At 34.5% G+C, this 57,671-nt stretch carries 35 protein-coding genes, 1 tRNA gene and 2 CRISPR repeat arrays (2 of these 38 only partly in view); of the genes, 5 read left to right on the forward strand and 31 right to left on the reverse strand.

The features are described 5' to 3' along the window. Window positions 1-1,107: the 3' portion of an IS110 family transposase gene (locus tag TETH514_RS11660; protein ID WP_003869923.1), read on the forward strand. The gene continues 114 nt to the left of window position 1, outside the view; 1,107 of the gene's 1,221 nt are visible here — the last part of the coding sequence; its start codon lies off the left edge, out of view; it ends in the stop codon at window positions 1,105-1,107. Between the two features lie 85 nt (window positions 1,108-1,192). Next, window positions 1,193-5,330: direct repeats of the CRISPR family, unit length 30 nt; unit sequence GTTTCAATTCCTTATAGGTAGGCTAAAAAC. 323 nt (window positions 5,331-5,653) lie between these two features. After that, the gene (locus TETH514_RS11665) at window positions 5,654-6,874 is read left to right on the forward strand and encodes an IS110 family transposase (protein ID WP_003869923.1); all 1,221 of its coding nucleotides are present in this window, start codon (window positions 5,654-5,656) and stop codon (window positions 6,872-6,874) included. Window positions 6,875-6,959: 85 nt separating this feature from the next. After that, a CRISPR array of direct repeats spans window positions 6,960-21,540; the repeat unit is 30 nt; unit sequence GTTTCAATTCCTTATAGGTAGGCTAAAAAC. A 180-nt stretch (window positions 21,541-21,720) separates the two neighbouring features. Here the strand turns inward: TETH514_RS11665 and TETH514_RS11670 are convergent. From TETH514_RS11670 to tyrS, 15 genes are all read right to left on the reverse strand, one after another. Next, window positions 21,721-24,057: a CRISPR-associated helicase/endonuclease Cas3 gene (locus tag TETH514_RS11670; RefSeq protein WP_009052108.1), complete on the reverse strand. Its 2,337-nt coding sequence runs from the start codon at window positions 24,055-24,057 to the stop codon at window positions 21,721-21,723. A 14-nt stretch (window positions 24,058-24,071) separates the two neighbouring features. Next, window positions 24,072-24,782, reverse strand: a complete 711-nt coding sequence (cas5b, locus tag TETH514_RS11675; RefSeq protein ID WP_009052107.1) for a type I-B CRISPR-associated protein Cas5b — start codon at window positions 24,780-24,782, stop codon at window positions 24,072-24,074. A 14-nt stretch (window positions 24,783-24,796) separates the two neighbouring features. Further along, window positions 24,797-25,678, reverse strand: coding sequence for a type I-B CRISPR-associated protein Cas7/Csh2 (gene cas7b, locus TETH514_RS11680; RefSeq protein WP_009052106.1), 882 nt, complete (start codon window positions 25,676-25,678; stop codon window positions 24,797-24,799). Then, entirely contained in the window at window positions 25,665-27,647 is a 1,983-nt protein-coding gene (locus tag TETH514_RS11685) for a TIGR02556 family CRISPR-associated protein (RefSeq protein WP_009052105.1), read from the reverse strand. Before TETH514_RS11685 ends, cas7b begins: the two co-directional genes overlap by 14 nt. A gap of 54 nt (window positions 27,648-27,701) precedes the next feature. Beyond that, the gene (gene cas6, locus TETH514_RS11690) at window positions 27,702-28,457 is read right to left on the reverse strand and encodes a CRISPR-associated endoribonuclease Cas6 (protein WP_004399630.1); all 756 of its coding nucleotides are present in this window, start codon (window positions 28,455-28,457) and stop codon (window positions 27,702-27,704) included. Between the two features lie 188 nt (window positions 28,458-28,645). Then, on the reverse strand, window positions 28,646-29,059 hold the full coding sequence (gene sufU / locus TETH514_RS11695; RefSeq protein ID WP_003868738.1) for a Fe-S cluster assembly sulfur transfer protein SufU: 414 nt from the start codon (window positions 29,057-29,059) through the stop codon (window positions 28,646-28,648). After that, entirely contained in the window at window positions 29,056-30,285 is a 1,230-nt protein-coding gene (locus TETH514_RS11700) for a cysteine desulfurase (RefSeq protein WP_009052104.1), read from the reverse strand. Before TETH514_RS11700 ends, sufU begins: the two co-directional genes overlap by 4 nt. Then, window positions 30,282-31,331 (reverse strand): Fe-S cluster assembly protein SufD, encoded by a 1,050-nt coding sequence (gene sufD, locus TETH514_RS11705; RefSeq protein WP_004399629.1) that lies wholly within the window; start codon window positions 31,329-31,331, stop codon window positions 30,282-30,284. Before sufD ends, TETH514_RS11700 begins: the two co-directional genes overlap by 4 nt. 10 nt (window positions 31,332-31,341) lie before the next feature. Then, window positions 31,342-32,745: a Fe-S cluster assembly protein SufB gene (gene sufB, locus TETH514_RS11710; protein ID WP_003871433.1), complete on the reverse strand. Its 1,404-nt coding sequence runs from the start codon at window positions 32,743-32,745 to the stop codon at window positions 31,342-31,344. A 19-nt stretch (window positions 32,746-32,764) separates the two neighbouring features. Beyond that, window positions 32,765-33,511 (reverse strand): Fe-S cluster assembly ATPase SufC, encoded by a 747-nt coding sequence (gene sufC / locus TETH514_RS11715; RefSeq protein WP_003871434.1) that lies wholly within the window; start codon window positions 33,509-33,511, stop codon window positions 32,765-32,767. A gap of 187 nt (window positions 33,512-33,698) precedes the next feature. Then, on the reverse strand, window positions 33,699-33,983 hold the full coding sequence (locus TETH514_RS11720; RefSeq protein ID WP_003868733.1) for a co-chaperone GroES: 285 nt from the start codon (window positions 33,981-33,983) through the stop codon (window positions 33,699-33,701). Window positions 33,984-34,074: 91 nt separating this feature from the next. Continuing rightward, window positions 34,075-34,659: a glutaredoxin domain-containing protein gene (locus TETH514_RS11725; RefSeq protein WP_003867878.1), complete on the reverse strand. Its 585-nt coding sequence runs from the start codon at window positions 34,657-34,659 to the stop codon at window positions 34,075-34,077. Window positions 34,660-35,245: 586 nt separating this feature from the next. After that, complete coding sequence (locus TETH514_RS11730) at window positions 35,246-36,244, reverse strand: spore photoproduct lyase family protein (protein ID WP_009052102.1); 999 nt, start codon at window positions 36,242-36,244, stop codon at window positions 35,246-35,248. Further along, on the reverse strand, window positions 36,216-37,034 hold the full coding sequence (locus tag TETH514_RS11735; RefSeq protein WP_038016408.1) for a nucleoside phosphorylase: 819 nt from the start codon (window positions 37,032-37,034) through the stop codon (window positions 36,216-36,218). Before TETH514_RS11735 ends, TETH514_RS11730 begins: the two co-directional genes overlap by 29 nt. A 71-nt stretch (window positions 37,035-37,105) precedes the next feature. Further along, window positions 37,106-38,326 carry a tyrosine--tRNA ligase gene (tyrS, locus tag TETH514_RS11740; protein WP_003867875.1) on the reverse strand — a complete coding sequence of 407 codons (1,221 nt, stop codon included), beginning with the start codon at window positions 38,324-38,326 and terminating at the stop codon, window positions 37,106-37,108. 131 nt (window positions 38,327-38,457) lie between these two features. On the opposite strand from tyrS, the gene TETH514_RS11745 reads away from it, so the two are divergent. Continuing rightward, window positions 38,458-38,859: a 23S rRNA (pseudouridine(1915)-N(3))-methyltransferase RlmH gene (locus tag TETH514_RS11745; protein ID WP_009052100.1), complete on the forward strand. Its 402-nt coding sequence runs from the start codon at window positions 38,458-38,460 to the stop codon at window positions 38,857-38,859. On the opposite strand, the gene rlmH is transcribed toward TETH514_RS11745, so the two are convergent. The 6 genes from rlmH to TETH514_RS11770 form a co-directional block, all read right to left on the reverse strand. After that, complete coding sequence (gene rlmH / locus TETH514_RS11750; RefSeq protein WP_003867873.1) at window positions 38,850-39,317, reverse strand: 23S rRNA (pseudouridine(1915)-N(3))-methyltransferase RlmH; 468 nt, start codon at window positions 39,315-39,317, stop codon at window positions 38,850-38,852. The two genes, TETH514_RS11745 and rlmH, sit on opposite strands and share 10 nt — an antisense overlap. A gap of 17 nt (window positions 39,318-39,334) precedes the next feature. Then, window positions 39,335-39,502 carry a CxxH/CxxC protein gene (locus TETH514_RS12480; RefSeq protein WP_003867872.1) on the reverse strand — a complete coding sequence of 56 codons (168 nt, stop codon included), beginning with the start codon at window positions 39,500-39,502 and terminating at the stop codon, window positions 39,335-39,337. A 10-nt stretch (window positions 39,503-39,512) separates the two neighbouring features. Then, on the reverse strand, window positions 39,513-40,616 hold the full coding sequence (locus TETH514_RS11755) for a S1C family serine protease (protein ID WP_009052099.1): 1,104 nt from the start codon (window positions 40,614-40,616) through the stop codon (window positions 39,513-39,515). 65 nt (window positions 40,617-40,681) lie between these two features. Next, entirely contained in the window at window positions 40,682-41,935 is a 1,254-nt protein-coding gene (locus tag TETH514_RS11760) for a UDP-N-acetylglucosamine 1-carboxyvinyltransferase (protein WP_009052098.1), read from the reverse strand. A 145-nt stretch (window positions 41,936-42,080) separates the two neighbouring features. Next, window positions 42,081-42,887, reverse strand: coding sequence for a peptidase MA family metallohydrolase (locus TETH514_RS11765; protein WP_003867869.1), 807 nt, complete (start codon window positions 42,885-42,887; stop codon window positions 42,081-42,083). Window positions 42,888-43,064: 177 nt separating this feature from the next. After that, the gene (locus TETH514_RS11770) at window positions 43,065-44,423 is read right to left on the reverse strand and encodes a peptidoglycan DD-metalloendopeptidase family protein (protein ID WP_009052097.1); all 1,359 of its coding nucleotides are present in this window, start codon (window positions 44,421-44,423) and stop codon (window positions 43,065-43,067) included. A 237-nt stretch (window positions 44,424-44,660) separates the two neighbouring features. Here TETH514_RS11770 and TETH514_RS11775 point away from each other — a divergent pair, with 237 nt between their 5' ends. Both TETH514_RS11775 and TETH514_RS11780 read left to right on the forward strand, forming a co-directional pair. Continuing rightward, window positions 44,661-45,635, forward strand: a complete 975-nt coding sequence (locus tag TETH514_RS11775) for a DnaD domain protein (RefSeq protein ID WP_003867867.1) — start codon at window positions 44,661-44,663, stop codon at window positions 45,633-45,635. Next, on the forward strand, window positions 45,628-46,611 hold the full coding sequence (locus TETH514_RS11780) for an ATP-binding protein (protein ID WP_003867866.1): 984 nt from the start codon (window positions 45,628-45,630) through the stop codon (window positions 46,609-46,611). The genes TETH514_RS11775 and TETH514_RS11780 overlap by 8 nt, the downstream gene beginning before the upstream one ends. Here TETH514_RS11780 and TETH514_RS11785 read toward each other — a convergent pair. The 10 genes from TETH514_RS11785 to TETH514_RS11830 all read right to left on the reverse strand — a co-directional run. Next, window positions 46,608-48,050 carry a M1 family metallopeptidase gene (locus tag TETH514_RS11785; RefSeq protein WP_009052096.1) on the reverse strand — a complete coding sequence of 481 codons (1,443 nt, stop codon included), beginning with the start codon at window positions 48,048-48,050 and terminating at the stop codon, window positions 46,608-46,610. The two genes, TETH514_RS11780 and TETH514_RS11785, sit on opposite strands and share 4 nt — an antisense overlap. Window positions 48,051-48,159: 109 nt before the next feature. After that, a complete protein-coding gene (locus tag TETH514_RS11790) occupies window positions 48,160-49,407 on the reverse strand; it encodes a DUF1015 domain-containing protein (RefSeq protein WP_003867864.1) in 1,248 nt (415 codons plus the stop codon). Between the two features lie 135 nt (window positions 49,408-49,542). After that, window positions 49,543-50,736: an RNA-guided endonuclease TnpB family protein gene (locus TETH514_RS11795; RefSeq protein ID WP_003867863.1), complete on the reverse strand. Its 1,194-nt coding sequence runs from the start codon at window positions 50,734-50,736 to the stop codon at window positions 49,543-49,545. Between the two features lie 105 nt (window positions 50,737-50,841). Further along, window positions 50,842-51,798 (reverse strand): ComEC/Rec2 family competence protein, encoded by a 957-nt coding sequence (locus TETH514_RS11800; RefSeq protein WP_003867862.1) that lies wholly within the window; start codon window positions 51,796-51,798, stop codon window positions 50,842-50,844. 50 nt (window positions 51,799-51,848) lie between these two features. Beyond that, on the reverse strand, window positions 51,849-52,070 hold the full coding sequence (locus TETH514_RS11805; protein WP_009052095.1) for a DUF3006 domain-containing protein: 222 nt from the start codon (window positions 52,068-52,070) through the stop codon (window positions 51,849-51,851). Window positions 52,071-52,499: 429 nt separating this feature from the next. Next, a tRNA-Thr gene (locus TETH514_RS11810) sits at window positions 52,500-52,575 on the reverse strand. A 91-nt stretch (window positions 52,576-52,666) separates the two neighbouring features. Next, entirely contained in the window at window positions 52,667-54,460 is a 1,794-nt protein-coding gene (locus TETH514_RS11815) for a S9 family peptidase (RefSeq protein ID WP_009052094.1), read from the reverse strand. A gap of 96 nt (window positions 54,461-54,556) precedes the next feature. Next, window positions 54,557-55,837 (reverse strand): adenylosuccinate synthase, encoded by a 1,281-nt coding sequence (locus tag TETH514_RS11820; RefSeq protein ID WP_009052093.1) that lies wholly within the window; start codon window positions 55,835-55,837, stop codon window positions 54,557-54,559. Between the two features lie 15 nt (window positions 55,838-55,852). Then, window positions 55,853-57,235, reverse strand: coding sequence for an NAD(P)/FAD-dependent oxidoreductase (locus TETH514_RS11825; RefSeq protein WP_009052092.1), 1,383 nt, complete (start codon window positions 57,233-57,235; stop codon window positions 55,853-55,855). A 205-nt stretch (window positions 57,236-57,440) separates the two neighbouring features. Then, window positions 57,441-57,671, reverse strand: the end of a protein-coding gene (locus tag TETH514_RS11830) for a methyl-accepting chemotaxis protein (RefSeq protein ID WP_009052091.1). It continues 1,017 nt past the right edge of the window; the window shows 231 of its 1,248 coding nt (coding positions 1,018-1,248); the start codon falls outside the window, past its right edge; the stop codon is at window positions 57,441-57,443.

A 57,671-nucleotide genomic window follows, 5' to 3' on the forward strand; every position in this document is an offset into this window, starting at 1 on the left:
GACCTTATTGCATTAAAAGAATTTATTAAAGCTAAAGGTTGTTCTGTTGTTGCTATGGAAAGTACCGGCTCTTATTGGAAACCTATTTACAATCTACTTGAGCTTGAGAGCATTAAAATCCTACTCGTCAATGCTAAGCATATTAAAAATGTCCCTGGTAGAAAAACCGATGTAAAAGATGCTGAGTGGATAGCAAGTCTCTTACAACATGGCCTTTTGCAAGGCAGCTTTGTGCCAGATCGTGAACAAAGAGAACTTCGCGAGCTTGTACGCTATAGAAAAAGCCTCATTGAAGAAAAATCAAGAGAACTTAATCGCATACAAAAGGTTTTAGAAGGAGCTAATATCAAACTGTCTTCGGTAGTCTCTGATATCAACGGGGCATCCAGTCGTTCTATACTTGAGGCTATTATAAATGGTGAAGAAAATCCCGAAACCCTGGCTGAGCTTTCTCAAGGCAAGCTAAAAAATAAAATGGATGAACTAAAACGCGCTTTAAAAGGCTTGATCAATCATCACCAAAGGATGCTTCTGGAAATACAGCTTAGACATATTGATTACCTTGATGAAGAAATAGCAAAATTAGACGAAGAAATTAAAAATCGAATGCTCCCTTTTGAAAAAGACCTGGCACTGCTGGATACAATCCCTGGAGTCGGAAGAAGAACTGCAGAACAAATAATAGCCGAAATCGGCACGAATATGGAACAGTTCCCCTCTGCTGCCCATTTGTGTTCTTGGGCAGGGTTGTGTCCAGGTCATAATGAAAGTGCTGGTAAACAAAAGTCTGCAAGAACTCGAAAAGGTAACCAAAAATTGCGAAGCTCTCTTATTGAAGCTGCCAGAGCTGCCTCAAGGGCAAAAGATACTTATCTCTCAAGTCAGTACCACCGCATCGCTGCTCGAAGAGGAGCAAACCGTGCAGCAGTTGCAGTGGCACATAGCATTTTAATTATAGTTTATCATATTCTCAAGCAAAAGCAACCATATATTGAATTAGGTCCTACTTATTATGAAGAGAAAAAGCGTAATATGATTATTCGTCAATCTTTAAAAAAGCTAGAGTCTTTAGGCCTTAAGGTCACGGTCGAATCTGCAGTGTCTTAACTTTTAATTTAACTTTATTAACCATTTATTTATCCCATATTTTTACATCGGTATGGGTTTAGTTTTTTGTTGCCTTTTTGAGAGACACTATTTTCAGGATAGGTAAGCTAAAAACAATGAAATTCAAATCTTCAACAGTAAAGATTTTGGCGTTTCAATTCCTTATAGGTAGGCTAAAAACCACATACAGGACATTCCCACACCCGCTCCGATAACTGTTTCAATTCCTTATAGGTAGGCTAAAAACAAGATTAGCTATTCTTCAACATCCACAGTATCCCTTCAGTTTCAATTCCTTATAGGTAGGCTAAAAACGAAGAAGTTTTCTTTTATAGATTGTTAGTGGTTTGGTTTCAATTCCTTATAGGTAGGCTAAAAACGAAAGAAGATTTTCACAGCATGGCACTTAAAACAGGTTTCAATTCCTTATAGGTAGGCTAAAAACTCTCAAGGCAACAGGTAGTACACCACAAACAGGAAACAGTTTCAATTCCTTATAGGTAGGCTAAAAACCTGTGGTGACATGCTTTTTAAAGCTTCTGCCTCATTGGTTTCAATTCCTTATAGGTAGGCTAAAAACTACAATGTTGCCCTTCTACTTGCAGCTCTAACACGGGTTTCAATTCCTTATAGGTAGGCTAAAAACGTAATGTGGATGGTATATTGTCATGGAGGTGGAGATAGTTTCAATTCCTTATAGGTAGGCTAAAAACCCATTTCTATGCTTGCAATTATGCGGGCGAAGGAAAGTTTCAATTCCTTATAGGTAGGCTAAAAACCAGCGCCTAAAACCAAAATTACGTTTTGCATTGTAGGGTTTCAATTCCTTATAGGTAGGCTAAAAACATTTTGCATTCACCTTCTTCAATTTTCTTCTCTGAGTTTCAATTCCTTATAGGTAGGCTAAAAACTTCTCTGCTTATAACAGTCATTTTCTGTCATGAATTTTGTTTCAATTCCTTATAGGTAGGCTAAAAACAGCGCCATCATACTCGATTTCCTGCCGTATCACAAAAGTTTCAATTCCTTATAGGTAGGCTAAAAACAAGCAATCACCGGCAAAACCAACTGGTATGATGCACCGTTTCAATTCCTTATAGGTAGGCTAAAAACGAACAAGATGTACATGGAGCATATACCGATATCTAGTTTCAATTCCTTATAGGTAGGCTAAAAACTCCTTTTTCTTGCCATTAAAATCACTCCTAAATGTAGTTTCAATTCCTTATAGGTAGGCTAAAAACCTAAAGTGTAGTTTGTATCTCTTACAATCGTTGCGGGTTTCAATTCCTTATAGGTAGGCTAAAAACATTTTTTGAATTTGAAATTCACGAGTCAAAGGGTGTTTCAATTCCTTATAGGTAGGCTAAAAACGGGTTGTGCTTTAAAAAGTTTATGATTAACACTACAGTTTCAATTCCTTATAGGTAGGCTAAAAACATATAGGCCCTGAAATTCCTCTGGTAGTGCTTCTCTGTTTCAATTCCTTATAGGTAGGCTAAAAACCAAAAAGCGCAAGGGGAGCAACAACAAGAACCTATGTTTCAATTCCTTATAGGTAGGCTAAAAACGCGTCCACCTGTAAGTGCAAAAGAATGGGTGGAAGAAAGTTTCAATTCCTTATAGGTAGGCTAAAAACCCAGCGTGAGTCAATTTATTCCGTATTCAGTGCGGGGTTTCAATTCCTTATAGGTAGGCTAAAAACGTGAGGAGCGCCAAGAAGACGAGCAGGCGGTGCAAAGTTTCAATTCCTTATAGGTAGGCTAAAAACCATACAGTTCCCCGCAAAGAAGTAGCTCCAGCCTGGTTTCAATTCCTTATAGGTAGGCTAAAAACGCCGGGATGAATACACACACATCGGCGCCAGCCGAGTTTCAATTCCTTATAGGTAGGCTAAAAACGGCTAATAAAATGATTTTGCAAGCATTAAAAAGACAGTTTCAATTCCTTATAGGTAGGCTAAAAACATACTCCTTATTTGCCTGTCTATCATCCTTAAATCTGTTTCAATTCCTTATAGGTAGGCTAAAAACCAACTCTGTGGATACACGTCAACCATGTTTGTTTTGTTTCAATTCCTTATAGGTAGGCTAAAAACCAACACATGAGAGTAGACGGAAACGATGATGATAGTCGTTTCAATTCCTTATAGGTAGGCTAAAAACCGGCAGGCCATATTGATGTTAGTAGCACATCTCTAGTTTCAATTCCTTATAGGTAGGCTAAAAACTATTTATATGCTCCTGTACGCATGGCGAGCTGAATAGTTTCAATTCCTTATAGGTAGGCTAAAAACAAAGAAGAGCTTGAAAAGGAGGAGATGAATTCAGAAGTTTCAATTCCTTATAGGTAGGCTAAAAACTCATAGATACCGAATACGTCAAAGTTCTTGAAGACTGTTTCAATTCCTTATAGGTAGGCTAAAAACTTATAAAGCTCAACTACTTCTTTTGGTGTTATATTCAAGTTTCAATTCCTTATAGGTAGGCTAAAAACCTGGGGAAGTCTTTAATGAACCTGTGCAGGAATAGTTTCAATTCCTTATAGGTAGGCTAAAAACCCCCCTTGGGTATTTCTACGTAACCGAGATTGAGCGGTTTCAATTCCTTATAGGTAGGCTAAAAACTAGTCCCATGTTACCCATGCTCCAGATGCGGAATACTTGTTTCAATTCCTTATAGGTAGGCTAAAAACGCAGGCTTGGACACTCTTACAAGGTACTTTTACTCGTTTCAATTCCTTATAGGTAGGCTAAAAACGAAGGTTGCCTGGGCTATGTGGACAATCCAGAAGGCAGTTTCAATTCCTTATAGGTAGGCTAAAAACGCGTAGTAGTTTACAATTACAAGTTTTAACTTCAAAGTTTCAATTCCTTATAGGTAGGCTAAAAACGGAGTCTTGGAAAGGACTCCATTACTTCGAACTCGAGTTTCAATTCCTTATAGGTAGGCTAAAAACCCATCACGGATGCACTAAAACCGGCTAAATTCAGCGGTTTCAATTCCTTATAGGTAGGCTAAAAACTTAAAACGTTCTGGAACTGTTCTTGTACGCTATCCGCAGTTTCAATTCCTTATAGGTAGGCTAAAAACGACATAGTATGGAACAAAAGGGTTTTAAGTTCGACGGTTTCAATTCCTTATAGGTAGGCTAAAAACGCTGCTATGACTATCCCAACAGGGCCAGTTATTAGAGGTTTCAATTCCTTATAGGTAGGCTAAAAACCCATCCATTTTACAAAGCAGTATATATCACAAAATAGAGTTTCAATTCCTTATAGGTAGGCTAAAAACTAGGCAATAGTTTATACGTCTAAAACAAAATCAAAGGTTTCAATTCCTTATAGGTAGGCTAAAAACACTCTCTCATCGACGACCTCCGCATCTCCAACCGTGGTTTCAATTCCTTATAGGTAGGCTAAAAACTCATCTGCCGTCAGCCACTCTTTTAGCACTTTGCCTGTTTCAATTCCTTATAGGTAGGCTAAAAACGGCGTAGATAACCCAGACAGGCAGTACACCATAGCAAGTTTCAATTCCTTATAGGTAGGCTAAAAACCGTAGTTTTTGAAGAAGTAAAGGAGGATTACTCTTGTTTCAATTCCTTATAGGTAGGCTAAAAACGCATTAAACGGGATTTGGGGGATATAGGGTTTCACAGTTTCAATTCCTTATAGGTAGGCTAAAAACTTGCAAGCTAATCATAAAGAAAATAAAGTCCCTTTTGGGTTTCAATTCCTTATAGGTAGGCTAAAAACGACAATGGTATACCACTTAAGGAATGCGTATCAGAGTTTCAATTCCTTATAGGTAGGCTAAAAACCACTTTTAAAGCAAGGAGCTTTAAAAGGACTTTCTATGTTTCAATTCCTTATAGGTAGGCTAAAAACTTAGCCAGCTTTTTATTTCTGTTGTAGAAATTTTATTGTTTCAATTCCTTATAGGTAGGCTAAAAACCTACATCTAAGAGTGGACGGAACCGAAGAAAATAGTCGTTTCAATTCCTTATAGGTAGGCTAAAAACAAAGTGTATCTCCCAAGACCACCGATACAAGCAATCAAGTTTCAATTCCTTATAGGTAGGCTAAAAACGTTCATTTAACTTCCCTCCTTCGCTGTTTCTATAGTGTTTCAATTCCTTATAGGTAGGCTAAAAACTATTTCAGCATAGTTATTGCTATCCTGCTGGGCATAGTTTCAATTCCTTATAGGTAGGCTAAAAACAACCAAACTTGAAAAAAGCTGCATTTTTCAAGTTTAGTTTCAATTCCTTATAGACTCCCATGCCGCAAATGCAGCACCAGCAGAGGATGAAAATGTCCTTTTTTGATGATATAATCAGTACAGCGGCTGGTGAAGAAAGGTCGTTCTTACCTTGGTGCTTTGAGCCCGACTCATAGACAGACTCCAACGACCAGGTGCACCACAGATTGTTGCTCCCTTTACGGGAAGCACGCAGGATAGAATAACCCCTTATGGTTGTTGCACCAGCTCTTCAATTTTACAGTCGCTATCGTTCAAATTTTAAAAAAGGAGTTGGTTCTTTCATGGATTTAGTTTATTCTCATGTTTGCGGATTAGATGTCCATAAAAAGAATGTCGTAGCTTGTATAATAACACCAGAAGGTAAAGAAATCCGCACTTTTTCAACTATGACCGATGACCTTATTGCATTAAAAGAATTTATTAAAGCTAAAGGTTGTTCTGTTGTTGCTATGGAAAGTACCGGCTCTTATTGGAAACCTATTTACAATCTACTTGAGCTTGAGAGCATTAAAATCCTACTCGTCAATGCTAAGCATATTAAAAATGTCCCTGGTAGAAAAACCGATGTAAAAGATGCTGAGTGGATAGCAAGTCTCTTACAACATGGCCTTTTGCAAGGCAGCTTTGTGCCAGATCGTGAACAAAGAGAACTTCGCGAGCTTGTACGCTATAGAAAAAGCCTCATTGAAGAAAAATCAAGAGAACTTAATCGCATACAAAAGGTTTTAGAAGGAGCTAATATCAAACTGTCTTCGGTAGTCTCTGATATCAACGGGGCATCCAGTCGTTCTATACTTGAGGCTATTATAAATGGTGAAGAAAATCCCGAAACCCTGGCTGAGCTTTCTCAAGGCAAGCTAAAAAATAAAATGGATGAACTAAAACGCGCTTTAAAAGGCTTGATCAATCATCACCAAAGGATGCTTCTGGAAATACAGCTTAGACATATTGATTACCTTGATGAAGAAATAGCAAAATTAGACGAAGAAATTAAAAATCGAATGCTCCCTTTTGAAAAAGACCTGGCACTGCTGGATACAATCCCTGGAGTCGGAAGAAGAACTGCAGAACAAATAATAGCCGAAATCGGCACGAATATGGAACAGTTCCCCTCTGCTGCCCATTTGTGTTCTTGGGCAGGGTTGTGTCCAGGTCATAATGAAAGTGCTGGTAAACAAAAGTCTGCAAGAACTCGAAAAGGTAACCAAAAATTGCGAAGCTCTCTTATTGAAGCTGCCAGAGCTGCCTCAAGGGCAAAAGATACTTATCTCTCAAGTCAGTACCACCGCATCGCTGCTCGAAGAGGAGCAAACCGTGCAGCAGTTGCAGTGGCACATAGCATTTTAATTATAGTTTATCATATTCTCAAGCAAAAGCAACCATATATTGAATTAGGTCCTACTTATTATGAAGAGAAAAAGCGTAATATGATTATTCGTCAATCTTTAAAAAAGCTAGAGTCTTTAGGCCTTAAGGTCACGGTCGAATCTGCAGTGTCTTAACTTTTAATTTAACTTTATTAACCATTTATTTATCCCATATTTTTACATCGGTATGGGTTTAGTTTTTTGTTGCCTTTTTGAGAGACACTATTTTCAGGATAGGTAGGCTAAAAACCTTTTCTGACCACCAAAAACCTATGTGGCTGTTCTGGTTTCAATTCCTTATAGGTAGGCTAAAAACGATTCTACTGCATTATTACATCTTGTGCTACATCAGTTTCAATTCCTTATAGGTAGGCTAAAAACTCAGCAGGTTTTATGTCAAGCCTATCAAGCACGTCTTGTTTCAATTCCTTATAGGTAGGCTAAAAACTTAGCCTCAGCTAATCTCTGTTGAAACTCCTCACTCGTTTCAATTCCTTATAGGTAGGCTAAAAACCACATTGAAAGATGGCACGGTTATTAAAATAGACGAGTTTCAATTCCTTATAGGTAGGCTAAAAACTTCAAAGCGTATTTACATTTTAGCAGATGTGGATGGGTTTCAATTCCTTATAGGTAGGCTAAAAACTTGCCACGTTCAGGGGCTCTTCTTTTCATTTCTCTTGTTTCAATTCCTTATAGGTAGGCTAAAAACCAACGTCTATGTCTATGCTTGCGTGCGGCAGATTGCAAGTTTCAATTCCTTATAGGTAGGCTAAAAACACCCACCAAACCAACAGGTGAGATTGTTCCACGATAGTTTCAATTCCTTATAGGTAGGCTAAAAACTGTGCCTATTTCAGACTCAAAACCACCATTTGCCAAGTTTCAATTCCTTATAGGTAGGCTAAAAACACAAGCCCAGTAGGGCTTTTATTTTTGCGCAGAAAGGAGTTTCAATTCCTTATAGGTAGGCTAAAAACCAATAAAGAGCTGTTTGAGATGCTACAACAAATTAGGCTGTTTCAATTCCTTATAGGTAGGCTAAAAACTGCTCCGACGTGCCATAACTGCTATAGCAGATACGTGTTTCAATTCCTTATAGGTAGGCTAAAAACGTTGTGAAACTGCCGGAGGATATTGGTGAAGAAAAAGTTTCAATTCCTTATAGGTAGGCTAAAAACCCGAGTTCAATACCTTCACCCACCAAACCAACAGGGTTTCAATTCCTTATAGGTAGGCTAAAAACATGTAGACGTATATGTCGCCGCCAGCACCAGCAACCGTTTCAATTCCTTATAGGTAGGCTAAAAACGCTGCTCTTCTTTTTGAAACTTTTTAGCTTCTGCAAGTTTCAATTCCTTATAGGTAGGCTAAAAACTAAGTATCCGCACCAATATCTTTTGTGCTGCAAATACGTTTCAATTCCTTATAGGTAGGCTAAAAACACAAATTGAAACGAAAGGAGGTATGCTTATGAGCTGTTTCAATTCCTTATAGGTAGGCTAAAAACTAGGTTTTAAAGTACACTACAGGGTTGGTGGTGGTGGTTTCAATTCCTTATAGGTAGGCTAAAAACGAAGTCGCCGTTATTAGCTTTGCAAAAGGCTATATAGTTTCAATTCCTTATAGGTAGGCTAAAAACTAGGTTTTAAAGTACACTACAGGGTTGGTGGTGGTGGTTTCAATTCCTTATAGGTAGGCTAAAAACGAAGTCGCCGTTATTAGCTTTGCAAAAGGCTATATAGTTTCAATTCCTTATAGGTAGGCTAAAAACCTAATGAAGGATTACTGCGCCCATTCTCAATATCACTGTTTCAATTCCTTATAGGTAGGCTAAAAACCTACTGTGAATTAGCACAAAGAGAGGAGGCAGCGATAGTTTCAATTCCTTATAGGTAGGCTAAAAACTCCCAATTTTGGGGATTTATTAAATCCTCTAATAAATGTTTCAATTCCTTATAGGTAGGCTAAAAACGGAGTAAATCTTTTTTAGTGACTTTGTACTTTTTAGTGGTTTCAATTCCTTATAGGTAGGCTAAAAACTTCTCACATTCAACCCAATATCAGCTTTACATTGGTGTTTCAATTCCTTATAGGTAGGCTAAAAACAAATTATCAAGTTATCTTCCTTTGCACTCTAAATGGGTTTCAATTCCTTATAGGTAGGCTAAAAACTATCGGATTCCTACGTAAAAATTACAAAGGTTGCAAGTTTCAATTCCTTATAGGTAGGCTAAAAACCAGGTATGAAATCTCCGTATTCTGCAAACTCGTCTTTCGTTTCAATTCCTTATAGGTAGGCTAAAAACAATTGTTTTTCTTCTTTTGTAAGTTCAAGTTCAAGCCGTTTCAATTCCTTATAGGTAGGCTAAAAACGCATAAACAAAGCAGAAGTAGTACCAAGCCCTTACTGTTTCAATTCCTTATAGGTAGGCTAAAAACAAATGTTTGTTTTGACAAACTCAATTACTTTCTTTTCGTTTCAATTCCTTATAGGTAGGCTAAAAACTGATGAATTAGGCCGAATACTTCGACCTGTCGTTGGGTGTTTCAATTCCTTATAGGTAGGCTAAAAACTATTGAAAGTAGATTTGGAAAGATGCATAGGCAAATGTTTCAATTCCTTATAGGTAGGCTAAAAACCTGCATCATCATAAGGTGTTTCGAGCGGAAAATCGGTGTTTCAATTCCTTATAGGTAGGCTAAAAACAAGACGCAGCTTGACAGAGGTAACTGTTGGCTGGGGGTTTCAATTCCTTATAGGTAGGCTAAAAACGTAACGGGAGGTAGATAGCATGGCAATGATACAAATGTTTCAATTCCTTATAGGTAGGCTAAAAACGCGACCCTGCATTACAGGCTGGTGACTACATCAACCGTTTCAATTCCTTATAGGTAGGCTAAAAACGATTATTCATGAATGGAAGCCAGGGGTAAACATATCGTTTCAATTCCTTATAGGTAGGCTAAAAACACGACCCATCGGCGCTTATAAAAATTGGCTGGAAAGAGTTTCAATTCCTTATAGGTAGGCTAAAAACGATTATTCATGAATGGAAGCCAGGGGTAAACATATCGTTTCAATTCCTTATAGGTAGGCTAAAAACACGACCCATCGGCGCTTATAAAAATTGGCTGGAAAGAGTTTCAATTCCTTATAGGTAGGCTAAAAACGATTATTCATGAATGGAAGCCAGGGGTAAACATATCGTTTCAATTCCTTATAGGTAGGCTAAAAACACGACCCATCGGCGCTTATAAAAATTGGCTGGAAAGAGTTTCAATTCCTTATAGGTAGGCTAAAAACCTTCAGGAATCCAATCATGAATTCCTGTGGAACCCCAGTTTCAATTCCTTATAGGTAGGCTAAAAACTTAGCTATTGGTATAGCTAAACCGTCTATATGTCCTCTGTTTCAATTCCTTATAGGTAGGCTAAAAACTGTCAAGTGGAAGCCTTAAAACATATTACAATTCCATGTTTCAATTCCTTATAGGTAGGCTAAAAACACCGCTGCCGGTGGATGAATATACAACGTTGAAGAGTTTCAATTCCTTATAGGTAGGCTAAAAACGCAATAAATGCTATTCAAGCTGTGCTTCCCTTAGCTGGTTTCAATTCCTTATAGGTAGGCTAAAAACGTACACCAGAAAACAAAGTAGCCCAATCTAACTGCAGTTTCAATTCCTTATAGGTAGGCTAAAAACTTTCTACCGAATCAACTTTTATTTGTTTTTTCATTTGTTTCAATTCCTTATAGGTAGGCTAAAAACTGAAGTAGAAGGCGCGAATACGCTAATGGTGCCGGGGTTTCAATTCCTTATAGGTAGGCTAAAAACTACAGTTGGCGGTGTTACGGTAAATTTCAAGCCTGAGTTTCAATTCCTTATAGGTAGGCTAAAAACGCCCAATGCGCAGCCGAATATGGCCACAGGTGGCAGTTTCAATTCCTTATAGGTAGGCTAAAAACCTGCTGCTGCATCGGTTGCAGATGTGCCCGGGAGGGGTTTCAATTCCTTATAGGTAGGCTAAAAACGCGTACAGGCACAGCAGACAAAATCTGTATCCGCAGGTTTCAATTCCTTATAGGTAGGCTAAAAACTTTACCATGTTGGTTTTACGCTCAATCTCGGTTACGGTTTCAATTCCTTATAGGTAGGCTAAAAACTCACAAATTATGTCATCGAGGATATACCGCTCAACGAGTTTCAATTCCTTATAGGTAGGCTAAAAACATTCCGCTACTATATTTGCTAATTCTTCTTTTGTTAGTTTCAATTCCTTATAGGTAGGCTAAAAACTGATAGCACAATGGAATTTGGCACCGCTGTTCAAAAGTTTCAATTCCTTATAGGTAGGCTAAAAACCTTTATATCCCAGCATTTTTGCCATTTGTTCTTGTGGTTTCAATTCCTTATAGGTAGGCTAAAAACTATGAAGAATGGGAAGGAGGTACAATCACATGAACAGTTTCAATTCCTTATAGGTAGGCTAAAAACGCAAAAGAAGCCGGGTTTTTTGGAGGTGAAGTAGGTTTCAATTCCTTATAGGTAGGCTAAAAACCTGGTTTCCATACAGAACTTCAATCTGCTGTTGTATTGTTTCAATTCCTTATAGGTAGGCTAAAAACCCTTCCCATTCTTCATATCTCTTAAAAACTGTTCCCCGTTTCAATTCCTTATAGGTAGGCTAAAAACAATTGTTTTTCTTCTTTTGTAAGTTCAAGTTCAAGCCGTTTCAATTCCTTATAGGTAGGCTAAAAACGTAATTGTGGTTTTGATAGAAGTAATCACCTACCGGGTTTCAATTCCTTATAGGTAGGCTAAAAACTAGAAAACTTACACCTGAAGAAATTGAAGAAACCGTGTTTCAATTCCTTATAGGTAGGCTAAAAACCTGGTCAATTCTTCAAAATTGGTTCCACTTGGATATGTTTCAATTCCTTATAGGTAGGCTAAAAACAAAACAAAGATGAATATATTAGCATAGAAAAATTGTGTTTCAATTCCTTATAGGTAGGCTAAAAACATGAATTGTTTATTACCCTCACTTATAAAGAAAATAGTTTCAATTCCTTATAGGTAGGCTAAAAACTTATTTATGAAATTCTATTTGTTCTAAGTACTGCCCAGTTTCAATTCCTTATAGGTAGGCTAAAAACGTATTGAAAGTAGATTTGGAAAGATGCATAGGCAAATGTTTCAATTCCTTATAGGTAGGCTAAAAACCAATAATTTTTGGAAAAGAAGCTGCAACAGTTCCTTAGTTTCAATTCCTTATAGGTAGGCTAAAAACGGTGTTCAGGATACATCAAGAAGCGGTTTATATCAGTTTCAATTCCTTATAGGTAGGCTAAAAACGAAAAAAGAATCTAATCAATTAACAGTTATGTATTAGTTTCAATTCCTTATAGGTAGGCTAAAAACAAAGTTATTGCTTCCATATCAAGCACTTTTGAAATTGTTTCAATTCCTTATAGGTAGGCTAAAAACGGAATATGAAAATGCAGGATTGCACTTTGAACCAAGGTTTCAATTCCTTATAGGTAGGCTAAAAACCCTGTGGCGGTTGGCGAAGGCTTCAGAGATGGCACAAGTTTCAATTCCTTATAGGTAGGCTAAAAACGCAAGCCTTAAATTATCTAAATCATAAATCTTTTTGTAGTTTCAATTCCTTATAGGTAGGCTAAAAACTGGAAGTGCAACAGCCGAATTCACTGGACATACTACGTTTCAATTCCTTATAGGTAGGCTAAAAACCATTGGACGCGATAGAGTCATTGATGAAGTATGTGCGTTTCAATTCCTTATAGGTAGGCTAAAAACGAATTGCCCATTGGCATATTCTATCAGGGAAATATGGGTTTCAATTCCTTATAGGTAGGCTAAAAACTGAGAAAGGATGTGGATGTGATGGCTATTATCTATGGTTTCAATTCCTTATAGGTAGGCTAAAAACATTTTTAAAAGTTTTTGTAGAAGTTCTTGCGGCAACTCGTTTCAATTCCTTATAGGTAGGCTAAAAACATACGCTGTGGGAGCGTATTGCTTAGTATACACATACGTTTCAATTCCTTATAGGTAGGCTAAAAACCACACACGTCGGGCAGTGCCCGACGGAACTAAATTTAGTTTCAATTCCTTATAGGTAGGCTAAAAACTTTAAATGTCTTTAAGACAATTATAACACAAATAAAAGTTTCAATTCCTTATAGGTAGGCTAAAAACGGGTTTCCCTCGACAGGCCTTTCCGCCTTATTATTTAGTTTCAATTCCTTATAGGTAGGCTAAAAACCGCAAGTTTCCTCAACACCGCCGTTTATTAACTCATGTTTCAATTCCTTATAGGTAGGCTAAAAACTCGCCAGGCTTATTTTATTTATCAGCATGGAATATGGTTTCAATTCCTTATAGGTAGGCTAAAAACGCCACGAAATCTTGCTGCCCACTGCCGTGCCGACTGCGTTTCAATTCCTTATAGGTAGGCTAAAAACGTAAATATGGAATAGATTTAGAAAAAGCCATTGAAAGTTTCAATTCCTTATAGGTAGGCTAAAAACAATGTGGCAAAAGGCTAATCCCGGTCTTGGTACAATGTTTCAATTCCTTATAGGTAGGCTAAAAACCACACTTTTTCATGATATAATGTAGATGGAATTATAGTTTCAATTCCTTATAGGTAGGCTAAAAACCCACCCTGTATAAATAATCTGAGAACACATAAAATAGTTTCAATTCCTTATAGGTAGGCTAAAAACATTATGGGCCCTTGCTAGTATTAAGAAGACAAAAGTGTTTCAATTCCTTATAGGTAGGCTAAAAACGATGATATATGCCAGGAGCAGAATTAGCGCAATATGGAAGTTTCAATTCCTTATAGGTAGGCTAAAAACGAAGCAAAACATGGCATAGTAGGTTTTGCATTATTTAGTTTCAATTCCTTATAGGTAGGCTAAAAACATATTTTTGAAATGGGGGTATAATTATGGCACTATTGTTTCAATTCCTTATAGGTAGGCTAAAAACGAAGTATGGCGTTAGTAAAACGCATATTTCCAGAAGCGTTTCAATTCCTTATAGGTAGGCTAAAAACCTCGAAAATTATATATTCTTTCATTCGTCTATGCCCGTTTCAATTCCTTATAGGTAGGCTAAAAACAAAAATTTATGGAGAAATACCAATTAGAAGATTTAGAGTTTCAATTCCTTATAGGTAGGCTAAAAACTAGCTGCTCTGGATGCAAAGGCAGATTATATACCGCTGTTTCAATTCCTTATAGGTAGGCTAAAAACATTAAGAGAGCGGGCTAAATGCCCGCCCGCTAACTTGTTTCAATTCCTTATAGGTAGGCTAAAAACCTTTTCAAAAAACATATACATATCTTCTGCTGCTTTGTTTCAATTCCTTATAGGTAGGCTAAAAACTTCATTATCAGAACCCTCAAAATTAGCATTAATCAAAGTTTCAATTCCTTATAGGTAGGCTAAAAACAAGAGCAGCAAAAAAGGAGAGTTTATCTCTCCCTGGTTTCAATTCCTTATAGGTAGGCTAAAAACTTTCTGACCTCTTTTTCAAGAAGTAACCTAACAAGCGTTTCAATTCCTTATAGGTAGGCTAAAAACGCACCACACATATTACAAGTAGCCGACACAACAAAAGTTTCAATTCCTTATAGGTAGGCTAAAAACTTGCTACTTTTTTAACATACGATGTTGTACAGAGGTGTTTCAATTCCTTATAGGTAGGCTAAAAACATAATGCAAAACCTACTATGCCATGTTTTGCTTCTAAGTTTCAATTCCTTATAGGTAGGCTAAAAACGAAAAGTTGCGTTGGCAAATGCATTTGTGAAATTGATGTTTCAATTCCTTATAGGTAGGCTAAAAACCTAAATTAACGAAAGACGATTCAACAGGAGTAACATAGTTTCAATTCCTTATAGGTAGGCTAAAAACTATAGATGAGCAATCTGAGAGACATACGAACAAAGTGTTTCAATTCCTTATAGGTAGGCTAAAAACGAATATCTTTAGTCGCTCGTGCTTGTCAGGTGTCATTTGTTTCAATTCCTTATAGGTAGGCTAAAAACCTGCAATGAAGGCTAAAGACAGTGTGCTGAAGTTCTGTTTCAATTCCTTATAGGTAGGCTAAAAACTTGGCAAGCTGGAAGATTATAGCCTGGAGAATTTCAAGTTTCAATTCCTTATAGGTAGGCTAAAAACATGAATTGCCCAACGTCTGCCATATGCAGCATTACCTAGTTTCAATTCCTTATAGGTAGGCTAAAAACTTGTTCCAATTTGACCAAAGGTCATTGGCATTTCTCGTTTCAATTCCTTATAGGTAGGCTAAAAACGATATCAGGTGGGTTACATACTGATGTCTTGGGTCGGGTTTCAATTCCTTATAGGTAGGCTAAAAACGGATACAGTCTGGTAGCCAACTCCTCGGTGGATATCTCGTTTCAATTCCTTATAGGTAGGCTAAAAACGTACCTTACCGTCATCTGCCTTCACCTACTTCCTTCGTTTCAATTCCTTATAGGTAGGCTAAAAACTGCCATAATATACGGTTTCATTGTTTGCCAGAACTAGTTTCAATTCCTTATAGGTAGGCTAAAAACGGTGTAAAGAGTGGTAATGTTAGTGAGTCATTGACCAGTTTCAATTCCTTATAGGTAGGCTAAAAACGATACCATTACATCCATGCATATCTTCTTGTCAATGGTTTCAATTCCTTATAGGTAGGCTAAAAACTCAGATTGATAGTGAAAAGAAGGAGGATAGTTAATAGTTTCAATTCCTTATAGGTAGGCTAAAAACACGTCAAGGATGGTTGCCTTGCTAATAGAAGCTGTGTTTCAATTCCTTATAGGTAGGCTAAAAACTTCTAAAATCTCCTTTCTGTAACTTTCTAATTATATTGGTTTCAATTCCTTATAGGTAGGCTAAAAACGCCACAACAAACCTATCAGGAACAGCAGAAATCTTCCGTTTCAATTCCTTATAGGTAGGCTAAAAACTAGGTTTTGTATTGTTTGTAATACTGTTAGAACTGTGTTTCAATTCCTTATAGGTAGGCTAAAAACGCAACAGGATCGAAAGCATAAGAAACACTAGCAAAGTTTCAATTCCTTATAGGTAGGCTAAAAACCCTGATTTTGCTTGTCGTTAACATGGTTAAAGGGAGGGTTTCAATTCCTTATAGGTAGGCTAAAAACCTCATAACCTTATAGGCATAAGTGCTGAATGTAAACCCGTTTCAATTCCTTATAGGTAGGCTAAAAACTGATTTCAACCACGAGGAATTCCATAGGCATTACTGGTTTCAATTCCTTATAGGTAGGCTAAAAACTTGATGTTTGGGAAGGTCTCCATCATGTATCTCAAGTTTCAATTCCTTATAGGTAGGCTAAAAACTACCACCCAGAGTTTGCACAAGGGGAAGGAGGGTTAGGTTTCAATTCCTTATAGGTAGGCTAAAAACTGTGGAACCCTATCCAGTATAACCCAGGTTGTAGAGGTTTCAATTCCTTATAGGTAGGCTAAAAACGGTTAAGGAAATGCAAGAATACGGCTTTGAGATGAGTTTCAATTCCTTATAGGTAGGCTAAAAACCTATTTCCTGGTGGTTGCAGACATGGTGCAATGGGCGTTTCAATTCCTTATAGGTAGGCTAAAAACTTCTTGATTGCTTCAAGTGCCTTGTTGAAAATCTGCTGTTTCAATTCCTTATAGGTAGGCTAAAAACGTGCTGTCTCTGACTTACCTGTTCTGGTGTCTCCTAGTTTCAATTCCTTATAGGTAGGCTAAAAACGTTGGGGCATAAGGCTATAGCTATCACCGAACATGGGTTTCAATTCCTTATAGGTAGGCTAAAAACAACCACCAAAAGTTCCTAAAAAAGAAGCTGGCTATTAGTTTCAATTCCTTATAGGTAGGCTAAAAACGGAAGGTTCAATGAACATGTTGCCTTCAATTTCTGCAAGTTTCAATTCCTTATAGGTAGGCTAAAAACTCAGTGAAGATGGACGAGAACGGGAATATTAGACCTGTGTTTCAATTCCTTATAGGTAGGCTAAAAACACGTCCCCGGCTGAGACTGGGGTACCGCCTTCTGTAGGTTTCAATTCCTTATAGGTAGGCTAAAAACCAGCAGGAATAAGAGAGGTGAGTGAGCTAAATGAAGTTTCAATTCCTTATAGGTAGGCTAAAAACATGTCTGTGCCTACCGTGGAAGGACAGGGAGAAGTGTTTCAATTCCTTATAGGTAGGCTAAAAACTGGCTATACGCACGGTGTTCCTCACTGCTTCTACAGGGTTTCAATTCCTTATAGGTAGGCTAAAAACTGAGACTCTCAAGCCTTATATGACCATAGAAAAACAGTTTCAATTCCTTATAGGTAGGCTAAAAACTACTTACCTGTCCACTGATTGCTCCAGTTATTTCAAGTTTCAATTCCTTATAGGTAGGCTAAAAACCCCTACCTGTCCAGGTGGTTGTTTCTGAAGACTCAAGTTTCAATTCCTTATAGGTAGGCTAAAAACGAAGGCAGGAAGGCAAGTGTGATGGAGACTTGGATGTTTCAATTCCTTATAGGTAGGCTAAAAACTTTGGCACCTATCTCTTCAGCTTTTTCATTCCAAAGTTTCAATTCCTTATAGGTAGGCTAAAAACCACCTATATTACCTCCTTATACTCTGGATATACCAAAGTTTCAATTCCTTATAGGTAGGCTAAAAACTCAGATTGATAGTGAAAAGAAGGAGGATAGTTAATAGTTTCAATTCCTTATAGGTAGGCTAAAAACACGTCAAGGATGGTTGCCTTGCTAATAGAAGCTGTGTTTCAATTCCTTATAGGTAGGCTAAAAACAGTAAAAGAATTGGAAGGAGGCATAACAATGGACAAAAGTTTCAATTCCTTATAGGTAGGCTAAAAACCATGTGTTATAGCGGAAGGATTGATGTTTGATGAAAAGTTTCAATTCCTTATAGGTAGGCTAAAAACTTGCGTCACACACGACGCAGACAAGAAGAGAATTATTAGTTTCAATTCCTTATAGGTAGGCTAAAAACATGATGAGATTAGAAAGTTTGTGAAAGAAAATTGGGTTTCAATTCCTTATAGGTAGGCTAAAAACAAATGCTAAATGACATAAAAATTGTACAATAAGGGAGGGTTTCAATTCCTTATAGGTAGGCTAAAAACGAGGAGAATGAGAAACTTGTAGAAGAAAACAAACGGTGTTTCAATTCCTTATAGGTAGGCTAAAAACACAAAAATACGTCGCCTTGTAAATGCGGGGCAGGAATGTTTCAATTCCTTATAGGTAGGCTAAAAACATGAAAACAGGCAGAACGAAATAGCAAAAATATCTCGGTTTCAATTCCTTATAGGTAGGCTAAAAACCCATTCTTCCCATTCTTCCCATTCTTTCTGTCTTTTGTTTCAATTCCTTATAGGTAGGCTAAAAACGAGAAAAAAGCAAGAAAAAGCGGAGTTGCGTAGCGATTGTTTCAATTCCTTATAGGTAGGCTAAAAACCAGATACGTTAAAAGCAAGTGCCAATTTACTAACGTGTTTCAATTCCTTATAGGTAGGCTAAAAACTTGTCCCTCTATATGCACCTGCTGATTACTTGAAATGTTTCAATTCCTTATAGGTAGGCTAAAAACATAAAGAATTTATTGGGGAATATTGCCCAGGTTATGTGTTTCAATTCCTTATAGGTAGGCTAAAAACGAGGTAGGAAAAGAAAAGGTAAGATACTTATCCCAGGTTTCAATTCCTTATAGGTAGGCTAAAAACATACGTCCAGGCTGTATTTCCAAGAAAGAAATCCCTGGTTTCAATTCCTTATAGGTAGGCTAAAAACCAAAAAAGCGGGCTTTAATAGACGCTACTCTTCTTGGTTTCAATTCCTTATAGGTAGGCTAAAAACCAGCAAATTCTTTATCATAGTTTATATGTTCAACGGTTTCAATTCCTTATAGGTAGGCTAAAAACTATGGTTAAAATGTATTCGTCTGCAAATTTATCTATAGTTTCAATTCCTTATAGGTAGGCTAAAAACGTAAAAGAAGCACTACATGAAGGGATGATACAAAAGTTTCAATTCCTTATAGGTAGGCTAAAAACAAGAAGTGGACTTAAATCATGTTAAAAATACAATGGTTTCAATTCCTTATAGGTAGGCTAAAAACTACATTTACGTAAAGATGATGAAATTGAAATATACATGTTTCAATTCCTTATAGGTAGGCTAAAAACGCACTTTCTGATATACCTAAAACCTGTGCAGTTTCTTGTTTCAATTCCTTATAGGTAGGCTAAAAACTCAATAGAACAGCGATTAGAAGGAGGGATAGTACAGGTTTCAATTCCTTATAGGTAGGCTAAAAACACCAACCTTACTGAAGCCCGGTGCTGAAAAAATTTTAAGTTTCAATTCCTTATAGGTAGGCTAAAAACGTGGAAAGTTGGCAGGTGCATAGCCAGTCATATGGGGTTTCAATTCCTTATAGGTAGGCTAAAAACACAGTGTGGATACCCTGCTGGCACCGTTCGTAAGAATGTTTCAATTCCTTATAGGTAGGCTAAAAACAATCACTTAGCGTTCTGATATAATGAAGTAGGATGGGTTTCAATTCCTTATAGGTAGGCTAAAAACTCTTCGGCTATCCCCCATCCATACCCCTCAATGTACAGTTTCAATTCCTTATAGGTAGGCTAAAAACCTGCTTTGTGTAATTGCTTCATAGATTCCATATTCATGTTTCAATTCCTTATAGGTAGGCTAAAAACTTTTAAGAGAAGCTTCAATCATTGAGGAAGTAGACTGTTTCAATTCCTTATAGGTAGGCTAAAAACGATTAATGAACATGGACAAAAAAGCAAAAGAAAAAGTGTTTCAATTCCTTATAGGTAGGCTAAAAACCGAATTTGATGCCCGTTCCAATTTTCAATCTTTATGTTTCAATTCCTTATAGGTAGGCTAAAAACCATCAAAACTAACCCATGGCGTTGTTACGCATACTGGGTTTCAATTCCTTATAGGTAGGCTAAAAACTCCATATATCTTCTGTTTTCCAATCATAAATTGGAGTTTCAATTCCTTATAGGTAGGCTAAAAACCAAAAGCTTGTCATTCAATCAAACAAAAAATCAATAGTTTCAATTCCTTATAGGTAGGCTAAAAACTCTTTTAGATTGTTTGATATAAAATTAATTGCTCCTTTGTTTCAATTCCTTATAGGTAGGCTAAAAACGGTATTACTCAATCCTCTTTGGGGAGCAGTAGGAGCAGGTTTCAATTCCTTATAGGTAGGCTAAAAACTTTCATGAATAGATTTCCCTTGCATGTACATTAAGTCAGTTTCAATTCCTTATAGGTAGGCTAAAAACCATCCACAACAATATATCTATCATTTTGTTCATCAGTTTCAATTCCTTATAGGTAGGCTAAAAACAATAATAGAAAGAGGTTCAGGATTGACAGTTCATATAGTTTCAATTCCTTATAGGTAGGCTAAAAACAGAAATTAGATGCAATTGGTAATGAAAATTCATAAAGTTTCAATTCCTTATAGGTAGGCTAAAAACCCTGGATATGGGGCTTGGTAAAACCTTTGTTGGAAGGTTTCAATTCCTTATAGGTAGGCTAAAAACCCTGAAAGCAGTGATTTATTTGAACAAAGCAAGAAACGTTTCAATTCCTTATAGGTAGGCTAAAAACGAAAGATGAAGATTTATATTCTTTCAGGAAGCGGTGTTTCAATTCCTTATATGTAGGCTAAAAACATGACTTTAAGTTCTTTTGCTGTAATACCTTTCTTCGTTTCAATTCCTTATAGGTAGGCTAAAAACCCAATTTCCTCACACTTCAACTTATATGGAAAGGAAGGTTTCAATTCCTTATAGGTAGGCTAAAAACAAATTGCAAACTTATCAAATAAAAAGGTTGTTCCTTGTTTCAATTCCTTATAGGTAGGCTAAAAACAAAAAATTTCTTTAATGTCAATATTTAGTATTTCACGTTTCAATTCCTTATAGGTAGGCTAAAAACCAGCAATTATCGGAGAATATATCGTATACCCATCAAGTTTCAATTCCTTATAGGTAGGCTAAAAACGGCTTGCCGTTATTTTGCCAACAATGTTGGCAGCAGGGTTTCAATTCCTTATAGGTAGGCTAAAAACAAAGTAAATATATTTTGATTCGGGTAAACGGCATGGAGTTTCAATTCCTTATAGGTAGGCTAAAAACCTTCTGCCACTTCTTTTTCCTTTACAAGCTTTTGGAGTTTCAATTCCTTATAGGTAGGCTAAAAACATGTATCCAGTGACGCAAGATTTTTTAGAGAAGAGTTTCAATTCCTTATAGGTAGGCTAAAAACTCTAAAGACAGTTCTTTTACTTCTTCTAACAGCACTCGTTTCAATTCCTTATAGGTAGGCTAAAAACCACATACGTGTTTTGGGTGTTTCTTTATTTCGTGCTACGTTTCAATTCCTTATAGGTAGGCTAAAAACTGCAAAAAAAGCTGGTTTAAGTCATTCCTATATAAAGTTTCAATTCCTTATAGGTAGGCTAAAAACGATGAAGGACCTCACAAGTGCGGAAGGGCTGGCTTTCTTGTTTCAATTCCTTATAGGTAGGCTAAAAACCATTAGGTACAGAGGTAGAAAAAATGTTCAATACTTAGTTTCAATTCCTTATAGGTAGGCTAAAAACTTTAAAATCGTATAAAGAGCTTATTGAGCTGTATTTGTTTCAATTCCTTATAGGTAGGCTAAAAACTCATTCTAACATGCATAAATAGCACATTATACACCTTACAATTTTTTAATTTCTGTTAAGTATCTTGACTTTATTATAACATATTGTCCAATAAAATCAATTACTTTATGAAAATCAGAAAAATAAAAATGTCGTCGATCTCCAGGCGTTTTTGCACTATTGGACATCGACGACATTTATTTAAAATATCATATATTTATCATCTATATCTCTTTTAAATCCTGTTTTAAAATCATATATGTCCTTTATACCTTCTTTAGGTAAGTAAGGAATACCTTTATCCAGTTGAAAATTATTAATATATTTTTTGGGAAGAGAAAGTATATAATCTTTTATATTTTTCTGAATTTCTAAATATGCCTCTCTTCTAGCATTAAAATCCTTAATATTTGACAGTTTTAAATATTTTTTAAAAATGTCTTCTGCTACATCGTCATATATAAAGAAAGCTTCAAAATACCCTGGATTGTTTTCTATTAAAGAAAAACTATCTATGGCATATTCTCCTTCTGAAAAATCTAAGTTTTCAATTGACTTTATAAACTCACGTGAAACTTGTGAAGATTTGTTTTGCATCACCATGCTAAAATATTCGTTTATTAATTGAAAATATTTTTCTTCCATAATTGTATCATATCTTTTTAGTATATTTTCTGAAATATTCATTAATGTATTTCCATAAACATATTTGCCAAACAGGTTTTCTTCTTCATCAATCATCTTATAAACATACACATCTCCAATCTCTTTTTTACCATTCCTATTACATCTTCCCGCTGACTGAATAATTGAATCAATAGGTCCTAAATCTCTTATAACAACATCAAAATCAAAGTCAACTCCTGCTTCAACTACCTGTGTTGAAACAAGTATTATTTTTTCTTCTTTCTCTAATTTCTCCTTTATTTTATTTATTCTTTCCCGTCGATGTAAAGGAAGTATATTAGTCGATAAATAAAATATTTCCCTATTAAGACCTAATTCTACTAACCTCTTATAAATTTCTAAGGACTGCATAATTGTATTGCAGACTATCAAGTAGGATTTATCTTCTAAGTTTTCTTTGAATTTTTCTATAAAAGATTCTATTGTTAATTTTTCCATTTGAGGCATTAACCTTGTTCTTTTAAATATACTAAAATATTTTTCATTATTATCAAGTAATTCAACTGCATCATTTAAAATCATCGGTTTAGTAGCTGTCATTATTATTATTCTTAAATCTAAGTATTCAGAAGCCTTATTTAAAATATAATCTACTAACTGGAAATACTTTATATTGATAGCCTGAATTTCATCAAGTATTATAATCGAACCTTTTAAAGCATTAAATTTTTTCAACATTCTATTTCTTGCTCCTACAAGAGTTTCCAAAAGTTGTACAAAAGTTGTAATAATTATTCCGCTCTGCCAATTTTCTATTAACAATTCCGCTTCAGTTTTTTTATAGTCTCTGTATTCACTTTCATATTCTATCATTGCTAGATTATGATGCTTTATTATATATCTACTACTATTTCCCTTAAACTTGTCGAGTTTTTCCAAGAGTTCAAACAGAACACCATAGTTTTGTTCTATAATTGAGGTAAAGGGTAATGAATAAATTATTTTTCGATTACCTCCTAATAATTCTTTCAATTTTAAAGCCGCAAAAAAACCTGTAACTGTTTTTCCTGTACCTGTAGGAGCAGTGATAGAAAATATTTTTGATTTATTATAATTTTTCTCTAGATTCTCTATAACAACTTTAAATATCTCTGTTCTTATTTTATCTATGTCCTTTTCAGAGATTTCAAATTGGTTTTCTCTAATTTTATTCAACGTTTTGTAATCTACATATAACTCTTCTGGTAAATATGTATTCGATGCACTTATTTTATCAGCTGAAATTAATGCGGAATAAAGCATTTGATGTATAAAATAATTTTCATCTGATTTTAGCCTCCTAATGGATAAGGCTTCCAATTTTTTAAGAATAGCTAACGTATCTTTTATAACATTTTCTTCCTCAACAAACTGTTTGAATTCTTTTGCTAAACCTAGTCTCTCAAAATCAGGTATTATGAAAGATAAATTTTGTCTCATGTCTTTTAGTTGTTTATAAGAAATATCTATTTTTTCTGATACATTTAAAGGGAAATCTTTTCTTGAAACATCTTTAAATTTACTTGGAAGATTGACTGAAAAACTTTCTAAATTTCCATGGTGATGAAGTATGGTATTATAAACGATAAGGGGAAGAATGTTCTCTTCCCCATAATATTGAATTGCAACATATCCCCCAAATACTGCAGAAATAAAGCTGTGATTTGACAAGGAAGTTTTCTTTTTAGTTTTTAAATATTCTTGAAAATAAGATGTATATTTCCCAAAATCATGGCATAATGCTATAATCTCATATGCTTTTTTATATTCTTCAGGTATTTGATTAATTGATAGATTTTTTACTTCTATCAAGTGCTCATATAACAGTTTCTCATATTTCATCTCTTCATCATAGTGAGAATAGTATTTCATAATACACCACCTTCTTACATAAACACTATATTCTCACCGTTTGAAAGTTTGATAAATTCCCCATTAACTTTCACTCGAATTGGATGTCCTACATCCTCATACACATATGTAGTTACTTCTTTTATTGTTCTATCTATCCCAAAATCCCTCGGCATTCTCTCTTTAAGTAAATATCCTTTCATATTTTTGATATCTATTTCTTTAATTTTGTCACTTGGCATAACACTATAAATATCTTGAAAATCTTCACTTGTTGCCCAATCCCAAGTTACTTCCTCAACATAATCTATATAGCAACTAAAAGGCGCACTTCCAAAGTAGAGCGGAAAAACAGGAGCCTTTTTGAAGAGTCGCTCTTTTATTTCTCTAAAAATATTTTCATCTTTATGTATAATATAGAATCTGTAACGTATTTTACTATCACTAATCAATAATTCAAAAGGTATTTGCGTATGCTGTTTAGGAAAATGTAGTTCTCCAAGAGTAGTTGCTTTGATATAATTAACAGATTGCATTATTTTCTTTGTTTTGCTCATCTTTCTAACAGCTACATACAAATTTTCTGCATTTAATTTTTCATAATAAGTATCTCTTTCATAACCTAACAAAGCAGCTATCATTCCTTCTACTGTAGTCCTGGGTGGAACAGAATAAGTTAAAGAAGATGAATTTGTATAAAATTTCCTGAAATGAGCAAATTTACCCCATAAATCGAATATGACCATTGGAAGTCACCATCCTAATCTACCTTTTTTAGTGGTAACTCTTTAAATGCCTCCTCAAAAGTAACTTTCTCGCCATTAATGTTTAATTCTAACCTTTCATCAACAAAATAATAAACATTTTTTATTTTATTTTTATTCTCATTAAGTAAATTAACTAATTTGACCATTTCTAACGAGCATTCATTAATATCTCTTATACTATCTGTAGTTGTTTTTAACTCAATATAATCCCTAAAATCACCTAAGATTGTCACCTTATCAACATATTCCACTCTCATATAAATCCTTGGGTACTGACCTATTTTACTTCTTGTTACTAAGTTTGGTATCGCATGTTTTAAAGCTTCATCTAGTAGATAAAGGTCATCTTCTTTAAGTTTTGTTTTTTCTGCTCTATGACCACTTACAACCCCTGAAAAAGCTATTAATGAGTATTTAACTCTAAAGTCTTTTCCTATTGTACCTTGGGCAAATGTTTCACTAGATGAAAAATGGGAAGTTATACTTGCTTCTAAAAGCTCAACTTTATTTAGTGAATAGCCCCAATTAAACTGGATAGGTCCTATAAAAGTCTTAGTGTCTTTTTGCACTGTCATAGTTGCACCAAACATTCTCACATCAATCCAATTTTCCAAAATCCATTCATTTGATGAATCTTCCAGGTCTTTTACTCTTTTATCTGCTGTAACGGGCTTGTCATCCACTAATCGTACAAATATGTCATATCCTTTTAACATCAAATAATCTCTTATATATCTTTTAAGTCTTAAATCGGAAACTAAATTAATTTCTCTTTCATAATCCATTCTAGGTCTATTTTCCTCATCAGGATCCCCATTAGGATTGGTAAGTTTTGCGTCATAAATATATAAAATTTCATTATTATTCACTGACATTTGAACCAACCTCCTTCTTTTCTTTTAAAATAGGTATTGCAGTCGCATAAGAATATCCTGAAAGTACATAAAATAGGCTTTCATCCTTATTAAGCTTCCAATTTCTGATGTTTGAATCTATTAATCTTTTCATGTCATAAAAAGTTACCTCGTTGTAGTGTAATATTTTTTCTTGATTTAATTTGTTAAAAACATCCTTTGTAAGTCTAATAATCTTTTGTTTATCCAAACCATTGAAATTAATTTTATTAAGTATAGGCTTATTCGGCGTACCTTCGTCTTGAATACCTTTTTGCGCCTTTTTGTACTGTACATTTCCAATTTGTCCTATCAAATAGCCCAATAAAAACATTGCTGTCTCTTGTTCATTATAATTCATGTTACTAATAAAGGTTTTTATATTTTCATCAATTTTTAATTGAGATACATCCAATCTTTCTCCCTCCTTTAAACAACCCATATATTCTAAAAATTTAACGTACATACTTGCTTCTAAAAGATAAAATTCTATGTATCTTTTTTCTGGAATTATATTGTAACCGCCTTTTTTAAACTTGATTATTCTTACTCCATCTACTAAATTATTTATTATGTGCTTTTTACTAAGGTTCTTACCTGTAAGTATAGCATCATATATTTCAAGTATATCTCTATACTTGACCGCTTTTCCATCTTTAATTCTTATCGGGTTAATATAATATACTGTACTTAATGTAATTGTCCCTTTGTATTTTTCACCTAAAATTTCCTTGACATCTTTATTGGCATTTTCTAAAGCTATTCTCACTCTTTCAAAAATTGAAGGGTCTACATCTTTTATAAGTCTTAAAATTTTTGTAGCTTGGCTATCAATCTCATAGAAGATAAAATTTAAAAGAAAATAGCTCTTTTCATCCGTAAGGTCTAAAGATGTTCCTATTTCTTCTCTTAATCTCTCAATGCCTTCATAAGATTTCACTGTATTAAATGAATCTATTATTTTGTCAGTAGCAATCTCTAAATCATACTTACTAATCGGTTTGCCGTGAATAAACTGCGGAATTATAAGTACATCAAATGCTGTAAGTTTAGTTGACAATTTATTTGAAATGTAATTTTCTCCTGCTTGATATTTTGAAAAACATTCAGAACACATCTGCATATTTTTATAATAATTGTTTTTTGATAAGCTACTTGCAAAGATAATTTGATTCGTAGTAAAAAATTTAAATTTCACTTTTGAGGAATCAAAAGCAATTGCATCTTGACTACCACATATACTACAAACCCCTCTGCTAATCCCAGCTTTCTTAGTTTTTTGTGTTTTTGGTTTTTTTGATTCTATTACGGCGTCTACGTATTCTTTGTAACTTGATAGAGGTTTCCCCTCAATAAAAACAGTATATAAACCGATTTCTTCTGGTTCTATATTTTTTTCTTTTTTTAAATACCCCTCAAAATATTTGCTTACTTTCTTTCTGAATTTTTTTCCAATTTCGTTAGGAGACAAGTTTTCATTCTTTTTATCTTCTTTTATTTCTTTGAATAAATCTTGTACTGATTTCTCCTTATAACCTGATTTACTTAAATCCAACACATAACGGTATTTGGGTTCTAACTCTTCTATAGATACATAAAACTTTTCAAAAATATCTTTTAGTTTTTTATTTAACTCTTCACCAAAATCCATTTTTGTCAAATTGTAAATTGTTTCCGTCAAAATATAATCACTTGAAGTACTTGAAGCGTACCATAATGGACTATTGCCAAGTATCTTCCCTACATATAAATATTTGAATACAGTACCCTCATCCATTTCTTCGTTGACATCTATTTCTAATTTGTTTTCTTCTGGTAGAAAATTGAATTTTAAAACATGCAGTGCATTATCACCTTTTTTATAAGGAAGTTCGACTATAATGTTCTTTACAGGGTCATTTTCTCTTACTATATCTCCTATTTGAACTATTCCCTCAATAATTTTTATCACCCCCTATTACTTTAGATGAACAAAATATATTTTACTTCCCTTACCTCCTTTCTTTCACCCAATTATCTCAAAACACCCAAATCCTTGGGAGTTTTTTGCACCCAAACCTGTATAGTAAGCAAGTTCTAATAATTCAGGACTGCTTTCTACGTCGTATATACCCATCCATCCCTTCACATAAACATTTTTGTATTTAATCATCTTTGAATATCTCCTATCTTCCTTTTCTGATAAGGGATAAAGCTTAAAATATGGATCTTCCGCTTTTATTTTGTATACTAATTCATACTTTTTAAGCAGATTATTAAGTAAAAGAGGAGAAAATTTTTCATCCCAAGGGGAATAATAATAAGTATATTTTATATCACCATCCTTTAAAGTAGTATACATCACAACTGGAGAAATAAATTTTATCCTTGCTTTATTTTTAAAAACAGGAGGATTGTCTATATTGAGTGAATTCAAAATAAATTTTTGACCATTAAAATGGCAATACTCCTTTTTTAACGCATTTTTTGAAATATCAAATATAAATTCATCTAAAGGAGAGGCAACAGTAAATTTAAAAGGAGGTTTTATGCTTATTTTTTTCTGCCCTTTGGAATCTGTTAAAATCTTGAACTCCCCTTCAATTCTTGAAAAAGTAAATAATTTAAATTTTCTTTTTTCATATTGAAACCCTTCATCATGTAAAAAAGCTGCAAACTCACTGTCCCCCATGAGGTCATACAAAAAGCCTTGAACTATATAATTATAATGAATTGGCAATACTAAATTTTTTTCTCCCACAAATTCCAAAGTAATTCTCATAATAACACCTCATAAATTTATTCCAGTGAAGATATGGATATATTGGTTTTACGTGTATATAATTCTACATTAATTCCCATTTTTCCTTCTTAACTTTTAAAAAATTTTTAATGATTTTGTCTAAATTTATTTAATAAATAGTAAACCATAAAACAAAAAAGAAAAGCCCATTTTGAGCTTTTCTCTCTTTATAAAATTTCCTGAAGTGTCTTCCAAGCCAGTAGAGCACATTTTACACGGGCAGGAAAGTCAGATACTCCATGCAGTACTTGGGCATCACCTAATTCATCTAAGTTTACGTCTTTTTTGTGTATCATGTCTATAAATTCTTGAACAAGCCTTAAGGCCTCTTTTTTGTCTTTCCCTTTTATAAGGTCTATCATCATAGAGGTTGAAGCTTGGCTTATAGCACATCCATGACCTGTAAAAGATGCGTCTTCTATAATGTCACCATTCATTTTTAGATAAAGGGTAATGTCGTCACCGCAAAGAGGATTGTGCCCCCTTTCTTTGTGAGTAGCATCTTTAAGCTCTCTCCTATGAGGGGAGTTTTCATAGTGTTCCATTATAACTTCAGAATAAAGCTGATTTAAATCGCTCATTTAAACCACTTCCTGACTTTTTTTAGTCCTTCCACAAGGGCATCAATATCCTCAAAATCGTTGTAGAGATAAAAGCTTGCTCTTACAGTTGCAGGAACGCCTAAGTATCTCATTAAGGGCTGGCAACAGTGATGCCCACTTCTTACAGCAACTCCTTCTTCATCGAGAATTGTAGCAACATCGTGAGGATGAACTCCTTCTACATTGAAGGAAATTATTCCTCCTCTTTCCTTCGCGTCTTTGGGGCCATACAATTTTACAAAGTCTAATTCTTTCATTTTTTGAAGACCATACTCCAAAAGCTCGCCTTCGTGTTTATATATATTGGTAAGCCCAATTTTTTCTATATAATCTATGGCAGAAATAAGCACATACGCTCCCTCTATATTAGGAGTACCTGCTTCAAATTTAAGAGGGGAAGGTGCAAATGTGGAATGGTCCTCGTAAACCTCGTCTATCATTTCTCCTCCTCTTAAAAATGGCGGTACCTCTTTAAGTAAATCTTCTTTTATATATAAAACCCCAATCCCCATAGGTCCTAACATCTTGTGACCAGAGAAGGCAAAAAAGTCACAATCTATCTTTTGTACATCAACAGGCATATGAGGTACACTTTGTGCTCCATCTATTAACACTTTTGCCCCGTATTTGTGGGCAATATGTGTAATCTCCTCCACAGGATTTATTATTCCCAAAACATTCGACATGTGTTGCACAGCAACTAATTTTACTTTTTCAGACATTTTTTCTTTGAAATCTTTCATAGAAAGCCTAAAATTTTCATCAAGATAGACATATTTAAGCTTTGCCCCTTTAGCTTCTGCTACCATCTGCCATGGGAGTATATTACTGTGGTGTTCAGCTATGGTAAGTAGTATTTCGTCTCCTTCGTTTATATGCTTCATACCCCAAGTGTAGGCTATAAAGTTTATAGACTCTGTTGTATTTCTTGTGAAAACTATAGACTCTCCTCTTTTTGCGTTTATAAATTTTTTTACCCTTTCTCTTGCCTCTTCATAGGCTTGTGTTGAAAGTACACTTAAATAATGGGGGCTTCTGTACACATTGGCATTTAGCTCTTCATAATATTTATCCATAGCCTTTATTACTTCAATTGGCTTTTGTGTTGTAGCGGCATTGTCAAGATATACAAGCCTTTTTCCATGGGGCTTAACACTCAATATAGGAAAGTCTTTTTTTATTCTTTCAATATCGATATTTTTCACTTTATAATCCTCCTTCCTATATGACCCTTTATGATGATTTCTCTTACAGGGTCATAAGGAATCAAGTCTATAACAGGATTTAATATGGCTTGAACCATTAAAAGCCTTGCCTCTTCTAAACTAAAGCCTCTGCTCATCACATAATAGAGTTTGTCTTCATCTATTTGCCCTGCACTGGCTGAGTGGTTTGCCTGTACATCATCTTCTCCGCAGTAAAGAGCAGGAATTGCAACGGATTTTACAGTTTTGTCTAATAAAAGTACTGTTTCATTTTCTTCAGCTTTTGCCTTTTTTGCACCTTTTTTAATGTCAATATTTCCTATAAAGGTAGCCTTTGCACTTCCTTTTAAGGCTCCTTTTAAGTCCACACTGCTGGTAGTTTTAGGAGCTTGGTGGTATACTTTATAAGCCATGTCATATTTTTGACTATCCACACCTAAAAAAATGGATTTGGAAGTAAAGGTACCTCCTACCTCATCAAGATATACCGCCACATCAAAAGCGCTTACTTTCGAGCCTATCACAACATTTGACCAGTTGACCATAGCATTTTTCCCTACAATTACAAGGTTATTGTCAAAGTCGTTGAATTCGTCTCCCAATCTTTGTATTTTTACTATATTTACAGTAGAACCTTCTTTTGCAATCACCTGCGTTATGCCATTGTGAAAGCCTTTTGTACCTGAATTATAGTCAAAAACGATTGTAACTTGCGAATTAGCTTCCGCTTCAATTATGTTATAATCAATCAATGTGTCATTTTGTTCATTTGTTATATAATCAATCACTATAGGTTTTTCAACATTACTGTTTTGAGAAATCTCAATGTGAAAACCTGCATTGTAAAAATCTTTTACCATATTTATAAATTTGCCTTCTATGCCAAAAGCTTTATCCCTTAAAGCCAATATCTCTGTCGGCAATCCAGCTAATTTCTTTGTCTCTTTTATTTTTACTGTATCATGAGACAAATCTTTTATTACTGCTGAAGTGTATTCTTTATAAGAAGGCTGTTGTATTTCCTCCATACTAACTCTCTTCCACATATTTTCACTCCTATCCTATTGCGCCTTCCAGCTCAAGTTTAATGAGCCTATTCATCTCCACTGCATATTCCAATGGCAAAGCTTTAGCTATAGGCTCAACAAAACCTCTTACAATCATAGCCCTTGCATCGTCTTCGCTTAAACCTCTGGACATGAGGTAAAATATCTGTTCATCGCTTATTCTTCCCACTTTCGCCTCATGACCAATGTCCACATTGTCATTTTCTATTTCTATTACTGGCATTGTGTCAGACCTTGAAATATCGTCCAACATCAAGCCTTCACACTGGACAGAAGCCTTTGCACCTTCCGCATTAGGTCCTATTTTGAGAAGTCCTCTATAGCTTGATATTCCACCATCTTTTGATATACTCTTTGCTAAAACCTTTGAAGAAGTATGAGGAGCTAAGTGTATCATTTTTGAACCTGTATCTAAATGCTGCCCTTTTGCAGCAAAAGTCACACCGGTGTATTCCGCCTTTGCTCCTTCTCCTTTTAATATAGAAGCAGGATAAAGCATTGTCTTGTGGCTTCCAAAAGAGCCGGATATCCACTCTATAATGCCATCTTTCTCAACAATTGCCCTTTTTGTATTTAGATTATAGGTATTTTTACTCCAGTTTTCTATAGTAGAATAAATTATGCGAGCCCCTTCATTTACAAAAAGTTCTACGCAACCTGCATGTAAGTTTGAAACAGAATACTGTGGTGCAGAACAGCCTTCTATAAAATGTACTTCACTGCCTTTGTCAGCAATTATGAGAGTGTGCTCAAACTGTCCGCTTCCTGGTGCATTCATTCTAAAATAAGCCTGAAGTGGAACCTCCACTTTGACCCCTTCTGGAACATAAACAAATGTGCCTCCGCTCCATATTGCAGCGTGAAGGGCTGCAAATTTGTGATCATAAGGCGTCACGTTTTTTGTCATAAAGTACTCTTTTATTATGTCAGGATATTTTTTTATTGCAGTGTCCATGTCCTCAAATATGACACCCTGTTGAGTAAGGCTTTCTTTAATATTGTGATATACAACTTCAGAGTCGTATTGAGCACCTACTCCCGCCAATGCTTTTCTTTCCGCCTCAGGAATCCCCAACCTTTCAAAAGTACGCCTTATCTCTTCTGGAACTTCATCCCACGACCTTTGCATTTTTGCACTTGGGCGTATATAGGCAATAATAGAATCTATGTCAAGTTGACTTAAATCAACACCCCATGTGGGCATAGGCATTTTTTGATATATCTCCAAGGCTTTTAATCGAAAATCCCTCATCCAGGAAGGTTCATTCTTTTGCTCAGATATTTCTAAAACAACTTCTTTAGAAAGTCCTTTACCTGTCTGATACTCATACTTTACGTTGTCTTTGACGTCGTATATGCTAAAATCTATTTCCTTTATATCTGGTTTTTTCATTATTTTCGCCTCCTATGGGTTACACGCCATTTCTCACAAAGTCATAACCCTTTTCTTCAAGAATCTTTGCAAGGTCCCTGTCACCACTTTTTACAATCTTTCCATCCATTAAAACAGATATTACATCTGGCTCAAGGTAATCCAATATCCTGTTGTAGTGGGTGACTATTAAGATAGACATCTCTTCAGTCTTTAGCTTTTTGACCGCTTCCGCGACAACTTTTAAGGCATCTATATCAAGACCAGAGTCAATTTCGTCAAGCATTACAAGTTTAGGCTTTAGAAAAGCCATCTGGAGTATCTCAGTTTTTTTCTTTTCCCCTCCAGAAAAACCTACATTTAAATACCTACTTCTGTACTCGGATTTCATGTCTAAAAGCTCTAATGTGTTTTTCATGTCTTTTGCAAATTGAAGCATCGACACATTTTGGCCTGTCACAATATTAACAGAGGTCCTTATAAAATTATCCACTGTTATTCCGGGTATTTCTTCAGGGTACTGAAAAGACAAAAAGATGCCCTTTTTTGCCCTTTCATTGACTTTTAGATTTGTTATATCTTCTCCTTCAAATAAAATCTGTCCTGAAGTCACTTTATATTTAGGATTCCCCATGATGGAATTGCACAATGTGCTTTTACCACCACCATTGGGTCCCATAATTGCATGTATTTCTCCTTTTTTTATTGTTAAATTAAGCCCTTTAAGGATATATTTGTCCTCAACTTCTACATGCAAATCCTTTATTTCTAACAATGTTTCTCTCATCTTTCACAACTCCTTTTTAATTCCGACTATTTTAATAGGAATACTCAAGCAATACTATTATACACCACCTAAACAACCAAATCAATAGAAAAAGACACAAAATTGATAATTATTTTCATTTAATAAACATATGTCAATAATTATCTATAAAAATATAAGAAGTCGGGACTTCAATTTCCCCGACTTCTTATATTTCGTCAACTTCCACAAACTTAGCCAGTATGTCATCTACTGGAATTATGAGATATTCCTCTCCCTCGTGTTTTATCTTGGTACCTGAAAACTCTTTATATATAACCCTATCCCCTACAGCAAGCTCATCGGAGGCACCTGCTGCAAGAGCTTCAATTACTCCCTGATTTAATTTTTCTTCAGCAGTCTTGGGAATTATTACTCCGCCTATCTTTTTCTCTTCAGGCTCTTTTTCCAATTTAATAAGTGCATGGCCATTTATAGGTTGTATTTTTGTCATAACTCCTTCTCCTTTCTTTTATTATTTTTTACCGCTATTATTACATTATTTATTATACCTCACTTATAAGAAAAGGTACAAGGATAAAAACTTATTGTTCAGTAATTCCAAGCAATCTATTAAGCTTAGCTTTATCAAACCCTACTACAATTGTACCATCAATATCCGTCTGTGGCACCCCTCTTTGGCCACTCCGCCTTACTAATTCTGCTGCCGCACTTGGATTTTTGCTCACGTCTATCTCTCTAAAAGGTATGTTATGCTGTCTTAAATATGCCTTTGTAGCATTACACCAGGGACAAGAGGGAGTAGTGTAAATTGTCACTCTGTGAGCCTTTAGACCTTTCCCATCAGAAGCTTTTGAAGGAGCGACAACTAAAAGTTTTTCATAATATTCTTTGCTTTGAAGTCCAAATACAAACTGCCATGGCTCTTTATCCTTGAAAAGTATCACTGAAGGCACTACTTTGATTCCATATTGTGGATGAATATCTCTTATCTCAGAAGCATTTACTACATAAACGGGCACTTTAGGATTGTCTTCACTGAATTTCTTCATGACCTCTAAAGCTTCAAGACTCTTTTGTGAAGAATTAGAATAAAACATTAGCATAAAAAATTCTTCTTTATTTTTTACTTCTTCAAAGTGCTGAGTATCCTTTATAAACTCTAACATCAAATCACCTCTTTAAATATTTATGTTATCCAAAATCAAAAATTTATATAAGCAAAATTGCAATTCCTTTTTATTACAAACCGTTATAAACTACGGCTACCCCCCATAAGTATTGGGTCGCAATTTATATTATAAGGAAAACTATTTTAAAAATCAAGATATTTTTAACAATCCTCCTTATTGAATTGAGTAAAAGCCACCCTGCTTTTAGAATGACAGATGAAAACTCCCCTTAGTTAGAGGGGAGTTTGTTTGTTGACAAAGTTAAAAAATATTCAAAGGAGATATTTTGCATCGTCGCTCCGATGTTCCAAAGCGACAAAACTAAAGCTCGACCTTCGGGCTCCGGCAGGGTACCGGGCACAATCGGCATCCATGCCTTAAGGTGCCCGCCTCCGCCATCCATGGCTTCGGCCCTGCCTCCACCCTCGGTCTTGCTAAGTTTCCCGGCACTCAAGTAAGAAAGTTTATAAAGCAAAAATAGAAAAAACAAGCATACTTACTTGAGTGCCGGGCCGCTTTGTAACAAGTCGCTCCTTATGCAAAATATCTCCTTTACGAAAGTTTGTCTACAGTCTGACCCCCCTTAGTTAGAGGGGAGTTTGTTTAATACATACACTTTTTCCTTTTCAATATATTTTATTACTTCTCTATAAACAAATTCCTCAAAATATTCTGCCTCTTTATAGGTAAATATTCCATCTCTCAAAACCGTATCATAGCAAAATATTGGAGAATATTCTTTTAATTTTTCTATTTTTTTAGCTTGCTCCTTTACCATTCTAAAAGCTCCAATATTGACATCTTGTATGCCTTCTTTAGGTATTTTGGAAAAAACATATTCCACAAAACCTTTATATATCTTTTCAAATCCTTCTATATACATCACAGGCTCAATAGAAATTCTGACTTTTAAACCCTTTGATATCGCTCTTTTTATGCTTTCTATCCTTTTACTGAGAGAAGGTGTTAGTTTTTCATATTTATCAATGACCGGTTGGGGCAACAATGTCCATGCGAAAATTACATTAGAGGGTATGTCGATAAATTCTACAGAATAAAAATTAGCACTTTTTGTTCGTATTTCTATTACAAGGTTTTTATTTCCTTTGGCATATTCGATCCACTGTTTAGTAAAACCTGTAAGATATTCTAGAGTAAGTAAATCTGTCTCATAAGATATGCTTAGATAAACTTTATGATCCTGTGTCAGTTTGTCTACTTCTTTAAAATAGTCCTCAATATTCACAAAAATAACAAGATGTCCTGAAGGGTACATACCCTGTAAATAGCAATAATCACAATCATACACACAATTGAATATAATTGATGTATGGTAAAAATTGATATTTCCAAAGTCTTCACAAAGCTTAGAACCTTTATATATAAAATCATATCTTTTTTTGGCCAATATCAGATTTTGCCTCTCTTTTTGGATAAGGTAGTTTTGATTAGGTCTATTGAAAACCTCACTATACCTGTCAATAAGGATTACTTTACTTTTAGGAAATTTCTTTAAAATATTTTGCGTTGTAAGATTGTCCAATACCTCCTTCTCAATGTAAATGTGAGAGAATTTTTTCAAAGGCCTTCTTCCTTTCTTCTTTATTATTTACCTGTAAATCATAAAAGTTTTTTAAAAAATCTATACCTTCATTTTTTCTAATCTTATAATGTAGGCAAGCTTTATAAAAAATTTGCCTTTGACTGGCGGTAAGTTTTAGCTTTTGTGAAAGAAAATTTATAATTTCTTTTTCATAAAAGGAAAATATTTCTCCAGTTTTAAAACTATTTTTCAATATTTTAATAAATTCCTCTATTTCCTTTAACTTGTTTTTTATTAACTCATAAATTTTATCTTTAGACACCCCCTCGAAATCTGTACTATCAGAGACAATTTTTAAAATATAAATTCTGTGGGTCTCAAAAAATTTAGAGGCTGCTTGATAAAAGCCGCTGGTTTCCATATCACAAAGCCTTGCTGTCATTAACCCTTTATCTTTTACTATATAGTTAAAAGTCTCTATATCGCTTTCTTCAAAAGGATGGTTTACCAAGATATCAGGTATATAATTTTTCTGAGTTTCATTGTCTACAATTTTGTTAATAAGGTATATGTTCCCTATCTTTTCATCAATATCTTTCGAACCACATACACCAAGGTTTATTATAAAGCTTTCTGAATCACACAAATATTTAGTAACCGCATGAGAAACAGCTATACTGCTATTTATTTTGCCCACTCCTGTTACTACCAATGTTATTTCTTCATTTCTAAAAACTTGAAAATATCGATTTTCTACGTCTTTTTTTAAGTCAAAATATTCAATTAGAGGTTTTGCCTCAATATATAAAGCGGTTGCGATAAAGACCATCTTAGCACCTCTTTCAAGAACATATAAAATTTGTGCCAAGAGAAATTCTCTTGACACAAAAAGCTCCCCCTTTATTCTTTAATAACAAGCCTGTGATACTCTTTTTTGCCTTTTCTTATTAAAATGCTATCATCTTTTATCATATTATCTTTTATATATTCATCAACACTTTCAACTTTTTCATTGTTTATATATAGCCCGCCTTGTTGAATAAGCCTTCTTCCTTCGCTCTTTGAAGGTATTATCTTTGCTTCAAAGAGAACATCTAAAATTTTTTTACCTAAAACATCAGAAGAGACAGTAACAGAAGGCACATTATCTAAATCTCCACCGCTTTCAAATAAAGCCTCTGCCGCCTTTTGAGCTTTTATAGCCTCTTCCTCTCCGTGTATAAGTTTTGTAACCTCATATGCCAATACTTTTTTCGCCTCGTTTATCTCTTTATCTTTCAATGCGCCTAATCTTCTTACTTCATCCATAGGCAAGAAAGTGAGAAGTGCCAGAGCCTTTTCCACATCCGCATCAGCTATATTCCTCCAATATTGATAGAATTCATAAGGAGAAGTCTTATTCGGATCAAGCCACACTGCTCCTTTTTCTGTTTTTCCCATTTTCTTCCCTTCGCTGGTGGTAAGTAAAGTAAATGTCATGCCATAAGCCTGTTTGCCTTCTTTTTTTCGTATAAGCTCTATTCCAGCAATAATATTAGACCATTGATCGTCTCCGCCCATTTGCATTACACAATTGTATCTTTTATTTAATTCAAGAAAATCATAAGCTTGCATCAGCATGTAGTTAAATTCTAAAAAGGAAAGACCTCTTTCTAATCGGGACTTAAAGCATTCTGCTGTAAGCATTCTATTTACAGAGAAGTGAACCCCTATATCTCGCAAAAATTCAATATAATTTAAGTTTAAAAGCCAATCAGCATTATTGGCCATGATGGCTTTGCCATCAGAGAAATCGATAAGCCTTTGCATTTGCTTTTTAAAAGCTTCAGCATTTCTATTTATTTCCTCTCTAGTTAATATCTTCCTCATATCAGTCCTGCCGCTTGGGTCTCCTACCATGGCTGTGCCGCCGCCTATTAACACAATAGGCCTGTGGCCTGCTTTTTGCATGTGAGACATTACCATAATTTGAAGAAAATGTCCTACATGCAAACTGTCTGCAGTAGGGTCAAAACCTATGTAAAATGTGATTTTTTCCTTCTCTAAAAGCTCTCTTATTTCCTCTTCATGAGTCATTTGCTGAATATATCCTCTTTCTTGTAAAACATCAAGTACAGACACGATAATACCTCCATTGCTTTTATTTTTGTATATTGTATCAAATGAAAAGCATATTTTCAAATATTTTTGACAATATAATTTTATCACTTTATAATATTGACTATCAACAAAATACAAAGAGAAGTGATAGGATGAATTATAAAGTCTATGCTACAGGTAATAAAATAGAAAAGTTTTATTCTGATGCAATAAAAGAATATCAAAAGAGGTTAAACCGCTTTTGTAATATTTCCTTTACAAACTACAAAAATCCTCAACAGTTGCCCAAGCAACAAATAGACAAATATTATAAAATCGGAATATTACCTTCAGGAAAATCGCTGTCTTCTGAAGAATTAGCAGAAAAAATAAAAGAGCTTGAACTTTCAGCAAAGACAGATATATTAATAGTCATAGGAAATGAGGAAATTCCCTTAAATGAAAGCATTAGCATAAGTCCTATGGAAATGAGTTTAGGCCTTGCATCTACTATTCTTTTTGAACAGTTGTATCGCGCTTATAAAATTTTAAACAATGAACCTTATCACAAGTGATTTTTACCATCAAATGCTAAATAAAGCTGTTCTAAAAGTATGAGCCGCATCAATTGATGAGGAAATGTCATTTTAGAAAAAGAAAGATTTAAGTGAGATTGTTTCTTTATATTTTCCCACAATCCCAACGAGCCACCTATTACAAAGGTCATTTCTCTATAACCAGATTGAAAAGTAGCCTTTATAAATTGGGAAAATTTATATGAGTCTATTTCTTTTCCTTCTATAGCAAGAGAAACAACAAAGCTTCCTTTTTTTATTTTAGAAAGAATTCTCTCTCCTTCTTTACGCAAAATCTCCTCTTTTTCTTTTTCACTTAAATTTTGAGGAGCTTTTTCTTCCTCTACTTCTCTAATTTCTATTTCACAATAAGGTCGCAATTTTTTTAAATAAAAATTTATCCCATTATTTATATAGTTCTCCTTTATTTTTCCAACAGCTATTATATGTATTTTCATTATTAAGTCCCTCATTTTTAAACTACAAGATATTTAGGCACATCATCACAAAAATCACATTTATGAGGTACTAGCCAATCAGTAAAAGAAACTTCATCTAATTTGTAAATATCCGGTGGCTGCTCGTACACTTCAACAAACTCTTCGATGGCATCTTCTAAATGCTTTTCACACACAACAAACATAAAACCTCTCCTATTCCCCGAGAGTTATAGTAGTATATCCTGTCTTTCCTGTTACGGTTTTGTACTTGACTTTTATTTTGTCTCCTGGATTTTTTTCATAAATAATACATTTTAAACTTGTCATAGTATTTACAGGTTTTCCGTCTACCTGCAAAATAATATCACCTTTTCTAATGCCAGCTTTATAAGCAGGACCTTTAGGGTCAATATCTGCCACATATATCCCCTCATATATGTAAACATCTGCGGAAATGTAGCTGGCAATTTCTTTATCATAGGCAACTATGCCAATATAAGGTGCTTTAAATGTACCAGTTTCTATCACTTTCTTAAGTATAGGCTTTACAATATTTATAGGTATAGCAAAGCCCAATCCTTCAGCGGTTGTCACCTTCGCAGTATTTATTCCAATTGCGTAGCCTCGAGAATCCACTAAAGGTCCTCCGCTATTTCCTGGATTTATAGAAGCATCTGTCTGTATCAAGTCTTCCATGATTCGCGGTTTTCCATCCTCAGTAATAGGAAGACTTCTATTTAAAGCACTTATTATTCCAGAAGTAACCGTCCTTTGAAACCTAAGACCTAAAGGATTTCCAATTGCTATTGCAGTTTGCCCTACCGATATCTTGTCAGAATCTCCCAAAGGTATAACTGGCAAATCTTTTGCTTCAATTTTTAATATAGAAAGGTCTAAAACAGGGTCAGTCCACAAAACTTTGCCTGGTAATATACTACCATTGCTTAAATATACCTTTATATTTTTGGATTTTTCATTAGCAACATGATTGTTTGTTATAATATAGCCATTTGGATTAACAATAAAACCTGAACCTACACCTTCTACAGCTTTTTCTATAAAATAATATTCTCTTTGAAATTCTACAGTAGTAATTCCCACAACAGCAGGAGTGTCTTTTTTTGCCACTACTTCCGCTATTGTAGGAGATTCTTTTGTTGGTATCACTATTTCTGTTCTTATTCCTGAAGAAGGAGGATAAGGTATAGGAATAACTTTACCCCATAAATACTTTGGTGCAATATATACAAATACCAAAGAGCTAACCAAAGTAGTTATAATTGCAACAGCAAAAAAACTCTTTAATTGACGCTGCATAATATCACCTCACTAAATAGGATGAGATATTATGCAGCACATTATACGCAAAATTTTATAGCTTTTTACTCTTTTACCCTTACTATATCAGCACCTAATTGTTGAAGCTTTACTTCCATCGCTTCATAACCCCTATCTATATGATAAACCTCCATAACCTCCGTCGTACCCTCAGCAGTAAGCCCTGCTATAACCATCGCTGCGCCTGCTCTTAAGTCTGTCGCGTAAAGAGGTGCACCTGTCAACTTCTCTACACCTTCAAATATTGCATTTCTTCCTTCTATTCTTACTTTCGCTCCCATTTTCTCTAACTCATTTAAATATTTAAATCTATTTTCATAGATATTTTCAGTAATGACACTTATGCCATCAGCCAAAGCCAAAAGCACCGCAAAGGGCTGTTGCATATCTGTTGGAAAACCAGGATAAGGTAAAGTCCTTATATCAACATGTTTCAAAGGCCCTTCTCTTCTTACTCTTATCACATCATCGTATTCCTCAACAATGACACCCATTTCTACAAGTTTTGCAATAATTGCTTCTAAGTGATTTGGAATTATTCCTTTTATATACACATCACCTTTTGTTGCGGCAGCTGCCACCATGTAAGTTCCTGCTTCTATTTGGTCAGGAATAATAGTATAGTGACATCCGTGAAGCTTGTCTACCCCTGTTATCTTTATAGTATCTGTACCAGCACCTTTAATATTCGCTCCCATGGCATTTAAAAAGTTTGCTACATCAACTACATGGGGCTCTTTTGCACAGTTTTCTAATATTGTTACCCCTTCGGCTTTAACCGATGCCAACATCAAATTTATAGTAGCACCTACGCTTACTACATCAAAATATATATGATTCCCTACCAACTTATCAGCTTTAATCCTTATAAGTCCATGCTCTATGGTAGTTTTTGCCCCTAAAGCTTCAAAACCCTTGATATGCTGGTCAATAGGTCTTACGCCAATATTACATCCCCCAGGCATCGCAATTACTGCTTCATTAAACTTACTTAAAAGTGCTCCGATAAGATAATAAGAAGCCCTCATTTGGCTCGCCAAATCCCGAGGAGGGTAAAAGGAATTTAAGCCTATGGGGTCAATTACTACTTCGTGTTTTTTCTTTTCTATTTTCCCTCCCAGATTGCGTATCATCTGGGCTAATAGTTCTATATCTTTTATATCAGGTAAATTATCTATCACACTCGGAGTATCAGCCAATAACGCTGCGGGAAGAATTGCAACAGCAGAATTTTTAGCACCACTTATCTGTACACTTCCTCTAAGAGGCTTTCCTCCTTTGATTACAAACTTTTCCATTTTTAATCTTCCCTTCAAATCAAATTAAATTAAAATAAATCAAATATCATCACAATATATACTTTAATACAATTTAAAATATTTTACAAGTATTTTGCAATTAAAAAGAAAGAAAAGGAGATGGTATTATATACCTTCCCCCGATTTACTGTAATGAATTCACAAAATGATTCAAATCTTCACCTGTAACTTTGTAGAAACTATTTTCAAGGCTTAATCCATTACCCAAGTATTTCAAAATATCTCTTATACTTTGCATTCCATATTTATCAGAAATAGCTTTTACTATTTCAAAAGATCTTTTATAGGCCAAAACCTCATCTAACTGATTAAACTTATAAGTCAGCTCTTCTAAAGAATAAGGTTTATCCTCTTCAATACCTTCTCCCCATATAAACCCATTTTCTCTATATTCCTCAAGAAGAGCTATTCCTTCAGTAAACCATACAGGATAATTGCCTTTTGCTACATTGTCTACAATTAGATGCGTAAACTCATGAACAATGGGCCCATCGTGTTCAAAAACTTTTTCTAAATCTTGTCCAGGACTAATCCATAATTCAGGAGATTGTATACTTATAACTCCATTTAAATAAAGTCCCATTGCGCTTTCTCCTTTAGCAAGTGAAAAATCTTTATTCATTTTTTCGGGGTCGTGATACATTATAATAAGGCTTTTATTTTTAGGTTCATAACCTAAATCCTTGGTTACTCCTTTATAATGTTTTTCTGCAATTTTCAAAACAAGAGAAACATATTTTTGGTCTTCAGGACTATATTTTAATATAAAATGCTCACTCTCAGCGGTTTTATAACTACTTACATTATTTTTTAAAATGTTCTCTTTTGCACTTTTTATAAAAGTATAAGACACTGTCTCAATTTTATTACTAAAATAAAACCCAACAAATAAAATAATAACAAAAATAAAAATAAATAATTTCCTTTTCATAATGTATCACCTCACACATATTCAAAAAATTCTTTATGTATGTATATGTTAGTGATTCAATATGTATGAAGTGATACAGGTTTATGTAAAGCAAACAACAACAGTATTATAACACTTATCTTTTTTTATATCAATCCCATAAAAATTAAAAAGCCCATTCTGGGCTTTTTACCGAAATTATCTTCTATTTAAAAAGGGCATAGGATCAATAGGCACTCCATTTTTCCTAACCTCAAAATGTAAATGGGGACCTGTAGCACGACCTGTCGAACCTACCAAAGCAATTTTTTGTCCTTTCGCCACTTTATCGCCTTTCTTAACAAGGAGCTTACTAGCATGTCCGTAATAAGTAACATAACCATTGTGATGGTCAATTTTGACTAAATAGCCATATCCACTCTCCCAACCTGAAAATATAACAGTACCTCCATCCGCAGCATAAATAGGCGAACCTTGTGGTGCCGCTATATCAACTCCTGTGTGAAACCTTCCCCACCTTTGTCCAAATCTTGAGGTTATTGTACCTCTCGCAGGATAATTAAAAGACCCTGTAGCAACATAAGATATTCTTCTGGAACCTACTGCAACTATTTTGTTGATAGGCTTTTCAAGTATATTTTCACTCTTTACCTCTTTTGAAACCTCAACGCCATTGTAACTTACAACAACAGCAGTTACCTCTTTCAAGCCTTTTTTACCTTCTACTAACACTTTAGACTGATTGGTATACAATTTGTCATCTTTAGTAAGCTTTGTCTCAAAAGGTATTTTCTCTTTGTAAACTATTCTCTTTTCAGTAACAACCGTGACATTAGGTACAGCAGAAGATAAATATATTACTTGTCCTGGTTTTAAATTTTCTGTAAGGCCAGGATTTAATTTTAAAATATCATCAATGTACATGTCGTGAGCTCTTGCAATAGACCACAAACTATCGTTTTCTTTTACAGTGTATGTAACAGCTTTTTTTACAGGTTGTTGCAATATTTTTAACGCTTCCTCAAAGCTTACTAAATATTTTGGAGGTATGTACTTTTCTTCAATTTTGACATCCTCTTTAAAATATGTTCTATCAGAATCCCTTGCGTATTTATTCTTTAACATTTCAAGAACCTTATTTGCCTCTTCTTCATTTTTTAACGCAGTCACAAACTTGCCATCTACTATTATGGCAGCAGCTTTGCAGCTAAAACTCATAGCATTTTCCAAATTAGCATAAATTTTATGTACATCTGTCAACTCTTTATTTGATACTCTTACCCTTTCAAATTTTATTTGCTGATTTAAAACTATATCCGTTCCTGTCTTTTGCTTTTCTTTTTTATGTAATTCTTCTATAAAACTTTTTACCTCATCTATATTCTTGGTAATTCCAATAGTTTCACCATCTACTGTTATCTTGTAGGCAAATCCTTCTTCATATACAATAAAAGAAAGACCTATGGACAGTGCTACCACAAAAGCTATAATATTGTTCTTGTAAGTCTTTAATAAACCAAGAAAAAACTTATAGCTTTTATCCCCCACCTTCCCCATAGTATTCTCCTTTCTTCTGTTAATCTTTTTTAATTATACCATACTTTTTTGTAAAACCAAATTTTAATTAATGAAATTTTTAGCATCTTTCTATATTGTATGTTATACTTCAAACTAATATTCCTATATATACTTATTTAATTTAACAATATACTCAAATATTCCGATAATTATGTTAAATTCTTTTCAATTGAAGAGGCTATTTCGCTGTGTTATAATATATTCGAGGTGGGGAGGATGAGCGTTTTTAGATTTTTAAACGAAAATGACGATTGGGGAAGTACTCCCATCAGCAATTATTTTATAAATCATTTCATGTTGGATGCCCCAGGCGAATATGTCAAAGTATATATTTTGGGATTGAAATATTGCTATTATGGCAACGAAATATCTTTAAAAACTCTGGCAGATAAATTATTTATGTCAGATATAGAAATTGACAGAGCTTTGAAGTATTGGGAAAAATCAGGCCTAGTTAAATTAAAATACATAGATGGTGAATACACAGTTGAATATCTCCCAGTTATCCCACAACCAACCTTAAATCACAGCGTGTCCTTACAGGACCCTCAAGTAAAACAAATGTTTGAAGCAATTGAATTGACTTTGGGAAGGCCTTTAACCTCTACAGAAATGGAAACATATTTAAGCTGGATAGATGAATACGGCTTTTCCTTGGAAATAATAACGATGTTAGTAAGTTATTGCGCTTCTAAAAACAAAACTTCTTTAAGATATATGGAAAAGGTAGCAATAGCCTGGCATGACGCAGGTCTTAAAACCGCATTAGATGTAGAAGAATACTTAAAAGCAGAAAACAAAAGATGGCAAAATTATAGAAGGATTTTAAATGCTTTGGGTCTTAAAGAGGATGAATTAATGGAATCCCACAAAGAGATGATGGACCGCTGGATGGACGATTTAGGTTTTGATGTAGATGTGATAATAAAAGCTTGCAACGAATGTACTCTTAAATTGAATGAACCCAGTTTCCCTTATATAAATAAAATATTGATCAACTGGTTTAATGAAGGTATAAGAACAGTAGAAGATTTAGAAAATAAAAAGTCCTCTACAAAGAAAAAAACTCCTGTTACCTCAGGTTTTAAAGCTCCTAAAAACTACTTCAACAGCTACTCTCAGAGAAGTTACGACATAGAAGATTTGGAGAAAAAGCTTTTAGCCCATTCAAGGGGTGAATTAAATGAATGAAAACATCATCCATGAAATCCTTAAAGAATATGAAATGAAAAGAGATAAGGCTTTAAAAGATGCCCTCAATCGTAAAAACAAACTTTATAAAGAAATTCCTGAACTTGAAAAAATTGACGAAGAGATTAAGAAGGTAGGAATCGAAATAACTCAATCAATTTTTAAAGAACCTGAAAATGGAAGAGAACTTTTAAATCTTTTAAAAGAGAGGTTAAATAATTTAAAAAAGAAGAAGGCTTATCTCTTAGAATCTAATGGATACCCTGAAGATTATCTAGAACCTAAATACGAATGCAACATATGCAAAGATACAGGATATGTAAATAGAAAGCGATGTAAATGTTTTGACCAAAAACTTATAAATATTTATTATAAACAATCAAGTATAGCCGAAATACTTAAAAAAGAAAATTTCTCTAATTTTAATTTCGAATATTATTCAGACAAACCCTATGGTGATAAGCCTTCCCCAAGAAGCAACATGAAAAATATTGTAGAGTTTTCTCTTAATTTTATAAAAAATTTTGATACTACCGCTGAAAGCCTTTTTTTCTATGGTGACTCAGGTCTTGGTAAAACCTTTCTTGCTAATTGTATAGCAAAGGAATTATTAGATAGAGGTAAAAGTGTGATATATCGCACAGCACCAGATTTAATTGAAGGTTTGAGAATAAACAAGCTTAATGCTGATAGCAGTAGCTATAATGAATATTTGGAATTATTAAAAGAATGTGACCTCCTTATAATCGACGATTTGGGAACAGAATCTATAACTGCTTTTAGTTTGCAGGAATTTTTTAATATTTTAAATACAAGATTGTTACTTGGCAAAAAATTTATTATTTCTACAAATTTACTTTTATCAGAAATAATGGCAATTTATCCTGAAAGAATTTATTCACGAATATTTGGCCATTTTAAATTGCTCAATTTCTACGGTGAAGATATAAGGCTAAAGCGAAAAATGATAATTTAATAAAACCACTCTTGGAAAAATCCACCTGTATCTTTGCCTGTAACACTGTCCACTACGTCAATTAGGTCTTGCGTAGTGGCAATTTTATATTTGTATTTATCATAATAATTTTGAAGCACCTTTTTGAATTCTTCGTCACCTATCAGATTCCTCAGATTATAAAAAACCATTGCTCCTTTGTTATAAGCTATATTAGTGTACTCCTTCCACTCTTTAAAATCTGCCAAAGTCTTAGCTAACGAAATATCTGAATTGGTATTTAGAAATTTATTAAATTCTCCCTCTATAACAAGTCTATAAATCTCATCAGCTGTTGCCTTACCATAATACCTTTCTATATACATAATTGTAGTGTACTCCGTCAATCCCTCATCCAGCCAAGATTCTTTTATTTGATTATTCCCCACAACACCATACCACCACTGATGAGCAGTCTCGTGAGCAATTACATATTCTAAATGAAACAAATTAGCTTTTGTATACAAATCCTTTGATATCATTACAAGATTAGGATATTCCATGCCTCCCATGTAAAAATCAGTCTGTACAACAGAATATTGTTTATAAGGATACTTGCCAATATAATCATTGTAAAACTTAATTGCATCTACAGCAAATTTAAGAGCTTTATCCCCATACCCTTCTGTAAAATAATAGGATTTAACTTTTATGCCATCTACCTGCTGCTCTGCTATCTTAAATTTCGTGCTTAAAACCATAGCAAAATCTCTTACTTTTTGTGCTTCAATAACTAATTCTTTGGAATCTCCATAGTTTTTCTCTTGTTTTATCTCTCCAGTAGAGGCAACTATCATTTTTTTAGGTACTGACAATTTCACTTTGTAATTTGCTATATCACTATAAAAAGGATCTCCAAAAATGTAGTAGGGGTCATTATTCCAGCCATTTTTATCATATACAGAGAGTATAGGATACCAATTTCCTATCTGTACAGTATTGTTCCCATAGCCAAATCTACTTCTACAAGGTGGAATTTGTACTTTGTAGGTCATATTGATTTCTATTGTTTCTCCTTTTTTTAATTCTTTAGGCAAATTTATTTTTAAAATTTCCTCATTAGGTTCTTCCAATTCGTAAGTAGCTGGAATGTCTTTATCAAAAGTAACTTTTTCAATCTCTATAAATCCCGGCTGAAAACCATTAGGATAGGCAAAAGGGAGTTCTTCCTTCGTAAAAGGCAAATTCTCTTGTGTCTTGAAAGCATTTGGATATAGATGAAAGTATATTTCTTTTAAGGGGATATCATTGGTATTTATGTATTTTACTGTTTGAGTAGCGTAAATTATTTTATTTTGGTCATCATATTTTGCTTCAATTGTGTAAGATGTAAGTTGAGTCTCTTCAGGCAAAAGATAAAGCACTAAGCCGATAATTACAATTATAACTAAACCTAGTAGTGCTTTTTGTTTTATTTTCATATAACCAGCTCCCCTAAATTATCCTTCAATATATATTAGTACAAATTTTTAAATAATAGAACTTTTTCACTTAAAAAATAAAAAGCACCTTAAAAAAGAAAAGGTGCTTTTATCTCAATTCATGAATAAATAATCCGCTTCTTAGTTTAGGCTCAAACCAGGTAGACTTAGGAGGCATTATCATTCTCGCATCGGCAACAGCAATTAAATCTTCAACTGTTGTCGGATGCATAGAAAAAGCCACTTTCATGTCTTCCTTAACTCTTCTTTCTAATTCTTCTAAGCCTCTAATTCCTCCTACAAAATCAATCCTTTTATCAGTTCTCGGATCTTTTATCCCCAAAATAGGATCTAACAGATTTTTTTGTAAGATGGACACATCCAAACTTTCTATCGGATCCGATGGGTTAAAAGTACCTTCTTTGGCAGTAAGTTTGTACCACTTCCCTGATAGATACATGCCAAAAGTGTGCTTTTGCGAAGGATTGAAAGGCTGGCCTTCATTACATTTCTCTACTTCAAATTTCTCTTTTATCTTCTCAATAAATTCACTTTCAGAATAGCCGTTTAAATCTTTTACCACCCTATTATAAGGCATGATATAAGCTTCATCATGGGGCACTAACACTGCTAAAAAATAGTTAAACTCCTCATCTCCTTTATAATCAGGATTTTGTTCTCGCCTCTTTAAGCCTACTTTTACAGAAGCAGCAGCCCGATGATGTCCATCTGCAATGTAAAGATAGTCTATTACCTTAAAAACAGAAGTAATTTTATTTATTAAGGATTTGTCATCTATAATCCATACTGTATGTCTTATTTCATCCTCTGATGTAAAATCATATATAGGATTTTTGCTCTCCATCCAGCTATTTAACAACTTTTTAAGCTCTTGATTGGCTTTGTACGTTAAAAAAACTGGACTTGTGTGAGCATCACAGTAATCCATGTGATTTATTCTATCCTGTTCTTTCTCCGGCAGAGTAAGCTCATGCTTTTTAATTATTCCTTCTAAATACTCATCAATCGAAACAGTCGCTACCAATCCCACTTGACTCCTGCCGTTCATTATTTCTCTATAGATGTAACAGTTCTCCTCATTATCTTTTATTAACAGTCCTTTTTTAAGCATTCTGTCAAAATTTTCTCTCGCTTTTTCATAAACTATTTCATCGTAAGGATTTATAGATGGAGCTAAATCTATTTCTGCTCTATCCACATGAAGAAATGAATAAGGATTATCTTTCGCCAAATTCCTCGCTTCTTCGGTATTTACGACGTCATAAGGCAAGGACGCTATTTTATCTGCCAATCCTGGTACAGGCCTTATTGCCTTAAAGGGTTTTACTGTAGCCATAATAATCCTCCTAAAAATTTATTTCAACTGATTTCAATGCTTTTATTATATCATATCACTTTATAAATGCAATGTATTAAACTGACACACTCTCTCCACTAAAGTGGAGAGGTTCTTTAAGCGAAGATTGATAGTCTATGCTACCCTTATTCGCTTTGGGTTGCCAAACCCTCTACCCCTATCCAATCTCGGATTCAGGGTTACTCTCTTTAATATGTTCACTGCACCGTTTATATCGGCATTCATTACTGTCCTACACCTACTGCAAACATATAATCCTCTGTATATGCGATTATTCTTCTCCACTATACCGCATACAGAACATGTTTGAGAAGTATATGCTTCTTCTACTTTTTTTGCCTCTATCCCATATTCTCTAGCTTTGTATTTTATCATATCAAACAATCTACCAAATGGTATTTTGTGCAGTTTCTCGTTATTCTTATGTCCTATATCCATATCTCTCATTCCGTCACTCATTCCACCTATTATTATTTTGCTTATTCCGTTCTGCCTCGCCAGTTCTATTATATACCTTGAAACTTTATGTATGTAGTCTTTTACAAAGTTCTTCTCTTTGATTATTAAATTGTGAAGCTTATACGATGTTTTGTATCCTTGTTTTGAAATTACAGATTGGATTCTCGCTTTTTCCTTGGCTAATAATCTTAATCTTGAGATAAGATAACCGCCATCAATAATAAATGTTTCTGGATTTTCTTCTATAACTATTGCTGCAAAATTCTTTATTCCAAAATCTATTCCCATCATTTTTTTATCTGCAGGTTCGACTTCTGGTATATCTTTTTTATAAACGATATGAACAAAATATGTAGTATGTCCATACAAAGTTTTTGGAACAATTTCAATTTCCTGTACAGTATTGAGCGATAGATTTTTCGGTAAATCTATCCATAGATATTTGGACTCAATACCGTACTTTTCTTTTAAATATTGCTTTGTTTGTGTGGACAATGATAGTCTGATTTTGCTATTAATTATTTTTATGCCATTTTTCTTCCATCTTACAGGGATATGCCCGTTTTTGGGTTGATACTTCGGCTTTTTAGTATATCCATCAAAAAAATTCTTCCAAGCTATCTGTAGTTTTTGCAGTATTGCTTGTGCAGATTGTGAATGCAAGTTTTTATACCAGAAATTATCCTTTAAGCACTTTTCTAACTGATTTACTGATATTTCTCTGTTCTGAACAGCGTAGTTTGCGACGTTCCACAGTTTTGATGCTGAGTATGTTAAATGTCTCAATATTATTCTGTGTTCTCTGCTGCAGTGAGAAAGTTGAAATACTATAACTCTTGTTACTTCCATTTTTCTCACCTCCTTCCTGTTTTAACTCTACTTTATTTTATCACATTTTTTACCGCCTTTCATCTCTCAGTAAATTGGAAAGCGTTCTCGGCGGATGATCGTAAATTATCTTTTAATCTCACTTCCCGACAAATTATCACCTGGTTCTACATTAAAATTTATAGTTTTGCCATCACTTACTGCAATTACAGTCCCACATTCATCTGTTCTATATACTATTATTCCTAATGACCTAAGCTTTTTCATTGTTTCTTTGTGGGGATGACCATAGTCATTGTATTTACCGCAAGATATAACAGCATATTTAGGATGTACTGCCTTTAAAAATGCCCAAGTAGAAGATGAAGAACTGCCATGATGTCCAATTTTTAAGACGTCGGCTTTTAAATTATATCCTTTACTTAGCATTTCCTTTTCAGATTGTTCACTAGCATCTCCTGTAAACAAAAAAGATGTATTACCATACGTAATTTTTATTACCGCACTATAATTATTTAAGTCCTCGTAATGGGAACTATTTGGCGCAAGCATTTTTGCAATTATACCATCTCCAAGGTCAATTACTACTCCTGTTTTTGCAACGTTTATCGAAAGTCCTTTTGATTTTGCTGCCTTTAGAACTTCTTCAAATGTCCTCGTTGTAGTGGTTACTTTAGGCATATAAAACTTTCCTATTTTGAAGGTTTTTATAATCTCCACTATACCTCCTATGTGGTCATTATGAGGATGGGTACCTATAAGTACGTCAATTTTATTAATTCCCTGGCTTTTTATGTACTTTATAACTTTGCTACCCATTTCAGGTGTTCCTGCATCTATTAACATCGTCTTGCCTGATGGAGTTTGTATAAATATACTGTCTCCTTGTCCTACGTCTATATAATTTACTGTTAAACTGTCTGTTGCGGATTTTTTAACTGCTTCGTGCTGTTTTTTTATTCCTTCATCCTGTAAAACCTGTTGAACTTCATGAGTAAGGGTATTGTCAAATATTGTATAATTTGTCAATATAAATGCAAATAGTATTAATATAAAGGGCAACAGTAATCTCTTCTTGTACATAGCTAAAACCTCTCCTTCAAATTATGCACCTTTTTAACATTTATCCATCTTTATTCATCTTTAAATAGGTCCTTCGCCAAATCTTCAATAGCCTTTTTGCGCTTTTCTGTTTCGCTTTTATCTACATCCACATTAAATATCAGTACGTCTCCTTCATTTACCTCCTTAGGAAGTAATTCCCGAGGGAAATTAAAAATCTTATCTTTCCATTCTATGACCGCCCAATCTCCTTCAAATCTATCTATAACACAAATTTCATTTTTTTTAGGCATTATTATCACCTCTCGTATAATATCATTGTATATAAAATTTCCAGTTAAGGTTTAAGGCCATCGGTTACTACTCCATCGAATGAATTTTAGAAACAAGCGAATACTTAGTCTGTTCCTATCACTAGCATTGGTACTATCAATTATTTTAGTGCCTATGGGTGACAAGACTTACCACAATTGATTTACCTTTAGTATTATTAAGCATCAAACCGATAGTGTCAAGATAAAATACATGGAAGGTAAGAGCTATATTTGAAGCACCAGATACCAAAACACCGAAAATGATACTAAATCAAATACAAAGAGAAGCAGCTGAAAAACCAAATAAGCTCTTCACAGATCGAAAAGATCAGATGTTGTCATTTTGTTGTCACCAACACTAAAATAAAAAAGCAAGGTACTTAAAAACCTTGACTTTTGACAAAAAAATGGAGCTGGCGAAAGGACTTGAACCTTCAACCTGCTGATTACAAGTCAGCTGCTCTGCCTATTGAGCTACGCCAGCACCTTTATTAGCTATCCAATTGTCCTGACATTTATATATTATACTTAGAGCAACAGTATATGTCAAGCTTTTTAAAAAATTTTTTTGCCCTTTACTTATGGCGATCGAGAAAATCCAAAATAGCTGTGTACACCTTTATTTCATTAGCTTTTTTGGAAAAGCCATGGCCTTCATCTGGTAGTACAATGTACTCTACATCCCTACCCTTTGACCTTAAAGCTTCTACAATTTGGTCTGACTCTGCTTTCACTACACGAGGGTCATTAGCCCCCTGCACCACTAACATAGGTTTTGTCATGTTTTCTAAATAAGTGATGGGGGAATCTTTAATTAAACGTTCTTTGTCTTTTACAGGGTCTCCCAACCATCTTTCCATCATAGGCTTCCAATGGGGTGGCACAGATTCTGCGAAGGTAATTAAATTGCTGACTCCAAAAATGTCAACAAAGGCTTTAAATTTGTCTGCATGCCTTCCGTGTAACAGAAGGGTCATATACCCTCCATAACTTCCCCCAACTACAAATATTTTATCTTTGTCAATTTTCCCTGTCTCAATAAGCCAATCTATCCCTGCAATTATATCCTTTCGTGGTCCTTCTCCCCAATCTCTTTCTACTAGTTGAGTAAAGGTTTTACCATATCCTGTGCTCCCTCTGAAATTTGGAGCAAATATGCGATACCCATAAGCTAATAAGAGTTGGAAAAATGGGCGGAAAAACTTTCTTTCAGCAGCTTGCGGTCCACCATGTGGCCAAAGAACTGTGTATCCATTGTCTATATCAGCTAGAGGTTTAAAAAACAATGCCTGTATCCTTTTGCCATCAAAACTTGTATATTCTAAAACTTCTGGCTCCACCAATAATTCTTTTGGGATACCGGGCAACCTATTTTGGGTAATAGGTTCCCACTCTCTACCTTCTACCAGTCTGTATATGTTGTGAATGGTTGTGGCACTTCGGCCTAATACGTATATCGTGCCTTTTTTAGAAACCTCCAATTGGTCTATTACCGAAACTGGCAAGGGTATTTTTTCTAACCTTTGGTCATCTAAATAAAAGCGATACAAAAGGTCTTCAACACCTTTTTCTGCTTGAAGTATGATACTGCTACTTTCTCTGTGAAACTTTGCTTCCACAAAAGAGACATCGGGTATTTCTAAAATTTTGCGAAAAGCTTTGTCTTTTATTGAAAACATCGCAAGATATGTAAAATCAGACTCATAGTCTGTCAAAAAATATATTGTGTCCTTGTCTACAAAAAGAGGACTTCTGGTTATGTGAATTTTTTGTGGATCAGGAACAAGTGGCAAAGTTTCTGTCTCAGTCATCACCATTGCTACAGCATAGGTGTTGGCAAAACCTTTTATTATCACAAATCGGGTGTCGTCGTCAGACACTGCAGCAAGGTATGTAGCCCCTTCTGATCCTTCGTACAATCTTCTTTCTTGCTTTTTTTCAATATCGTATACATATCCATTCAAATAAGTAGGATTTTCCTTGCTTGAAACGTAATACAAAAGTTTTCCTTTTTCATTTAAATGTGAAAAATAGTATTTGTCCTGATCTTTAGATTCCTCAAACAAAGGCGTAAGTTCTCCCCCTATTAAAGGCAATGCGTATATTTTGTAGTTTTCATCCCCATCTTTATCAAATCCCGCAAGTATATATCTCCCTTTTGGGTCAAATTTAATAAAGGAAGTGCTTTGCCCGATGCTCGTTAATGGATACGGATAATAGGAAGTTTCAAGGTCAATAGCCCACAAATTAAAAGCACCGTTTAAATTGGCACTCATTACAAGCTTAGAATCGTCGGGCGAAACCTCAAAAGCTTGAATTATGTATGCCCCCAAATATTCCTTAGCAGTAGGCTTTTTAAACTCAAACAATTTGCAATCCCCCTTTTAGTTAAACCTTTATATTTAAAATATACCATTTAAGGTTGTTACAGTCAACAAACAAAAAGGGATTTTGATGAAACTTCATCAAAAATCCCTTAAAACAATAGTCTGATTTCTTTCTGGTCCTACAGATATTATTGCTGCTTTAATGCCTATCAATTCTTCAATTCTTCTTATATATTTTTGAGCATTATAAGGTAAGTCGTCAAAAGTTTTTGCTCCTTGTATATCTTCTTCCCACCCGTCAAATTCTTCATATACAGGTTCACATTGAGCCAAATCCTCAAGACTTGCGGGAAAATCTGTTATTATTCTGCCATTAAATTTATATCCTGTACAAATTTTTATTTTTTTAAGCCCTGTCAGGGTATCAAGTTTTGTCAAAGCAAAATGTGTTATGCCGGATACTCTTACAGAGTATTTAAGAATCACAGCATCTAGCCAGCCACATCTTCTGGCTCTTCCCGTTGTAGTACCGTATTCATGGCCTTTTTCTCTTAAAAATTCACCATTTTCATCAAAAAGCTCTGTAGGAAATGGGCCTTTTCCAACCCTCGTAGTATACGCCTTCACAACTCCCATAACTTCATCAATCATCGTGGGTCCTATGCCAGCCCCCACTGTAACACCGCCTGCTATAGGATGGGAAGCAGTAACATAAGGATAGGTACCCAAATCTAAATCAAGAAGTGTCCCCTGTGCTCCTTCAAATAAAACTTTTTTGCCACTTTTAATTAAATCGTATAAAAGCACTGTTGTATCAGTAACAAAGGGTTTTATTTTTTCAGCATACTCCAAGTATTTTTGGTACATTTCTTCAAAGTCAAATCCTTCTGCTCCATATAGCTCCTTAAAAAGTTTGTTTTTCTTTTCCACATTTCTTCTAAGTTTTTCTTCAAAAACTTTGGGTTTTAGAAGGTCACAAACCCTTATCCCTATTCTTTCTGACTTATCCATGTAACAAGGACCAATTCCTCTTTTTGTTGTCCCTAAGTCGTTTTTCCCTTTTGAAATCTCTTCAAGTTCATCTTGCTTTATGTGATAAGGAAAAACGATATGGGCTCTATCGCTTATCTTTAAATTATCCACGCTAATTCCTTGTTTTTGTAAATTTTCTATTTCCTCAATCAAAGAAGCAGGGTCAACCACTACCCCATTACCTATTATGCAAATTTTTTCGGAGTACAATATTCCAGAAGGAATTAAATGAAGTTTATACTGGACACCTTCTTTTTCAACAGTATGCCCTGCGTTGTTCCCTCCTTGGTATCTTACGACTACATCTGCCTTTTCCGCAAGATAATCAGTAATTTTCCCTTTCCCTTCATCTCCCCATTGGGTACCAACTATAACTAATGTTGACATAATTATTCTCCTTCCTTATTTAACTCTTTCCAATATTTCTCTTGCAACTACAACGCCAGATACAGAGGCTTGTGCCAGTCCCCGTGTAATGCCTGCTCCATCTCCCGCCGCAAATAGATTTTGAATTTGCGTTTCAAATTTGTCAGTAAGCTTTACTCGTGAGGAATAAAACTTTACCTCAACACCGTATAAAAGTGTATGTTTAGAATATACCCCTGGAGATACTTTGTCCAAAGCTTGCAACATCTCAATAATTGACTGCAAAAATCTATAAGGTAACACCAAGCTTAAATCTCCTGGCGTTGCATCTTTTAAAGTTGGTTCCACAAGGCCTCTCTTAATCCTTTCTGGAGTAGAACGCCTTCCCGCTAGTAAGTCCCCTAATCTTTGCACAATCACTCCATCTCCTAACATATTGGCAAGTTCTGCTATATAACGACCATATTCTATGGGTCTATTAAAAGGATGGGTAAATTCTTTGCTAACAAGTATTGCAAAATTTGTATTGTCTGTTTTTATATCTTTGTAGCTATGTCCATTTACTGTTTTAATTCCATTATTATTTTCTATCACAACTTTACCATAAGGATTCATACAAAAAGTCCTTACCCTGTCATCAAAAGACTTAGAATAATATATAAATTTCGATTCGTATATTTCCTTTGTTATATCTTCCATGACAACAGCAGGAATTTCTACTCTCACTCCTATATCAACAGCGTTATTTTTTGTTTCCAATCCGATTCTGTCAGCTTCTCTTTTGAACCATTCAGCACCTTCTCTTCCAGGTACAACAACTATATATTCCCCGTAATATTTTTCTCCTTTTTCTGTAACTACCCCTTTTGCCTTGCCATTTTCTACAATTATCTCAGCAACAGGTGTCTCTGTTTTAATCTCCACCTTTTGCCCAATATAATCTCTCATGTTTTTTATAATGTCAAAGCATTTTTCTGTACCTAAATGTTTTATCACTGCAGGAATCAATTTTAAATCTGCAGCTTGAGCTCTTTTTTCTATTTCTCTGATTTTTTCTCTATCTGTACCGTGAACTTCTGTTGTCCCTCCAAATTTTACGTATATCCTGTCGACATAATTTATAAGGTCGTTAAGCTGCGACTTAGACATGTATTCATCTAAAACCCCACCAAACTCTGATGTCAAAGTCAGTTTCCCATCACTAAATGCCCCTGCGCCCCCTATTCCAGAAGTAATAGCGCAGGGTTTACAATTAGCACACTTTGAGCCATAGACATTAATAGGGCAAATTCTTTTTTGTATATCTTTCCCTTTTTCTAACAGCAATATATTTAATCCATCTTTTTTATCGATTAGTTCTAAGGCAGTGAAAAGTCCCGCAGGACCTCCTCCAATGATAATGACGTCGTACACTCTCATAAAGATAACCCCTTTTACTTAGTATATGAAAAACAAAAGCCCGTAATATATATTACCAGAAAAAAAAGCACAAATCAATTAAAATGCGAATTTTATTTTTAAAATTATATTAAAAGTTCGCCTTTGTCCACAAAAATTTTTATATATTTTGTAAACAATAAAAAATAAAAAGACAGGCTTTTTTAGCTCTGTCTTAATTTCATTTTTATAATGAGACAACAAATTTTGACAATATGTTTTCAAGAGCAGTAACTGACTTTAATAGATTTTCCGAACTTTCCTTTATCTCATTTATAAACTTCATGTGCTCTTCTGTAGATGCGGCAACTTCTTCAGTGGACGCAGCAGTCTCTTCTGACACTGCTGTAATATTTGCTATAGATCCTATTATTTCATCTTTATACCCTGAAAGTTCCATCATCGCATTATTTAACAT

The sequence above is a fragment of the Thermoanaerobacter sp. X514 genome, from assembly GCF_000019065.1.
Taxonomy (GTDB): Bacteria; Bacillota; Thermoanaerobacteria; order Thermoanaerobacterales; family Thermoanaerobacteraceae; genus Thermoanaerobacter; species Thermoanaerobacter pseudethanolicus.

Bases quoted from the DNA above. Each gene is read 5' to 3' on its own strand.
- TETH514_RS11665 (WP_003869923.1), top strand. From the start codon at position 5,654: ATGGATTTAGTTTATTCTCATGTTTGCGGATTAGATGTCCATAAAAAG.
- TETH514_RS11670 (WP_009052108.1), bottom strand. From the start codon at position 24,057: ATGAAATACTATTCTCACTATGATGAAGAGATGAAATATGAGAAACTG.
- cas5b (WP_009052107.1), bottom strand. From the start codon at position 24,782: ATGGTCATATTCGATTTATGGGGTAAATTTGCTCATTTCAGGAAATTT.
- cas7b (WP_009052106.1), bottom strand. From the start codon at position 25,678: ATGTCAGTGAATAATAATGAAATTTTATATATTTATGACGCAAAACTT.
- cas6 (WP_004399630.1), bottom strand. From the start codon at position 28,457: ATGAGAATTACTTTGGAATTTGTGGGAGAAAAAAATTTAGTATTGCCA.
- sufU (WP_003868738.1), bottom strand. From the start codon at position 29,059: ATGAGCGATTTAAATCAGCTTTATTCTGAAGTTATAATGGAACACTAT.
- sufD (WP_004399629.1), bottom strand. From the start codon at position 31,331: ATGTGGAAGAGAGTTAGTATGGAGGAAATACAACAGCCTTCTTATAAA.
- sufB (WP_003871433.1), bottom strand. From the start codon at position 32,745: ATGAAAAAACCAGATATAAAGGAAATAGATTTTAGCATATACGACGTC.
- sufC (WP_003871434.1), bottom strand. From the start codon at position 33,511: ATGAGAGAAACATTGTTAGAAATAAAGGATTTGCATGTAGAAGTTGAG.
- TETH514_RS11720 (WP_003868733.1), bottom strand. From the start codon at position 33,983: ATGACAAAAATACAACCTATAAATGGCCATGCACTTATTAAATTGGAA.
- TETH514_RS11725 (WP_003867878.1), bottom strand. From the start codon at position 34,659: ATGTTAGAGTTTATAAAGGATACTCAGCACTTTGAAGAAGTAAAAAAT.
- TETH514_RS11735 (WP_038016408.1), bottom strand. From the start codon at position 37,034: ATGGTCTTTATCGCAACCGCTTTATATATTGAGGCAAAACCTCTAATT.
- TETH514_RS11745 (WP_009052100.1), top strand. From the start codon at position 38,458: ATGAATTATAAAGTCTATGCTACAGGTAATAAAATAGAAAAGTTTTAT.
- rlmH (WP_003867873.1), bottom strand. From the start codon at position 39,317: ATGAAAATACATATAATAGCTGTTGGAAAAATAAAGGAGAACTATATA.
- TETH514_RS12480 (WP_003867872.1), bottom strand. From the start codon at position 39,502: ATGTTTGTTGTGTGTGAAAAGCATTTAGAAGATGCCATCGAAGAGTTT.
- TETH514_RS11755 (WP_009052099.1), bottom strand. From the start codon at position 40,616: ATGCAGCGTCAATTAAAGAGTTTTTTTGCTGTTGCAATTATAACTACT.
- TETH514_RS11760 (WP_009052098.1), bottom strand. From the start codon at position 41,935: ATGGAAAAGTTTGTAATCAAAGGAGGAAAGCCTCTTAGAGGAAGTGTA.
- TETH514_RS11765 (WP_003867869.1), bottom strand. From the start codon at position 42,887: ATGAAAAGGAAATTATTTATTTTTATTTTTGTTATTATTTTATTTGTT.
- TETH514_RS11770 (WP_009052097.1), bottom strand. From the start codon at position 44,423: ATGGGGAAGGTGGGGGATAAAAGCTATAAGTTTTTTCTTGGTTTATTA.
- TETH514_RS11775 (WP_003867867.1), top strand. From the start codon at position 44,661: ATGAGCGTTTTTAGATTTTTAAACGAAAATGACGATTGGGGAAGTACT.
- TETH514_RS11780 (WP_003867866.1), top strand. From the start codon at position 45,628: ATGAATGAAAACATCATCCATGAAATCCTTAAAGAATATGAAATGAAA.
- TETH514_RS11785 (WP_009052096.1), bottom strand. From the start codon at position 48,050: ATGAAAATAAAACAAAAAGCACTACTAGGTTTAGTTATAATTGTAATT.
- TETH514_RS11790 (WP_003867864.1), bottom strand. From the start codon at position 49,407: ATGGCTACAGTAAAACCCTTTAAGGCAATAAGGCCTGTACCAGGATTG.
- TETH514_RS11795 (WP_003867863.1), bottom strand. From the start codon at position 50,736: ATGGAAGTAACAAGAGTTATAGTATTTCAACTTTCTCACTGCAGCAGA.
- TETH514_RS11800 (WP_003867862.1), bottom strand. From the start codon at position 51,798: ATGTACAAGAAGAGATTACTGTTGCCCTTTATATTAATACTATTTGCA.
- TETH514_RS11805 (WP_009052095.1), bottom strand. From the start codon at position 52,070: ATGCCTAAAAAAAATGAAATTTGTGTTATAGATAGATTTGAAGGAGAT.
- TETH514_RS11820 (WP_009052093.1), bottom strand. From the start codon at position 55,837: ATGTCAACATTAGTTATAGTTGGTACCCAATGGGGAGATGAAGGGAAA.
- TETH514_RS11825 (WP_009052092.1), bottom strand. From the start codon at position 57,235: ATGAGAGTGTACGACGTCATTATCATTGGAGGAGGTCCTGCGGGACTT.